This window comes from Aquirufa sp. ROCK2-A2, assembly GCF_054558485.1.
Genome location: NZ_JBPXKA010000009.1, coordinates 1 through 57,671, shown reverse-complemented (window position 1 = coordinate 57,671; position 57,671 = coordinate 1). Strand labels below are relative to the sequence as shown.

Annotated in this window: 46 protein-coding genes (1 of these 46 running past the window's edge); 24 read left to right on the top strand and 22 right to left on the bottom strand. The window is 35.9% G+C overall.

All coding sequences use genetic code 11. From position 1 onward, the window contains the following. The 4 genes from mutY to V7S76_RS11180 all read left to right on the top strand — a co-directional run. On the top strand, positions 1-498 hold the final stretch of the coding sequence (gene mutY, locus V7S76_RS11195; RefSeq protein WP_459510191.1) for an A/G-specific adenine glycosylase. 585 nt of this gene lie to the left of the window's left edge; only the last 498 of its 1,083 coding nucleotides appear in the window; its start codon lies beyond the left edge, outside the window; its stop codon occupies positions 496-498. Positions 499-545: 47 nt separating this feature from the next. After that, positions 546-998 (top strand): single-stranded DNA-binding protein, encoded by a 453-nt coding sequence (locus V7S76_RS11190; RefSeq protein ID WP_459510190.1) that lies wholly within the window; start codon positions 546-548, stop codon positions 996-998. A 77-nt stretch (positions 999-1,075) separates the two neighbouring features. Then, positions 1,076-2,425, top strand: coding sequence for a gliding motility-associated protein GldE (gldE, locus tag V7S76_RS11185; protein WP_459510189.1), 1,350 nt, complete (start codon positions 1,076-1,078; stop codon positions 2,423-2,425). A gap of 11 nt (positions 2,426-2,436) precedes the next feature. After that, positions 2,437-3,417, top strand: coding sequence for a hypothetical protein (locus tag V7S76_RS11180; protein WP_459510188.1), 981 nt, complete (start codon positions 2,437-2,439; stop codon positions 3,415-3,417). A 194-nt stretch (positions 3,418-3,611) separates the two neighbouring features. Here V7S76_RS11180 and V7S76_RS11175 read toward each other — a convergent pair whose 3' ends face one another. The 3 genes from V7S76_RS11175 to V7S76_RS11165 all read right to left on the bottom strand — a co-directional run bounded on the left by V7S76_RS11175 (position 3,612) and on the right by V7S76_RS11165 (position 6,568). Beyond that, complete coding sequence (locus V7S76_RS11175) at positions 3,612-4,271, bottom strand: acetyltransferase (protein WP_459510187.1); 660 nt, start codon at positions 4,269-4,271, stop codon at positions 3,612-3,614. Positions 4,272-4,281: 10 nt separating this feature from the next. Next, positions 4,282-5,802, bottom strand: coding sequence for a 2,3-bisphosphoglycerate-independent phosphoglycerate mutase (gene gpmI, locus V7S76_RS11170; protein ID WP_459510186.1), 1,521 nt, complete (start codon positions 5,800-5,802; stop codon positions 4,282-4,284). A 73-nt stretch (positions 5,803-5,875) separates the two neighbouring features. Further along, positions 5,876-6,568: an NAD-dependent epimerase/dehydratase family protein gene (locus V7S76_RS11165; protein ID WP_459510185.1), complete on the bottom strand. Its 693-nt coding sequence runs from the start codon at positions 6,566-6,568 to the stop codon at positions 5,876-5,878. Positions 6,569-6,618: 50 nt separating this feature from the next. On the opposite strand from V7S76_RS11165, the gene V7S76_RS11160 reads away from it, so the two are divergent. After that, positions 6,619-7,020: a Dabb family protein gene (locus V7S76_RS11160; RefSeq protein ID WP_459510184.1), complete on the top strand. Its 402-nt coding sequence runs from the start codon at positions 6,619-6,621 to the stop codon at positions 7,018-7,020. A gap of 876 nt (positions 7,021-7,896) precedes the next feature. On the opposite strand, the gene V7S76_RS11155 is transcribed toward V7S76_RS11160, so the two are convergent. After that, on the bottom strand, positions 7,897-8,577 hold the full coding sequence (locus tag V7S76_RS11155) for a TVP38/TMEM64 family protein (protein ID WP_459510183.1): 681 nt from the start codon (positions 8,575-8,577) through the stop codon (positions 7,897-7,899). A gap of 90 nt (positions 8,578-8,667) precedes the next feature. Between V7S76_RS11155 and hisH the strand changes: the two genes are divergently transcribed. From hisH to V7S76_RS11130, 5 genes are read left to right on the top strand one after another with little or no spacing between them, the layout of a single operon-like run. After that, positions 8,668-9,261, top strand: coding sequence for an imidazole glycerol phosphate synthase subunit HisH (gene hisH / locus V7S76_RS11150; RefSeq protein WP_459510182.1), 594 nt, complete (start codon positions 8,668-8,670; stop codon positions 9,259-9,261). A 2-nt stretch (positions 9,262-9,263) separates the two neighbouring features. Continuing rightward, the gene (gene hisA / locus V7S76_RS11145; RefSeq protein WP_459510181.1) at positions 9,264-9,995 is read left to right on the top strand and encodes a 1-(5-phosphoribosyl)-5-[(5-phosphoribosylamino)methylideneamino]imidazole-4-carboxamide isomerase; all 732 of its coding nucleotides are present in this window, start codon (positions 9,264-9,266) and stop codon (positions 9,993-9,995) included. After that, positions 9,989-10,744: an imidazole glycerol phosphate synthase subunit HisF gene (gene hisF / locus V7S76_RS11140; RefSeq protein WP_459510179.1), complete on the top strand. Its 756-nt coding sequence runs from the start codon at positions 9,989-9,991 to the stop codon at positions 10,742-10,744. Before hisA ends, hisF begins: the two co-directional genes overlap by 7 nt. Before the next feature lie 24 nt (positions 10,745-10,768). Beyond that, a complete protein-coding gene (gene hisIE, locus V7S76_RS11135) occupies positions 10,769-11,365 on the top strand; it encodes a bifunctional phosphoribosyl-AMP cyclohydrolase/phosphoribosyl-ATP diphosphatase HisIE (RefSeq protein WP_459510178.1) in 597 nt (198 codons plus the stop codon). 3 nt (positions 11,366-11,368) lie between these two features. Then, complete coding sequence (locus V7S76_RS11130; protein ID WP_459510177.1) at positions 11,369-11,707, top strand: phage holin family protein; 339 nt, start codon at positions 11,369-11,371, stop codon at positions 11,705-11,707. Between the two features lie 24 nt (positions 11,708-11,731). Here V7S76_RS11130 and V7S76_RS11125 read toward each other — a convergent pair whose 3' ends face one another. Further along, positions 11,732-12,442, bottom strand: a complete 711-nt coding sequence (locus V7S76_RS11125) for a thioredoxin domain-containing protein (RefSeq protein ID WP_459510176.1) — start codon at positions 12,440-12,442, stop codon at positions 11,732-11,734. 139 nt (positions 12,443-12,581) lie between these two features. On the opposite strand from V7S76_RS11125, the gene eno reads away from it, so the two are divergent. Continuing rightward, positions 12,582-13,859 (top strand): phosphopyruvate hydratase, encoded by a 1,278-nt coding sequence (eno, locus tag V7S76_RS11120; RefSeq protein WP_459510175.1) that lies wholly within the window; start codon positions 12,582-12,584, stop codon positions 13,857-13,859. A 7-nt stretch (positions 13,860-13,866) separates the two neighbouring features. Beyond that, entirely contained in the window at positions 13,867-14,181 is a 315-nt protein-coding gene (locus tag V7S76_RS11115) for an FtsB family cell division protein (protein ID WP_459510174.1), read from the top strand. 578 nt (positions 14,182-14,759) lie between these two features. Here the strand turns inward: V7S76_RS11115 and V7S76_RS11110 are convergent. Next, positions 14,760-17,039, bottom strand: coding sequence for an ATP-dependent helicase (locus V7S76_RS11110; protein WP_459510173.1), 2,280 nt, complete (start codon positions 17,037-17,039; stop codon positions 14,760-14,762). A 176-nt stretch (positions 17,040-17,215) separates the two neighbouring features. On the opposite strand from V7S76_RS11110, the gene V7S76_RS11105 reads away from it, so the two are divergent. Further along, positions 17,216-18,379 (top strand): glycosyltransferase, encoded by a 1,164-nt coding sequence (locus tag V7S76_RS11105; RefSeq protein WP_459510172.1) that lies wholly within the window; start codon positions 17,216-17,218, stop codon positions 18,377-18,379. 432 nt (positions 18,380-18,811) lie between these two features. On the opposite strand, the gene recF is transcribed toward V7S76_RS11105, so the two are convergent. Then, entirely contained in the window at positions 18,812-19,927 is a 1,116-nt protein-coding gene (gene recF, locus V7S76_RS11100; RefSeq protein WP_459510171.1) for a DNA replication/repair protein RecF, read from the bottom strand. A gap of 179 nt (positions 19,928-20,106) precedes the next feature. Between recF and pdhA the strand changes: the two genes are divergently transcribed. From pdhA to V7S76_RS11085, 3 genes are all read left to right on the top strand, one after another. Further along, positions 20,107-21,117 (top strand): pyruvate dehydrogenase (acetyl-transferring) E1 component subunit alpha, encoded by a 1,011-nt coding sequence (gene pdhA, locus V7S76_RS11095; protein ID WP_459510170.1) that lies wholly within the window; start codon positions 20,107-20,109, stop codon positions 21,115-21,117. Between the two features lie 644 nt (positions 21,118-21,761). Beyond that, positions 21,762-22,568, top strand: a complete 807-nt coding sequence (locus tag V7S76_RS11090) for a UDP-2,3-diacylglucosamine diphosphatase (protein WP_459510169.1) — start codon at positions 21,762-21,764, stop codon at positions 22,566-22,568. A gap of 1 nt (position 22,569) precedes the next feature. Continuing rightward, positions 22,570-23,742 carry a glycosyltransferase family protein gene (locus V7S76_RS11085; RefSeq protein WP_459510168.1) on the top strand — a complete coding sequence of 391 codons (1,173 nt, stop codon included), beginning with the start codon at positions 22,570-22,572 and terminating at the stop codon, positions 23,740-23,742. 274 nt (positions 23,743-24,016) lie between these two features. Here the strand turns inward: V7S76_RS11085 and V7S76_RS11080 are convergent, their stop codons facing one another. The 3 genes from V7S76_RS11080 to V7S76_RS11070 all read right to left on the bottom strand — a co-directional run bounded on the left by V7S76_RS11080 (position 24,017) and on the right by V7S76_RS11070 (position 29,326). Beyond that, positions 24,017-24,166, bottom strand: a complete 150-nt coding sequence (locus V7S76_RS11080; protein ID WP_459510167.1) for a hypothetical protein — start codon at positions 24,164-24,166, stop codon at positions 24,017-24,019. A 334-nt stretch (positions 24,167-24,500) separates the two neighbouring features. Then, a complete protein-coding gene (locus V7S76_RS11075; protein ID WP_459510166.1) occupies positions 24,501-27,680 on the bottom strand; it encodes a TonB-dependent receptor in 3,180 nt (1,059 codons plus the stop codon). 188 nt (positions 27,681-27,868) lie between these two features. Beyond that, entirely contained in the window at positions 27,869-29,326 is a 1,458-nt protein-coding gene (locus V7S76_RS11070; protein ID WP_459510165.1) for an inorganic phosphate transporter, read from the bottom strand. A gap of 258 nt (positions 29,327-29,584) precedes the next feature. On the opposite strand from V7S76_RS11070, the gene V7S76_RS11065 reads away from it, so the two are divergent. After that, on the top strand, positions 29,585-29,962 hold the full coding sequence (locus V7S76_RS11065) for a DMT family transporter (RefSeq protein WP_459510164.1): 378 nt from the start codon (positions 29,585-29,587) through the stop codon (positions 29,960-29,962). A gap of 1,040 nt (positions 29,963-31,002) precedes the next feature. Here V7S76_RS11065 and V7S76_RS11060 read toward each other — a convergent pair. Beyond that, a complete protein-coding gene (locus tag V7S76_RS11060) occupies positions 31,003-32,589 on the bottom strand; it encodes a SusD/RagB family nutrient-binding outer membrane lipoprotein (protein WP_459510163.1) in 1,587 nt (528 codons plus the stop codon). A 28-nt stretch (positions 32,590-32,617) separates the two neighbouring features. Further along, positions 32,618-35,839 (bottom strand): SusC/RagA family TonB-linked outer membrane protein, encoded by a 3,222-nt coding sequence (locus V7S76_RS11055; protein WP_459510162.1) that lies wholly within the window; start codon positions 35,837-35,839, stop codon positions 32,618-32,620. Positions 35,840-36,085: 246 nt separating this feature from the next. On the opposite strand from V7S76_RS11055, the gene V7S76_RS11050 reads away from it, so the two are divergent. Further along, complete coding sequence (locus V7S76_RS11050) at positions 36,086-36,817, top strand: HAD family hydrolase (protein ID WP_459510161.1); 732 nt, start codon at positions 36,086-36,088, stop codon at positions 36,815-36,817. Beyond that, positions 36,804-37,961: a TIGR03364 family FAD-dependent oxidoreductase gene (locus V7S76_RS11045; protein WP_459510160.1), complete on the top strand. Its 1,158-nt coding sequence runs from the start codon at positions 36,804-36,806 to the stop codon at positions 37,959-37,961. The genes V7S76_RS11050 and V7S76_RS11045 overlap by 14 nt, the downstream gene beginning before the upstream one ends. Positions 37,962-37,979: 18 nt before the next feature. Here V7S76_RS11045 and V7S76_RS11040 read toward each other — a convergent pair whose 3' ends face one another. Continuing rightward, a complete protein-coding gene (locus tag V7S76_RS11040; protein ID WP_459510159.1) occupies positions 37,980-38,423 on the bottom strand; it encodes a GNAT family N-acetyltransferase in 444 nt (147 codons plus the stop codon). Positions 38,424-38,527: 104 nt separating this feature from the next. Here V7S76_RS11040 and V7S76_RS11035 point away from each other — a divergent pair, with 104 nt between their 5' ends. Then, positions 38,528-39,076 carry an HD domain-containing protein gene (locus V7S76_RS11035; protein ID WP_459510158.1) on the top strand — a complete coding sequence of 183 codons (549 nt, stop codon included), beginning with the start codon at positions 38,528-38,530 and terminating at the stop codon, positions 39,074-39,076. Continuing rightward, the gene (locus tag V7S76_RS11030; protein WP_459510157.1) at positions 39,073-40,335 is read left to right on the top strand and encodes a DUF5690 family protein; all 1,263 of its coding nucleotides are present in this window, start codon (positions 39,073-39,075) and stop codon (positions 40,333-40,335) included. The genes V7S76_RS11035 and V7S76_RS11030 overlap by 4 nt, the downstream gene beginning before the upstream one ends. 638 nt (positions 40,336-40,973) lie before the next feature. Here the strand turns inward: V7S76_RS11030 and V7S76_RS11025 are convergent. From V7S76_RS11025 to V7S76_RS11010, 4 genes are all read right to left on the bottom strand, one after another. Beyond that, complete coding sequence (locus tag V7S76_RS11025) at positions 40,974-42,038, bottom strand: phosphoglyceromutase (RefSeq protein WP_459510156.1); 1,065 nt, start codon at positions 42,036-42,038, stop codon at positions 40,974-40,976. A gap of 187 nt (positions 42,039-42,225) precedes the next feature. After that, positions 42,226-42,762 (bottom strand): hypothetical protein, encoded by a 537-nt coding sequence (locus V7S76_RS11020; RefSeq protein ID WP_459510155.1) that lies wholly within the window; start codon positions 42,760-42,762, stop codon positions 42,226-42,228. Between the two features lie 44 nt (positions 42,763-42,806). Then, positions 42,807-44,576: an Ig-like domain repeat protein gene (locus V7S76_RS11015; protein WP_459510154.1), complete on the bottom strand. Its 1,770-nt coding sequence runs from the start codon at positions 44,574-44,576 to the stop codon at positions 42,807-42,809. A 39-nt stretch (positions 44,577-44,615) separates the two neighbouring features. Beyond that, positions 44,616-47,456, bottom strand: a complete 2,841-nt coding sequence (locus tag V7S76_RS11010) for a TonB-dependent receptor (protein ID WP_459510153.1) — start codon at positions 47,454-47,456, stop codon at positions 44,616-44,618. 923 nt (positions 47,457-48,379) lie between these two features. Between V7S76_RS11010 and V7S76_RS11005 the strand changes: the two genes are divergently transcribed. Together V7S76_RS11005 and V7S76_RS11000 are read left to right on the top strand one after the other, a co-directional pair. Further along, positions 48,380-48,739, top strand: coding sequence for a hypothetical protein (locus tag V7S76_RS11005; RefSeq protein WP_459510152.1), 360 nt, complete (start codon positions 48,380-48,382; stop codon positions 48,737-48,739). 466 nt (positions 48,740-49,205) lie between these two features. Beyond that, a complete protein-coding gene (locus V7S76_RS11000; protein WP_459510151.1) occupies positions 49,206-49,433 on the top strand; it encodes a helix-turn-helix domain-containing protein in 228 nt (75 codons plus the stop codon). A gap of 49 nt (positions 49,434-49,482) precedes the next feature. Here the strand turns inward: V7S76_RS11000 and V7S76_RS10995 are convergent, their stop codons facing one another. From V7S76_RS10995 to V7S76_RS10985, 3 genes are all read right to left on the bottom strand, one after another. Beyond that, complete coding sequence (locus V7S76_RS10995) at positions 49,483-51,657, bottom strand: metallophosphoesterase (protein WP_459510150.1); 2,175 nt, start codon at positions 51,655-51,657, stop codon at positions 49,483-49,485. 197 nt (positions 51,658-51,854) lie between these two features. After that, a complete protein-coding gene (locus V7S76_RS10990) occupies positions 51,855-52,619 on the bottom strand; it encodes a helix-turn-helix domain-containing protein (RefSeq protein ID WP_459510149.1) in 765 nt (254 codons plus the stop codon). A 9-nt stretch (positions 52,620-52,628) separates the two neighbouring features. Beyond that, complete coding sequence (locus V7S76_RS10985; RefSeq protein ID WP_459510148.1) at positions 52,629-54,269, bottom strand: sensor histidine kinase; 1,641 nt, start codon at positions 54,267-54,269, stop codon at positions 52,629-52,631. A gap of 114 nt (positions 54,270-54,383) precedes the next feature. Here V7S76_RS10985 and V7S76_RS10980 point away from each other — a divergent pair, with 114 nt between their 5' ends. Then, positions 54,384-55,226: a VOC family protein gene (locus V7S76_RS10980; RefSeq protein WP_459510147.1), complete on the top strand. Its 843-nt coding sequence runs from the start codon at positions 54,384-54,386 to the stop codon at positions 55,224-55,226. A 252-nt stretch (positions 55,227-55,478) separates the two neighbouring features. On the opposite strand, the gene V7S76_RS10975 is transcribed toward V7S76_RS10980, so the two are convergent. Both V7S76_RS10975 and V7S76_RS10970 read right to left on the bottom strand, forming a co-directional pair. Continuing rightward, positions 55,479-55,886 carry a GNAT family N-acetyltransferase gene (locus tag V7S76_RS10975; protein ID WP_459510146.1) on the bottom strand — a complete coding sequence of 136 codons (408 nt, stop codon included), beginning with the start codon at positions 55,884-55,886 and terminating at the stop codon, positions 55,479-55,481. Positions 55,887-55,901: 15 nt separating this feature from the next. Continuing rightward, positions 55,902-57,152, bottom strand: coding sequence for a glucuronyl esterase domain-containing protein (locus V7S76_RS10970; RefSeq protein WP_459510145.1), 1,251 nt, complete (start codon positions 57,150-57,152; stop codon positions 55,902-55,904). Positions 57,153-57,671: the final 519 nt, after the last annotated feature.

Genomic DNA, 57,671 nt, shown 5'->3' with positions numbered 1-57,671 from the left:
GAAACATGCCCCTTGCAAAGAACTTGCGGTGCTTTTTTGTTAAAAAAAGTGAAAGATTTCCCTATAAAAACCAAAAAAACGAAGCAGAGAGATCGATTTTTCAATTATTTCATCTTTGAAAAAGACGGAAAAATATTGGTTCATAAAAGAGTTAAAAAAGATATTTGGCAAGGTTTATTTGAATTTTATTTAATTGAATCACCTAAAAAAACTACCTTAGAAGAATTAATTTCTGAGGACGATTTTTTGCCTGATTCGGTAAAAAATTTCCAACAATTAAGAAACCCTGCTGTTCATGTTTTAAGTCATCAAAAGATTCATTCACAAGCTTGGCATATCCAATTAAGTGATAAATTCAACCAGGATATTCCATCCAATTTTGAGTGGATTACGCCTTCTGACTTCGAAAAGCAAGGAAAATCAGTTTTATTATTAAATCTGATAACTGATAATTTAGAATTGGATGTTTTTCAAAATTTTTCTGTTGACTATATTTAGCCCAGTAATTGAAAAAATCCCATTAATAACCTTAAACAATTCAAACAATGGCAGGAGTAAACAAAGTAATTATCCTAGGAAATTTAGGCAATGACCCAGAGGTTAGAAGCCTTCCAAGTGGCATGAAAGTTGCCAACATCAATATTGCCACTTCGGAATCATATACCGCTAAAGATGGCCAAAGGGTGGATCAAACAGAATGGCATCGCGTTGAACTTTGGGACAATCTAGCAAATGTAGCAGAACAATACCTTAGAAAAGGAAATCAAGTGTACATTGAAGGCAAAATACGTTCTGAAGAATGGCAAGATAAAAATGGCGCTACGGTAAGAGGTTATAAAATTAGAGCCACTTCCATGAATCTCATTGGAGGTAGAAACACGAACGAAAATACGGAACCTAGGCCTGAAGCAAAGCCCGTAAATATTGGTAATGAAAATGCGAAAACGGAGGCATTACCTGTTATGGCACAGAGTGATAACGATGACCTTCCATTTTAAATTATGAATTCAAGGGGAATTTAACACGTTTCTATTCCCCTTTTTTGTAAATTTGCAAGAATTAGTGCTTTAACCCTATGGACGCCGATCCCTACCCGAGTACCTTTTTATTGGCCTTGACTACGTCAATTAGCGTAAGTACCATTGTCTTAATAGGATTCGTTTTATTATCATTATTAGCCTTATCTGCCTTATTAGCAGGTTCTGAAGTTGCCTTTTTTTCCTTAAATGCCGACCAACGCGTGAATTTAAGAGAAAGCGAATCGGAAAGTGAAAGAAAAGTAAGCCTCTTATTAGACAAACCACAAAAGCTTTTAGCTACACTATTAATTTCGATTAATTTTGTCAATATCATCTTTATTACCTTAGCCAATTACCTCACTGAACAAATTATTGGCGAGTCGGTAGAATCTCTTGTCATAACTTTGGTCTTATTGTTCGGCGTAACTTTCATTATTACTTTTTTTGGAGAATTAATTCCCAAAGTTTGGGCCCAACAAAACAACATCAATTTTGCCGTTTTTTCTGCGCCACTCCTATCCTTTTTCTCTTTTATTTTCTCCCCATTATCGAAGGTTCTACTTGGAATTTCCGGACAAATTGAGAAAAAAATTGAGCGAAAATCATATACCTTGACTACTCAAGAATTAAATCAAGCCTTAGAAATCACCACCGACGAAAATACCAGTGAACAAGAAAAAGACATCTTACGAGGTATTTTGAATTTCGGAAATATCTCAGTAAAAGGCGTCATGAAAGCCAGGAGAGACATTGTGGCATTTGATACAACGATGGATTTTCATGAATTGATGGACAAAATCAATAAAAATGGGTATTCACGTGTACCTATTTTCAAAGAAACTATCGATAAAATTGAAGGAATTTTATACATCAAAGACCTTTTAGAACACATCGAACAAGATGAAAATTTCAATTGGATTTCATTGATTCATCAACCATTTTTTGTTCCTGAAAATAAGAAAATTGATGATCTTTTGTATGATTTTCAAGAAAAAAGGGTTCACATGGCTATCGTTGTAAATGAATATGGTGAAACCGAAGGTCTGGTTACGATGGAGGACATCATAGAAGAAATCGTTGGCGAAATCAACGATGAATTTGATGATGAAGAATCGGATTATAAGCGATTGGAAGAAAATGTCTATTTATTCGAAGCGAAAACCTCACTAAATGATTTTGCAAGGGTATTCGATTTGGAGACTAGTCATTTTGAAAAAGTAAAAGGTGAAAGCGAAACCTTGGGAGGATTACTTATTGAATTATTTTCCCGAATTCCACATTCAGGCGAAGAAATTGATTTTGAACCCTTTAAGTTTAAAATTCAGTCAGTGGATACTCGCCGGATTAAAAAAATTAAAATTACACTGATAAAAAACTTGGAAGGAAACTCCGAGATTCAAAACTAATACGACCTTAAATGATTCTTCGATTTTCTTTATTAATATTTACGAGTGTATTATTGATGGCTTGCCCATCAAGTCCGGAACCTACTCCCGTTCCTCAACCACCTGTCAATACTGAATCAAGCTATAATGACTATTTAGATAAAGGAATCATCGAAAATGAGCAATTAGATGAAGGATCGGGTCTCATTGCCAGCAGAAAAAACCCTGGGTATTTTTGGGCGCATAATGATTCTGGCGATTCTAATCGATTATTCTTTTTTGATTCCAACGGAAAAGGAAAAAAAGAATTTAACTTATTGAATGCTGTCAATCGTGATTGGGAGGATATCGGAATTGTTACCGAGTCAGATGGAAGTGCTACTATCTATGTGGCAGATTTTGGTGACAATAATTTACTTTATCCTTCGTATGCCATTTATTGGTTCAAAGAGCCAACAGTTTCCCTTTCTGGGCCTGAAAAAAACGATATTTCACAAGTGAAAAAAATTGAATTCACTTTGCCAGAGGGACCAAGAGATATGGAATGTTTGATGATTGATCAAACCACAAAAGATATCTACATCATTTCAAAAAGAGAAAATTTAAAAAGATTATATAAAATTAGTGCCGCCAATGTCAAGGATGGCGTAAAAGTTACGGCTGAATTTGTTAGTGAACTAGGTTTTTCAAATCCATTCTCGAGTGCCCAGTCGGTTAAAGAGCTGTTCTATATTACTGCTGGCGACATAACATCTGATAACCAAGAAATTATTATTCGCAATTACGGCTACATTTATTATTGGAAAATGAAGACTGGAGAAAGCATTCCGGATGCTCTTGCTCGACAAGCGAAAGTAGTCCCTTCACAATCTAAATATTCTTCAACGGATGGATTAGGAGAACCGCAGGGAGAAGGTCTAGCTTTTGCCTCTGATGGCTCAGGATATTATACCATTTCTGAATCAGCCAATACCCCAGGAGGAATTCATTTTTATTTCTTCAAGAAAAAATGATTGTAGGCTTTTGAGGAGAGAAGAAAGAAAAGAGAAGAAAGAAAAGAGAAGAGAGAAGAGAGAAAAGATTAATGATTTAGGATGTAATATGGTGCCCCCCTTTTACCTAATACCTTTTACCTATTACCTTTTACCTATTACCTTTTACCTAATACCTTTTACTTCATACCTTTTACCTATTCCCTCATCATCAATTAAATCTTGATATCCTTACTAGAGACCTTGGCCATCTCAGCAGGGCTGCCTTTCCAAATGCTCCAAGGATCCGTTTTTTGACGAGTAACATTAGCACCCATGGCTATCAAGGTTCCTTCTCCTAAAACAGTTTGATCACGAATAGTTGAGTTTACGCCAAAGAAACAATAATCACCCACTTGGCAACCGCCTGATAACACGACATGTGAAGTAAAAAACACATGATTCCCAATTTTGCTATGATGACCTATGTGATTACCAGACCACAATACACAATCATCTCCAATGGTGACATATGGTTGAATCGTATTATCCTCCAATATAAAGCAGTTTTTTCCAATTTTGTCTGTCAAAACTGTTGCTCTTGAACTAATGTAAGAAATGTAATCATATCCTTTCTCCAAGCCTTTTTCATAAACTCGAGCGCGAACTTGATTCATTTGGCGTTCCGTCAATGGAACAAAAAATTTATAGTCGGTAGGAGGATATATCTCCTCTACCGACTCAAATGCTACTACGGGTAAGCCATGAAATGACGCTTCTTTGATATAGGCTTCTTCTACCGTAAATGCTACCACTTCGTGGTCGCTATCGGTTTGAAGATAAAATAAAGCCAATTCGGCTGTTTGGGTATTCCCAAAAATTACAACTTTAGCCATATAGGTTTAATTAAAAAAGCGGAACACCTGTCATTTCTTTCGGTTGATCTACACCCATTAGTTTTAATATCGTAGGAGATACATCTCCCAATTTTCCATTGTTCAAAGTTGGATGAAAATCATTATCCACAAAAATACAAGGAACTAAATTCGTTGAATGGGCTGTATTTGGAGATCCATCTTCATTAATCATTACATCCGCATTTCCGTGATCCGCAATGATAATGAATGAATAACCGTGTTTTAATCCAGCTGTTACCACTTTTTCTGCACAAGAATCCACCGTCTCAACTGCTTTTACAACAGCTTCGAATACACCAGTGTGACCAACCATATCTGGATTAGCAAAATTCAAACAAACGAAATCTACTTCTTCCTTTTCCAATTCAGGAATTAATGCATCGCGCAAATCGGCAGCAGACATTTCAGGCTGTAAATCATATGTGGCTACTTTGGGAGAATTTCTTAAAATATTGGATTGACCAATAAAAAGTTGTTCTCTACCTCCAGAAAAGAAGAAAGTTACGTGTGGATATTTTTCGGTTTCTGCTATACGTATTTGTTTTTTTCCAGCTCCTTCCAAAACCTCACCCATCGTCATAGGCAAATTTGAATCATTAAAAATAACATTAACCCCCACGAACTCTTTGTCGTATTCCGTCATTGTTAAATAATATAAATTCAACTTGTGCATGTTTTCTTCATGAAAATCCTTTTGAGTCAAGGCTTGTGTTATTTCACGACCTCTATCTGTTCTAAAATTAAAACAAATTACAACATCGCCTTCTTGTATTTTTGCCACGGGACTACCATCCGAATTAGTCATGATAATCGGCTGAATGAATTCATCCGTTACCCCAGCGGCATAACTATCTTTGATCGATTGAATGACATCTGTAGAAGCCTGACCTTCAGCATCTACCATCGCTTTATAAGCCAAGGCAACTCGCTCCCAACGATTATCACGATCCATCGCAAAATAGCGACCAATGACAGAAGCAATTTTAGCACCCGTTTTTAAAGTATGCTCATATAAATCTGTCATGAATTTTAATCCTGATTTAGGATCGGTATCGCGCCCGTCCGTAAAGGCATGAACATAGACTTTAGGCAAACCAGCTTCTTGAGCTGTACTCAATAAAGATTTTAAATGTTCAATGTGAGCATGAACACCTCCATCGGAAACAAGTCCCATGAAATGTACTGCTTTATTTTTCTCTTTCGCATAAGCAAAAGCTTTTGCCAATTCAGGCTCTTGACCTAAGGTGTTTTCTGTAACGGCTTTGTTAATCCTAACCAAATTTTGATATACTACTCGCCCAGCACCTAAATTCATGTGTCCTACTTCAGAGTTCCCCATTTGACCTTCTGGCAAGCCAACCGCTAATCCAGATGCCTCTAATTTCGAATGAGGATATTTATGATACAATGAACTGATAAAGGGAGTTTTGGCTGCATCAATCGCCGAAACTTTTGGATTTGTTGCAATTCCCCAACCATCCAATATCATTAATACTACTTTCTTCTTCACTTTATATTTATTTAAAAAAAACCTTACAAAATTAACCAAAAAAGATGGAAATCTGCTGTTCTGTCACTCAAAATTATTCCTTCACTAACTGATCATATTTACGACTAATGTCCCTAATATCATTCACATCAACGACATTTTTCTCGAACTCTTCTATTCCCAAAAATATCATCGACTTTCCAACCTCCGCCAATGTGGAAACCATGGATGGAATGGTTTTTTTCAAGAAAGGGTACATCCAATTGATATATTGATAAAATCGCAAAGCATGTTTCAAACCAGAAGTAGGAAAAATCAAGGATGGTCTAAAGGCGTAAAATCGACTAAATCCTAACAAGGCTAAATCATTTTCTGTTCTACCTTTTACCCTGGCCCACATCACGCGTCCACTTTCTGTACGATCAGTACCGACACCAGAAACATATACAAAAGTTAAATCAGGATTACCCGGTAAAATAGCTTCCGCAAAACCAAGGGTAAGTGTATGGGTTTTTTCTGTATAATCGGATTCGTTCATTCCAATAGAAGAAACTCCCAGACAGAAAAAACAAGCATCGTAATTCTTAACTTGTTTGGTTAATGAAGCCGGCTGTAAAAAATCCGTCAATATTATTTCTTTCAATTTAGCATCCTGAACACCGCAAGGTTTACGGCCAATGACCAAAATTTCAGCAATATATGGCGATAATAAACATTCATGTAATACCCCCTCTCCGACCATTCCTGTTGCTCCCGTAATAATTACTTTGATTTGTGATTTTTCCATTGTAGAATTGGGAAATTTTTTAACAAGTATTTATTTAATTTTCAATATTAATGAACAATAGACGTAATTTTTTACAAAAATCAGGAATTTTTGCAACAGCAGCTGCATTGACTTCCATAAATTCAGCAGGAACAGGAAAAATGAACTTCATTCATCATGTGATGTTTTGGGCAAAAAACCCAAACAACGAATCAGAAAAAACACAACTATTCAATGCCTTGAAATCACTTGGAACACTTCCTATGATTCAATCAGCTCATGTCGGCAAACCAATAATTACCGATTTTGATAAGTCGGTGACAGAAGGTTCCTATACTTTTTCAGTTGTTTTAATTTTTGAAAGTGCCGAAAAAGAAAATGAATACTTACACCATCCCCTTCACATGAAATTTATTGATGACAATAAGCACCTTTGGGGTAAAGTTCAGGTGGTTGACTCTCAGGCCATTTGATTTTAGGTAATAGGTAAGAGGTAAGAGGTAATAGGTAAGAGGTAATAGATAATAGGTAAAAGGTAAGAGGTAATAGATAATAGGTAATAATGCGAATTAAGAGTTAAAATATTCATTAATACCTCAAAATTTCGATATAGCATTGCCATTTATTGGTTAATTTATCATCCATGGCATTTCTTTTTTTTAGAAAAAAAGAAACAAAAAAACTTATTTTCTTCTAGTTAATCCAAGACGAATCCGCAAGCGGCCCGATTTTCACTTCGCTCACGGCTATTTTCTTTGACCCTGACGCACATACCCCATGCGGATTGTCAAAGCTCCGCCTACCGCTTCGCTCAAATCATTCGTCGGATTAACCGCAAATTCATTGATAAGTCCCAAAAAAGAATAAACAGCGTTGGCTCAGCTGAGTCAAAGCAAAAGCGTTAAAAAAGAGAAGTAAAAATTAGAAGTTTCAACTCTTAATTCGGTTTAATAGGTAATAGGCAATAGCAATCCGATGACTGAGTATGGTTACTGAGCTTGTCGAAGTATGGATAACAATATCAGCCATAAAATCGATTTATTGATAAAAAATATCAGTTTCCCACAAGCGATAATGCTAGTCTTTTTTTAAGGGGAATGGGTCCCCTTACCCCCCTGCAATTTAAGACTTTCAAAGTTCAGTTGTTTGATAAAATTATTGGATGGAAGGATTTTGCAAGTAAGGAACAGTGAAAACCAGAAGATAGAAAACGAGAAAAGAGTAAACGGGAAAAGAAAAGTCTATTACCTTTTACCTATTACCTACTACCTTTTACCTATTACCTTTTACCTACTACCTTTTACCTATTACCTTTTACCTATTACCTACTACCTTTTACCTATTACCTATTACCTTTTACCTCTTACCTCATTCCTCCTTCTCAGTTTCCAAATCATTCCTAGTGCCGAAAGTATCAATAAAGCGAGGCTCATATAATCTTCCCAAGAAGATTTGCGGGAATTAGTCAACAAGGATTGAATATTTTCGGCTTCAACACCTGTCCAAAAGGCTAATAATGTTCTCGGAAGCATCCCCAAGGTACCTGCAATCCAAAAATTCCTCAAATTCACTCCGATGAATGCCATCACTGCATTGGTAATCGCGAAAGGAAAGACCGGAGATAATCGGGTCAGAAATACCCAAGAAAACGATTCATGTTGGACATTTTCCAAAAAATTAGCCATTTTAAATTTGCGAACCAAAAATTGAATTATCGCATCTCCATTCATGAACTTACCCAATCCAAAACCTATTAATGAGGCAAGTGAATAGGAAATAACAAAGGGTAAAAAGCTTTGAAAACCCCATAAATATCCAATAAATAAGGCAAAAAAGGTGGTAGGGCAAAATGCAAAACCCATTAATAAAACCGAACACGCCCAAAAAACACTCGTCTCTAAAAAACCAAATTCCCGAAAAAATTCAACATGGTTCGTAGCAAAATAAACGAGTCCTATGCTTGATATAAAGGGCACTAACCCCATCCAAACGAGAAACAAAAATTCAAAAATTGCTTTTTTTGGGTACACTGATTAGGTCATGAAAGCAACAAAGATAAAGGACTTTTCATAATACAAGCCTATTTCCCTACCTTTGCAAGGCTTTTTGCCTGAAATAATATGTCCAAAGAAATAGCTATCGTAAAATACAATGCCGGGAACGTTGCTTCCGTCATGTACGCTCTTGATCGAATTGGCGTGAAATATCGTTGGACAGACGATTTTAATGAATTAGCCTCTGCAGAAAAAATCATTTTTCCAGGGGTAGGCGAAGCAAGTACTGCCATGGCCCATTTAAGAGAAAAAGGATTGGATACGTTTATTCCTACCCTTAAACAACCTGTTTTGGCGACTTGCATCGGCATGCAATTACTTTGTAAAAGCTCCGAAGAAAATCAAACCACCTGTATGGGAGTTTTTGATGTGGAAATTAAAAAATTTCAATCGAAGGACTTGAAAATTCCCCATGTCGGTTGGAATTCCATTCGTACTTTAGGCGATAATCCATTGATGAAAGGTCTCAAAAATGAAGAGTTTGTTTATTTTGTTCATTCATTTTACGCACCCGTGAATGAATTTACTTCTGCTACTTGCGATTATGTGCAACCATTCTCAGCGATGCTACAGAAAGATAATTTTTATGCTGCTCAATTTCATGCCGAAATTAGCGGCATGGCGGGACAAACCATTATTCAAAATTTTATTGATTTATAAAAATGTTTCAACTAATTCCAGCGATAGATTTAATAGGGGGCCAATGTGTACGATTGACTCAAGGTGATTATGCACAAAAAAAAATCTACCATTCAGACCCTTTGGAAGTAGCAAAGGCCTTTGAAGGTGCTGGAATTAAACGACTGCATTTGGTTGATTTGGATGGCGCAAAAGCCAAACAAATTGTGAATTTACCTATCCTAGAAAAAATTGCCCGGCATACCCAATTACACATCGATTTCGGTGGTGGCGTACAATCGGATGAAATGATTGATCTTGCTTTTTCCGCTGGAGCCAAACAAATCACAGCAGGAAGTATCGCCGTCCGAAATCCTGAATTGGTGCAATCATGGTTTGTCAAGTATGGCGCCGACCGAATTATTTTAGGGGCAGATGCACATCACGAACAAATCGCGGTGTCGGGTTGGCAAGAAAACTCGAATATTTCCATTTTTGATTTTCTAAACAATTACCAAAAAGTGGGAGCCAAATATGTTATTTCTACCGATGTGGCCAAGGATGGTCTTCTTCAAGGACCAAGTTTTGATTTGTACCAAAAAATTCAAACCCAAAACCCCGATCTCGAAATTATTGCGAGTGGTGGAGTAGCCAATTTAGACGATTTATACCAATTGAGAGACATGAACTTGTTTGGTGTTATTGTTGGAAAAGCCTTTTATGAAGGTCGTATCAGTTTAGAAGATTTAGCCAAATTTGCACAGGAATCATGTTAACAAAAAGAATCATTCCATGTCTCGACATCAAAGATGGCCGTACCGTAAAAGGAACCAACTTTGTCGACCTTCGTGATGCTGGTGATCCGGTGGAACTCGGAGCTTTATATGCCCAACAAGGAGCAGATGAATTGGTATTTTTAGATATTACAGCAACCGTCGATAATCGAAAAACGCTGGTAAATTTGGTAAGGGAAGTAGCTCGGCATGTGAATATTCCCTTTACCGTGGGAGGTGGAATAAGTTCCATCGATGATGTTTCTGCCCTTCTTAACGCAGGAGCAGATAAAGTTTCCATCAATTCATCTGCAGTTAGAAATCCAAACTTAGTTGACGAATTGTCTTTGCAATTTGGATCTCAATGCATCATTGTCGCGATAGACACCAGGCATGTCTCCGGATTCGATTGGGTACATACGCATGGAGGCAGAAAAATCACAGAAATAAATACCCATCATTGGGCAAAAGAGGCGCAAGAAAGAGGTGCGGGTGAAATTTTATTGACTTCCATGGACGCCGATGGGACAAAAGCTGGCTTCGCGAATCGCTTAACGGCTGAAATTTCGGGAAATTTATCTATTCCCGTGATTGCCTCTGGAGGTGCTGGGAGTATGGAACACTTTTTTGAAGTATTTACAGAAGGAAAAGCAGACGCGGGATTGGCGGCAAGTATTTTCCATTTTAAAGAGATTGAAATTTTAGCATTAAAGAAATACCTTGCTGATAAAGGAATTCCGATGCGTATTTAATAAATTGAATGATATTTTAAGCTAATGACGGCAAAACCAGATTTCTCCAAAGGGTTAATTCCTGCAATTATTCAAGATGCAACAACATTGAAAGTATTGATGTTGGGCTATATGAATGAGGAAGCCTTAGAAAAAACGCAAACAACCCATCAAGTTACCTTCTTTTCACGTTCAAAAAATCGACTTTGGACCAAAGGAGAAACTTCTGGCAATTTCTTAGAAGTTAAAAGCATCGAATTGGATTGTGATGCCGACACCTTATTGATTCAAGTGCATCCACTTGGACCAGCTTGTCATACGGGTGCTGATACCTGTTTCAAGGAAGAAAATAAAGATAATGCCGCTTGGTTGGATCATTTAAAACAGGTGATTCGATCTAGAAAAGGTGCATCTGCAGAAAGTTCTTACACGGCCTCTTTATTTCAAAAAGGGACTCATAAAGTAGCTCAAAAAGTTGGAGAAGAAGCGGTTGAATTAGTGATTGAGGCTTTAATGGACAACGATGAATTGTTTAAAGGCGAGGCAGCCGATTTAATTTTCCACTTATTGGTGTTGTTAGAAGACCGCGGAATTGGCTTGGAGCAAGTGATTGAATTATTACAAAAAAGACATAATAAATAAACTATGATAGGATTTATCATTCGCTATGTGATCATGGCGGCCATCGTATTGATCATACCACGATATTTAAAAGGAATTGTTGTTGACTCATTCGTAACAGCCTTATGGGTTGCCTTGATGATGGGTTTTTTGAACTCCTTTGTTAAACCTGTTTTAAAAATTATCAGTTTCCCTATTACGTTCATGACCCTAGGTTTATTTTCCTTGGTCATCAATGTTGGATTGGTCTATCTAGCGGCCTTTTACATTGATGGATTTCATGTAAGTGGATTTATTGCTCCCCTGATTTTTAGTATTTTGGTAGGAACAACCAATAGTTTGGTCGGATTATTTACCAAATAAGAGAGAGGAACTAAATCCAATCCATTATTTCAAACTGGTTTCAAATAATTCTTTTAATTGAGCCTCCTCCCTGAATCCCGCTGTTTTTAGGACTAATTTTCCTTTTTGAAAAACGAGGAAACCCGGTATTTCATCAATGCCATATGCTTGTAAAATGGCCTGATTCCCGTCAGCCTCCACTTTTAAAACGGTCACTTTCCCTTCGTAATCTTTGGCCAATTTATCAACCGTAGGCATCATTTTGATGCAAGGAGCGCACCATTTAGCAAAAAAATCAACTACCACGGCCCCATCTTTGGAGATGATTTTATCGAATTCATTTTTATTCCAAGATTGATCATGCTTCACGCTTGGCACACCTTCCAAAGGTTTCATTTTGGTGGTCCATTTCAAATACCCCCCCTTCATTTCAACGACTGAAAAACCCTCTTTCCGCATTAATTCAGCCGCTTGTGCCGAACGGCCGCCGGATAAACAATAAATCAAAACGGGTTTCGATTTATCCAATGTTTTGATTTGATTGGCAAAATCAGCCGAACGAAAATCCATATTTTTGGCATTCGGCAAATGTCCCCCACCGAATTCCCCAGAGGTTCTTACGTCCAACAAAATGGCGTTGGGAGTCGATTTGATTTTTTGTTCAAAAGCATCCACATCCTCGACTTGAGCCTTGGAATAAAAATTGATAAAACAGAAGAAGAGTCCAATAAAGGTTACTTTCAGTAAATTTTTCATAACTATTTAGCTTAAAATCAGATATTTAACGAATTGGTAATAAGAAAAAGCAAGGAAATTATCTATTTTTTCCGTTATTTTGCAGGGCAATTTAAGTAAATAGTTTCGTAATCAATTTATTCACAATAACAATAAGAAGATGAGTGCAATACAGTACGTTCACGCCAGACAAATTTTAGATTCACGTGGAAATCCAACCATTGAAGTAGATATTAAAACAGAAGATGGAGCTTTTGGTAGAGCTGCCGTACCTTCTGGAGCTTCAACAGGTATTCACGAGGCTGTAGAACTACGTGATGAAGACAAATCTGTTTACGTTGGAAAAGGTGTTTTAAAAGCCGTTGAAAATGTAAATACAAGTATCGCTGAAGAATTATGGGGTTTAGAAGTTTCTGAACAAAACATGATTGACCGTTTAATGATTGAAATTGACGGTACAGCTAACAAAGGAAAATTAGGAGCTAACGCTATTTTAGGTGTTTCTATGGCGGTTGCGAAAGCAGCAGCTCAAGAAGCAGGATTGCCTTTATACCGTTACATTGGTGGTGTTAATGCAAATACTCTTCCAGTTCCAATGATGAACATCTTAAACGGTGGATCTCATGCAGACAATTCAATTGATTTTCAAGAATTCATGGTAATGCCTGTAAAAGCGGAAAGTTTTTCTCAAGCATTGCGTATGGGTACAGAAGTTTTCCATGCATTGAAAGGTGTATTGAAAAGCAAAGGATATTCAACCAACGTAGGAGATGAAGGTGGATTTGCACCTAACATTAAATCCAACGAAGAAGCAATTGAAATCGTTTTACAATCGATTGAAAAAGCGGGTTACAAACCAGGTGAAGAAATTTTCATCGCAATGGATGCGGCTGCTTCTGAATTTTATGATGAGAAAACAGGTCTTTACACGTTCAAAAAATCAGATGGTAAGCAATTGAACTCGATGGAGATGGCTGCTTATTGGAAGACTTGGGCAGATAAATATCCAATTATCTCTATTGAAGATGGTATGGCGGAAGATGATTGGGCAGGTTGGGCTGAGCAAACTAAATTGATCGGTTCTAAATGTCAATTGGTTGGAGACGATTTATTCGTTACTAACGTGAAGCGTTTACAACAAGGTATTGAAAAAGGTGTCGCTAATGCTGTTTTGGTAAAGGTTAACCAAATTGGTTCATTGACGGAAACAATCGATACCGTGAATTTAGCTAAGCGTAATTCATACAAAAACATTATGTCTCACCGTTCTGGAGAAACAGAAGATGCAACCATTGCGGATTTAGCTGTAGCATTAAATACAGGTCAAATCAAAACAGGTTCAGCTTCTCGTTCAGATCGTATGGCAAAATACAATCAATTATTACGTATTGAAGAAGAATTGGGAGCTAATGCCTATTTCCCAGGATTAAATTTCTAATCAAAACATGAATAAATTAAAGCAATTGTTCGTAGGAAAAAACCGCTTTTATGCGATTACTACGGCAATTGCTTTTTTTTGGATGTTATTTTTAGATTCCAATGATATTACTGTTCAATTCCGTCTTTGGAATGAACTTCGCGAATTAAAAGCAGAAAAAAAGTATTACCAACAAAAGCTCAAGGAACTTGAAAAAGAACGCCGAGTGATGATGGGGAATCCCGCTTTATTGGAAAAATTCGCACGTGAAAAATACCTCATGAAAAAACCCACGGAGGATATTTTCATCATTGTCAATGAGAAAAATCAAGCGATTGAGTAAGAGGTAATAGGTATTAATGCGAATTAAAAGTTAAAATATTCATTATTTTCTCAACATTCGATATTGCAATGCAATTTATTGGCTAATTCATTTTCCATGGCATTTCTTTTTTTTAGAAAAAAAGAAACAAAAAAACTTATTTACTTCTAGTTAATCCAAGACGAATCCGCAAGCGGCTCGATTTTCACTACGCTTTCGGCTATTTTCTTTGACCCTGACGCACATCGCCTATGCGCATTGTCAAAGCCCCGCCTACCGCTACGTTCAAATCTTTCGTCGGATTAACCGTAAGAGACGTGATTATTAGTTTTCAGAACAAACATTTTTGTGATTACAAACGGTGGCTGAGGCTCTCGAAGCCACGTTTGTAAAGGCTGTTACGAATCGAAGAGCAACATTAAAAGAAATTTTAATTAGAAGTTTCAACCCTCGATTCGCATTAATCACTATCCGATAATAAATCATGTAATCAACTAAATCATAGTTCAGACAATTAGATGAGAGAAGAGAGAGAAAAATACCTATTACCTTTTTACCTATTACCTTTTACCTATTACCTATTACCTATCACCTCTCTTCTACCCTACAATCATCAATTTCGCGAAATTCAACAATAAGGTTTTATCCCCAACCCCTTTTTCAAAGCTGATAAAGGCTTTTCGTTCTGAGCCGTTGATCTCCAATTTATTGACTATGCCAAAACCGAATTTTTGATGCTCCACTCGCTGGCCAGCTTGAATTTCTAATGCGTCCGATGCTTTAAAATCCGTACTCGACACGTGTTGGTAATTGGTATTATTGTTTGGCTTTTGAATTAATTGAGCAGCAGAAGGTGCCGGAGTGGATTTCTGAGTAAAACCGGTTTTATTCACCGGACGAAATGCCTGAACTTCTTTTTTGCCTTGAACCTTCGCCATTTTTAAGTAATTCTGGTCAATTTCTTCCAAAAAACGACTAGGTTCGCAACTTTTCAATCGGCCAAATTGATACCTAGACTCGGCATAAGACATCATTAATTTCTTTTCTGCGCGTGTAATGGCGACATAGAATAATCGGCGTTCTTCTTCTAAATCGCTTTGGCTTTGTAGCATCATTTGACTCGGGAAAAGATCCTCTTCGAGCCCCACTAAAAATACTTGTTTAAATTCCAATCCCTTCGCTGAGTGAACCGTCATTAATGTCACTTTATCTCTATCTTTTGGATCCTCCTCGGTGTCGGCATTGGTTAATAAAGAAACCGACTGTAAAAAGGTTGCTAGGGATTTATCTTCATTCTCTTCCGAATCTACAAATTGCTTAATCGCATTCAATAATTCTTGCATGTTTTGATAACGAGCCAAGCCTTCCACCGTTTTATCTTCGTACAATTCACGAAGTAAACCCGATGCTTTTGCCACATGATTAGCCACCTCATAAGCGTCCTTATTTTCTACTTCCACCATTATTTTGAACGACTTGATTAAATCGGCAAAATTCTCAATGGCAACCATTCCTCGCGCACCTTGAAATTGTTGGATATTGGAAACAACTTCCCAAATAGACACATTATTTTCATTGGCAGTAACCGCAATTTTGGCAATGGTTGTATCGCCAATTCCCCTTTTGGGCAAATTAATGATTCGCTTAAAAGCTTCTTCATCGTTTTGATTGACTACAAAACGCAAGTAGGAAAGCACATCTTTGATTTCTTTGCGTTGGTAGAAAGATAATCCGCCGATGATCCGATATTTGATGTTTAAACGGCGCAAGGATTCCTCAAAAGATCTTGATTGTGCATTGGTTCGATATAAAATCGCAAAGTCAGACCAATTTAAACCATCTTTTTGTTTGGTTTCAAAAATAGTAGAAGCAATGATTCTTCCCTCCTCATTATCGCTGCCCGCTCGAATAATTTCAATTTCATCTCCGCGTTCATTGGAAGTAAAAACATTCTTTTTTAATTGATTTTTATTTCGCGCAATGACCGAATTAGCGACCGCCACAATACTTTGGGTAGAACGGTAATTTTCTTCTAATTTGATGGTAGTCAAATCGGCATAATCCCTCTCGAAATTCAAAATATTTTGAATATCCGCGCCACGGAAAGCATAAATACTTTGGGCATCATCCCCCACTACGCATATATTTCGATTAACTGCTGCCAATTTTTTGGTGATCAAATATTGCGACACGTTGGTATCTTGAAACTCATCCACCATCACGTGTTTGAATTTATGTTGATACTTGTTCAACACATCTAAATGATCTCGAAATAAAATATTGGTTTGATACAATAAATCATCAAAATCCATGGCATTCGCTTGAAAACAGCGCGTCGTGTACATTTTATAAATTTCAGCCATACGAGGAATTTTCGCATAGCGATCCTCTTCGGTTAAAATGGCACTATTGGAATATTGTTCCGGACTTATCAATCGGTTTTTGGCATTGGAAATTCGATTCAATAAGAGATTGACCTTGTAAATTTTATCATCTAAATTTTGCTCTTTGATAAGGGCACGAAGCAAGGATTTGGAATCATCGGTATCGTAAATCGAGAAATTAGATGTATATCCCAATTTTTCCCCTTCAAAACGAAGTATTTTGGCAAAAACCGAGTGGAAGGTTCCCATCCAAATATTTCTAGCCTCTGTTCCAATGACCGATTCAATCCGATGACGCATTTCCCCAGCCGCTTTATTGGTAAAGGTTAATAATAAAATTTGAAATGGATCTACCCCATTCGCGATTAAATGGGCTGTTCTGTAGGTTAGAACCCTTGTTTTACCTGAACCTGCTCCCGCAATAATCATCAGGGGGCCATCAATGTGTTCTACAGCTTTTCTTTGAGGCTCATTTAGGCCAGCTAGGTAATCCATTCGTTATATTTTAAGGATAAATCAATCGGGGTTCAAAATTAACATAAAGTAGATAGAAAAGAGATAAGATAACAGATAAAATTATGACTCAAAATGGGAGCCTCTGTTCCCTCTTTTCGAACAGGTCTTTTCTCTTTTCTCATTTCTTTCTCTATTTTTACACCAACATTTCCTCCATGCACAAAAAACGCATTCTTTTATTTGATACAATTACCGATGGTCATCATCCTGATTATCTGTATAATTTGATGCTTTATTTTGGAGGAAGAGAAGATGTCGAGTTATTAATTGTAACAGGAGAAAAATTTCTTCAATTCCTAGATCAATACACCCTAGATGGCGCTTTACCTTGGACCAACATTTTCCTTCACACCATTCCCCTAAGTCAACTCACTAACATTCATCAAAAATTGATTTATCGTCGTTCAGTTGTCGAGTGGAATTTAATGTTGCAATATGCGGAAGACTTGAAGGCCGACAAGGCGCTGGTCATGTACATGGACTATTTTCAGTTGGGCATGATCTTGGGCAAAAAAGCTAGTATCGACTTATCAGGTATTTGTTTCAGGCCAGATTTCACCAAGAATGACACCTCATTTTATGGGAAGGTCAAAAAGTACATGTTGAAATTAGCCATGAATTCCGGGAATCTGAAGACCTTATTTACATTAGATGCACGCATTTTATCAGAAATACAGGCTTTAAGCGATCAAACAAAGGTTGTTTCTTTGTGTGAGCCCATTCAATTATTCGACATAAAAGAAGAAGAAGTTCAGGTATTCAAATCAAACGTGCCCGTTTCAACAAACAAGATTCGATTAATCAATTTTGGTTTTTTGGACGAGCGAAAAGGTATTGAGGTGTTTCTCGAAGCTTGCAAATATTTAACTGAAGAAGAAATTAGTCAGATTTCCTTACGTCTAATTGGGCCTGTAGAGTTGAGCTACCAAGCCAAGATTGAAGCACGCTTAAACGAAATTAAGTCGCTAGAAGTGCATACCATTTGGGGATATTTACCTGCTCGTGAAGTACAAATTGCGTTTGAGCAGAGCGATTGGGCATTGGTATTATATCAGAATCATATTGGTTCCAGCTCCGTGGTCGTTAGAGCCGCATTAGCAGGCAAACCAACTTTAGCAACAAATATGGGTCAAATTGGGGAACTTATCCAAGAAAAACATTTGGGCATATCCGTGGATGTTAGCAATGCAAAGGCAGTAGCCAAAGCGCTTTCAGATATCATTGCTCAGAATACAGCGATTGATCATGTCGCCATCAAACAATTCGCCAATGAAAACTCTATTCAGGCATTTGGAAATGCGATTGAGAATGGATTGTAATTAAGTGGTTATACTTCCTATTTTCTTATTACCTATTTATGCGAATTAAGAGTTGAAACTTCTCTTTTTTACCGCTTTTGGCTTCGACTCAGCTCAGCCAATGCTAATTATTCTTTTTTAGGACTTATAAATGAATTTGCGGTTAATCCGATGAAAGAATTGAACATAGCGGTAGGCGGAGCTTTGACAATGCGCAAGGGCGAGTGTGCGTCAGGGTCAAAGAAAATAGCCGAGAGCGAAGTGAAAATCGGTCAGCTTGCTGATTCGTCTTGGATTAACTTGCGACTAATACGTTTTTTTGTTTCTTTTTTTTTCAAAAAAAGAAATGCCATGGATAATAAATTAACCAATAAAATGCAATGCTATATGGAATGTTGAGGTATTAAAGAAAATTTTAACTCTTAATTCGCATTAATAACTAATCACTAAAAACTAATCACTAATACCTAGTTCCAAATATTGAATATTACTCTTCAAATCCTTTAATAAACTCTTTGTTCTTTCTGGGCGGGCATCGGTAATGAACACTTGTCCAAAATGATCTTCAGACATCATTTGAACCAATCGCTGAATGCGTTTATCGTCCAATTTATCAAAAATATCATCTAGTAAAAGCAAAGGTTTTCTAGGTTTGATGCTCGTTAATGTATCGAATTGTGCCAATTTCAAGGCAACGACAAAACTTTTTTGTTGGCCTTGAGAACCAAATTTTTTGAGAGGATAGGAATTAATTTCAAAAGAAAAATCATCTCGATGAATCCCAACACTTGTTCTTAGCGAAATCAAATCGATGGGTTCCGCGTTTTTTAAAGACTCGTCCAATGAGCCCAGTTGAAAACTGGATTCCAAATGAATCATTACTTGTTCCCGGTCATCGGATAATTTGGCATAATGTTCTTGAAAACTAGGAATAAAAATTTTCAAAAATTCAATTCTAGCGAGATGTAGACTTTCCCCCAATTCCACCAAAGGTAGATGGTAACTTTCCAATTGAATCCGGTCAATCCTGTTTTGTTCAGCAAATTGCTTCAAAAGCATGTTTCTTTGTTGCACGATTCGGTTATATCGCAACAATTGATCCAAAAAGGACCGATCCATTTGCGACATCATTCCATCAAAAAATCGACGGCGAGTGTCACTGCTTTCACGAACCAAGTCGGTATCATGAGGATCCATGAGGACTACTGGGTAATTCCCAATGTGATCCGCCAAACGGGTGTAGGGTTTTTGGTCTCTCAAAAAGCTTTTTTTATTCCCTTTTTGAAAGGCGCAAGTAATTTGTGTTTCGCTGGCAGCAAGTCCGGATGCATCTTGTTTTTGATAAACAAAAGTGCCCTGTACCATAAAATAGGCTTCTTCATGTTTGACACAAAGCTGATCAGGAATTCCTCTTGCACTTTTTGTCATCGACAAAAAATGGATAGCATCCAGCAAATTGGTTTTTCCAATTCCATTCTCTCCAACGATGCAATTTATTTCCGGAATAAATTGGAATTGATCCTCCTCATAGGATTTAAATTGCTTAACCTGAAGGGATTTTAAATACATATTGGAGGGGAAATTTACTCTAAGCGATAAAATTAATGAATATTACGTGATTTTTGAGATTGATTGTCGCTATTTCGACTCAAATTTTGGCTTCTCAATGCTTTTGTTTTAATTTCGCATCGGATTCTATTAAGCAAATTGAATTGTTTAATACTAAATACATATTTTCTATCAAAACGATGGCAAAGAAAGACGCTCAAGCACCCAAGTATTCGAAAGAAACATACCGTTTTTGGTATGAGTCAATGCAATTACAACGCAAATTTGAAGAGAAATGCGGTCAATTGTACGGAATGCAAAAAATTAAAGGATTTTGTCACTTATATATTGGACAAGAGGCTTGTTCATCAGGTTCAAGATCTGCTTTAATTGAAGGGGATAAATACATCACTGCATATCGTGATCATGGGATTCCATTGGCATTGGGTACTTCACCTAATTCCATCATGGCTGAGCTTTATGGTAAAATTACCGGTGCTTCCAAAGGAAAAGGTGGCTCGATGCACATTTTTGATAAGAGTGTTGGATTTGTGGGAGGACATGGTATTGTTGGAGCTCAAATTCCATTAGGCGCAGGATTAGCTTTTGCTGAAAAATATAAGAAAACGGGAAATGTTTCTATCACTTATTTTGGTGATGGAGCGGTTCGCCAAGGAGCATTGCATGAAACATTCAACATGGCAATGACCTGGAAATTACCAGCGATTTTCGTGGTAGAGAACAATGGATATGCAATGGGTACTTCAGTAGCACGTACATCCAACGTAACAGAATTGTACACCATTGGAGAGGCCTATGACATGCCGGCAGAAGCAGTAGATGCGATGGATGTAGAAGCGGTTCATGAAGCAGTTTCAAGAGCTGCTGCTCGTGCAAGAGCTGGAGAAGGACCTACATTTTTGGAATTCAGAACCTATCGTTATAGAGGCCACTCGATGTCGGATCCTCAAAAATACCGTTCAAAGGAAGAGGTTGAAGCATACAAAGATCGTGATCCGATCGAGCAAGTAAAACATACCATCTTGACACACCATATTCTTAGTCAAGCAGAATTAGACGAAATCGACGCGAAAATCAAAATTCAAGTACAAGAATCTGTTGATTTCGCTGAAAATTCACCATTCCCAGATAAATCTGAGGCATACAAAGATGTGTATGTGCAGGAAGATTATCCTTTTGTGGAAGAATAGAAAATTAGGTAATAGGTATTAGGTAAAAGGTAATAGGTAAAAGGTAATAGGTAAAAGGTAATAGGTATTAGGTAAAAGGTAATAGGTAACTTTCACTAAACACTAATACCTAACAATGCGAATTAAGGGTTGAAATTTCCAATTATTAATCTCTTCTTTTACAGCTTTTGGCTTCGATACTTCGGAAAGCTCAGTAACCGAGCTCAGTTAACACTATTTATTCTTTTTAGGACTTATAATTGAACTTGCGGTTAATCCGACGAAAGATTTGAGCGAAGCGATAGGCGGAGCTTTGACAATGCGCATGGGCGATGTGCGTCAGGGTCAAAGAAAATAGCCGAAAGCGTAGTGAAAATCGTGCCGCTTGCGGATTCGTCTTGGATTAACTGGCAGCAAATGAGTTTTTTTGTTTCTTTTTTTCTAAAAAAAAGAAATGCCTTAGAAAATGAATTAGCCAATAAATGGCAATGCTATATGGAATGTTGAGTTATTAATGAATATTTTAACCCTTAATTCGCATTGATAACTAAAAACTAATACCTAATAACTAATACCTATTACCTCATATTTAACAATTCCTTTAATATCACTTAACACCCTCCTTAAATAGGAACTGTACTTTTGACCCAACAAAATAAATTTGGATGGGTCATTCGCATAAGACAACCTACAAGACAATCGTCATTTCCGACTTACACTTAGGCAGCAAAGGAGCCAAGGCAAAAGAAGTCAACGAATTTTTAAGAGCCAATTCTTGCCAACAACTTATTTTAAATGGTGACATCATTGATGGATGGCAATTGAAAAAAGGTGGTGCTTGGAAGAAAAAACATACCGGATTTTTCAGAGCTGTATTGAAAATGATGGACAAATTTGATACAGAAGTCATTTACCTGAGAGGTAATCACGATGACTTTTTGGACCAAGTTTTACCCTTGAAAATCGGAAAACAATTCTCTATCCGACAAGATTATATGCTCCATACTTTTGGGAAAAAGTATTTCATTACCCATGGGGATATTTTTGATAGCATCACAAGTCAAATGAAATGGCTAGCCTATTTAGGCGACATTGGATACAACTTCCTATTATGGTTGAATAAATGGTATAATCAATACCGAACTTGGAAAGGAAAACCTTATTATTCACTTTCTCAAACCATCAAGCAAAAAGTAAAAGCGGCCGTTAATTTTATTTCTGATTTTGAAGAAAAATTAGCAGAATTGGCTATTGCCAAAAATGCGGATGGCATTATTTGTGGACACATCCACAAAGCTGAAATCAAAGAAATAAACGGCGTTTGTTACATGAATTCTGGCGACTGGGTGGAGTCCTTAACCGCATTGGTTGAAACGCATACAGGAGAATGGTTATTGGTTAATTACCCTGATTTTGATTTACAAAAAGATTTAGAAGGAATTCGAGTAGAGTCTAACCCAACATACGCATAACATGGGCAAATTTATATTTACCATACAAGGAGAAGGAAGAGGACATTTAACCCAAGCGATTTCTTTAACACAAATAGCGAGAGAAGCTGGGCATGAAGTGATCGGTTACGCTGTTGGTACATTTGAAGGCAGAATAATTCCCCGATTTTTTAGGGATTTTATAGGTGATACACCGATTATCCAATACGAAAGTCCATCGATCAATTATGGCCATGGGAAATCCGTCTTATTGGGTAAAACGGCTTCACAAGCATTTACCAAATTCGGAACGTATTGGAAAAGTGCTACTCAACTTGGCGAATTTATTGAGGAATTGCAACCAGACGCTATTGTGAACTTTTATGAGTCGATCACAGGATTATATAATTTAAAATCAGGGTCGAAAATACCTTGCATGTCGATTGGACATCAATATTTATTGTTGAATAAAAAATTTGTTTCGCTCCCAGAGAAAAAATTAGATCAATTTTTATTGAATTTAAATACAAAAATCACAGCCATTGGGTCCAAAAAATTATTGGGTCTTTCTTTTCGTGAGATCGAAAACGATGCGCATATTTCGGTGGTTCCTCCCCTTTTGAGAAAAGAGGTAAAGGAACTGGAAATTAAAGAAGGAGAAAGATGGTTAGCTTATTTAACGCATTACCGTTTAGCGGATGATATCATTGAATGGTCTGAAAAGAATCCCCATGTTCAATTGGATTGTTTTTGGGACAATGCCCAACATAAAACAACCTACCAATATTCAAATTCTTTGACCTTTCACCCGATTGATGCGGAAAAATATTTATCCAAAATGCAGTCGTGCGCCGGTTTAATTTCCACTGCAGGATTCGAATCAGTTGCTGAGGCCATGTATTTAGGGAAGCCTGTGATGATGGTTCCTGTTCCGAATCATATTGAACAAATGATTAATGCATTTGATGGAGAATTATCGGGCGCTGGAGTAGCAGCGAGAGAGTTCAACTTGGATGTCTTTAAAAATTATCTTCCGAATTATGTATCGGTGAAAGATCATTATCAAGCTTGGGTAAGTACATCGCCTAATAAAATGCAAGAGCATTTAAGAGGATTATTAACAAAAGAGAAGAAAAACAATCCCTTCAAAAATATATTTAGAGGTTTCAATCCTTTCCGAAATGGAAGATTATCTCTGCCCAATGGTTTAAGTTAGTTTAAATGAAGAATGAATAAATACTTAAAAATACCAGATGATGTTTGGTATTTTTTTTCATTCGTTTCGCCTATAAAACATTTAAATACCTATTCTATCAATTCAATATATGGTTTAACATAGGTGAAAAACTTTGTGTTAGACCTTTCGTTTTAACCCTAAACAAGTTTTTTGGCTTCGATAATTCAGCATGCTCAGTAACAGAACGCAGCCAGCACTATTCTATCTTTTCTTTTCTCATTTTCTCTCTTCTCTTTTCTCATTTTCTCTTTTCTTATTTTCTCTCATCTCTTTTCTTATTTTCTCTCTTCTCTTTTCTTATTTTCTCTTTTCTCGTTTTCTCTCTTCTCTTTTCTCTTTTTCTCTCTTCTCTTTTCCCATTTTCTCTCTTCTCTTTTCTCGTTTTCTCTCTTCCAAAATCCACTCATCGAATGATTTTATCAAACAACTGAACTTTTAAAGTCTTAAATTGCAGGGGGTAAGGGGTCCCATTTCCCCATAAAAAATGACGAATAGAATCGCTAATGGAAAACTGATAATTTTAATCAATAACTCGATTTTTTGGTGCCGGTTTTGGCTTCAGGAGCCAAGGCCACGGTTACTGAGCTTGTCGAAGTATGGTTTTTGAGCTTGTCAAAGCATCTTTCTTATCTCTGTATACCTCTTTATACGAATTAAGGTATTAAGTTCATTGAGATAAAATATTCTCAAATTACTTAATACCTTAACTATTTGGCAATAATTATTCGTTCAAATATCTAGAACGTATATCTTACACCTGCTTGCATTTGCCATCTTGAACCCAATTGATCCACTGTGTATGGAGTACTTGGAGTAGCAAATTTATAGGTAGGATCTGCAGATGTTCCTGAATTCACACGTGATAAACCTACACTTGCTGTTGAATTGAATGTATTAGGTGAGAAATATATTCTTCCCCAATCTTTGTTTAACAAATTCGTTGCATTGATGATGTCCAATGAAAATTGAATTTCATGTCCATTGGAAGCCTTGATGGAATGAGAAAGTTTCAAATCAACTGTTGCATTCCAAGGAGTTCTACCGCCGTTACGTTCAGTAAAGTCGCCCTTTCTTGTGCTTAAATATTCATCTGCATTGATATAGTTCATAAATGCTTTTGCTTGTGCACTCGCTGTGCCTAATTTGGCATCATCCACGAAAAATTTAGTTGCTTCTGCTTCATCTTTGAAAATATAAGCTAAACCAGCAGCTTGAGGCGTATTTGCAATGGTTGTATTAACAAATCCCCACGTAAATGGCGCACCCGATTGAGCACTAAATACACCTGAGATGGTTGTTGCTCCCGCCTTTTTCCAAACCTTCGTGTAACCAAATTGACCAATGATACGATGTCTAATATCGAAATTTGAATAAGCAATTTTTGGATCATTTGGAGTCAAAGATTGATTTAACTGCCAATTTGATTCCATGGAGTTACGAATACCATTGGTTAAGTCGAAACTTTGTCCATATGTATAAGCAGCCATGAAATTAAATCCAAAATCATAAGATTTTGTCACTTGAGCCGTTAAGCTGTAACGATGTCCCTCTGAAGTATTGGCTAATTCATATGCATTTGAAAAGGCGGTATTTAATTTTTGACCTGTTGTGCCTCCTGATAAATAAATTGGCATTTGACGTTGAGTGTCATAGCTGTAATATTTAACTGAATCTTTCAAATTCACCATTTGGAATTTCAAATCGCTGATGGTTTTGGTGTAAATACCTTCCAAAGTAATTTTATAGCCATTAATTATTTTATCCACTGCCAATGAACTTCTCCAAACTTGTGGCATTTTGAAATTATTTGCCATGGCATCTACTTGTGTCAAGCTTTTTTGACCATTGTTGAAAGCAAAGGTTTTTGCTCCATCTTTCAATACATCTCCTACATTTTTACCCGCTACATTGTTTACATCAAATGCACCAAAACCAACTCCATCATTGTAAAAGGCATAACCCAACCAAGCAAAAGGAATTCTACCTGTAAAGATCCCTGTTCCACCACGAATAATGGTTGAACGATCACCGTTAACATCATAATTAAAACCTAATCTTGGAGAAACCAATACCTGTCCGAAAATCGAATTGGTAACTTTGTTCAAAGGTGTTGCAGCTACGTAAGTTGAACCAGCACTTGGATCCGTAATGGTTGAAGTTAATTTTGGACTTAAATTAGGAGCATCTGTACTTGCTACATCAAAACGAATACCTGGGGATAATTTTAAATTATCGGTTACTTGGATTTCATCTTGAGCATAAAGGCTGTATAAACCGACGTTAAATGTTGCATAAGGATTATTGTAGATCGCATCTCTATCGTTATTGGTAAAGCTGTAAGAACCTCTAACACGGTTTACATTGGAATTATAAAAATCTGTTAAGCTTTTGTAAGCTACACGACCATTCCATGAGTTAACAAAACCATAGTTGATATTATACAACTCATTGTGTGTACCAACTAAGAAAGTATGATTTCCTTTGAACCAAGTAAAGTTATCCGTGAATTCAAACGTTTTTTGCTTCATATTAAAGACAGTAGCCTCTCGCTCATTTCCTAAAAATATGGTTCCGCCGTTCGCTGAAATTTCCACTTGTGGAAAAGCAAAATTAGAACTAGAAGGTGTACGATAATCGCGAATATCAGAATATCCTAAAATTAAACTATTCGAAGAACTTCCAAAATGGCTTTTCAATTCTGCAACCGTTGAATTTGTTTTATTGAATTGCGTAAAATCCATGGATCCAAAACGGAAATTAGCTACGTCACGCTCTAAATTAGAAGCTTCAGAGGAAACGTATGAATTACGAATAGACAATTGGTGCTTATCGGAAATATTCCAATCGATACGGTTAAAGAATTTATTGCTTTTTGAATAGATCGAATAATCGCCAAATGCACCTGCATCAAAACCGTAATTCGTTTTCAAGAAAGTAGAAATTTGATTAGCCGTTGCCACGTCAAGGATGGTTCCTTGCGCACCTGCTTGATAAAAAAGCGGTTCATTTCTTTGAGTAATTTCCTCATTGGTAAACCAAAACAATTTATTTTTAATCAAAGGCAATCCCAATCTAAAACCTGTTTGATAATCTGAATAACCACTAGGAATCGCAGAGCCATCACCCGCATTGTTTGGGCCCGTTAAAAATGCATTTCTTCCATATGCGTAAACAGAACCCTTCACCTCGTTGGTTCCTGTTCTTGTAACTGCATTGATTGAGCCACCTGTAAAGTTTCCAATTTTAACATCATAAGGTGCTACATACACTTGCACATCTTGAATGGCATCCAAAGAAATTGGATTGGTACGAGTACTTGATCCTGGCATTCCAGAAGTACCACTTTGTCCACCCAAGGATGGGCTAAATCCAATCGCATCATTATTGATGGTTCCATCAACTGTCACGTTGTTATAACGAAAGTTTGTTCCAGCAAAGGAATTACTTGAACTACCTTGTGGAGTCAAACGTGTCATATCTGTCAAACTACGATTCAAAGTAGGAACCGATTTGATAGTAGTTTCGCTTAATGTCGTAACGGCACCGGATCGAGTTCCGCCTTTATCTGCTTTCACGACCACTTCTGTTAAAGTAGTATTTTCCTCAGAAATGACAATATTAACAGCAGGATTAGACCCTAAGGTTAAATTCAAGTTATCTGCTTTGAATGTTTTGTAACCGACAAAAGTTACGCTTAATGAATATGGCCCACCAGGGTTCATATTGGCTAACATAAAATTTCCATCGATTTGAGTAGAAACTCCATAACGAGCTCCAGTTGGAGTATGAATCATTACTACGGTAGCACCAGGGATTTCCTCACCTTTGGCATCTTTTACTTTTCCCGCTAATGTTGAGGTGGTAATCTGTCCAAATGAATCAAACGTAGTGACAGATAAAATTATAACTAACAGCAATGATGCTGATTTAATAAAATTGTACATTTCTTATATTGGTGTTTTTTCGAAGGCAAAAATACTGCCTAAGAAAATATCCAATGTTAAGGAATTGTTAACAAAATGTTAACGATGTATAATGGAAGAGAGAAAACGGGAAGAGAGCTAATCAACCAATTTCTTTTCTCTTTTCCAGTTTTCTCTCTTCTCTATCCTACTATCCAGCGGAAAAACAAAAACAGAACGGTGGATAGGATAATGGTTATTGGCAAAGTTAAAACCCAAGCCAACACAATACTTTTAACGGTACCGCCTTGTAAATTTTTTATTCCCTTGCTTGCTACCATGGTACCGGCAATACCAGACGACAATACGTGAGTGGTACTAACAGGCCATTTATAGGCAGTTGCTAAACCAATGGTAATAGATGCGATTAATTCAGCAGAAGCACCTTGGGCATAGGTTAAGTGATTTTTACCGATTTTCTCACCGATCGTCACAACAATTCTTTTCCAACCCACCATGGTACCTAATCCAAGCGATAAAGCCACCACCCACATAACCCAAATAGGAGCAAAATCGGTTACACCAGCGATACCATTGGATGAAGAAGAACCATAAGTAAAGAACGGACCTTTATCTCCCGCCGTAGCTGATTTTAAAGTTTTTTTATCGTCTGAGGAAAGATCAACCGACTCACTGTCCAATAATTTTTTGGCATTTTTATTGATTGTTAAAGCAGCCTTACGGATGTCAAATTTTTGAGTAGTCGTTAAGGTTTTGGTTGTAGCTCCACTTGAAATAATTGTTTGTAAAGCCGTGGTAGCTTCCAATAATTTATGATAGCTTTCTCTTTCTTTTTGAGACAAAGGAATGGTATCAATTTTAGCAGAAACTTTTTTGATTGTGGTTAAGCTAGATTGAACTTTTGCCAAATCTAAATTGGTATTGATGGCAAAATAGCCAGGAAGGAAGGCAATTAAAATGACCATCACCAATCCAATTCCTTTTTGCCCATCATTTCTGCCATGGAAAAACGAAACTAAGGTACAGGTGGTAATCAGAATTGCGCGAATCCACATCGGTGGTGGCGATTTCTTTTTCGGCTCTTTGAATATTTCTTTGTTTTTGACCAATTTTCGAAGGATATACATCAGGATGATTGCTAAAGCGAATCCAAACAAAGGAGACAACAATAAAGCTTGTCCTACCTCTGAAACTTTATCCCAATTGACAGCAGAAATGCCAACATTTGAATTTTCTGGCAATAAGGCATGACCCACACCAACACCGATAATAGACCCAATTAAGGTATGGGAACTAGAGGCAGGAATACCTAAATACCATGTTCCTAAATTCCATAAAATAGCTGAAAACAATAAGGAAAGTGCCATCGCCATGGAATGATAGACATTGGAATCCATGAGGAGTTCGGTGGGGAGAAGACCAATGATACTCATAGTAACCCCTACTCCACCTGTCAACAAACCCAAAAAATTCATGAAACCTGACCAAATAACGGCTTGGGTAGGTTCCAAGGAATGGGTATAAATAACAGTTGCAACTGCATTGGCGGTATCGTGAAAACCATTCACAAATTCAAATGCACATGCCGCAAATAGGCAGAAAAACAATAAAAACAGCAGGGTAGGATCTAATCCAAACATATCTAAACGGTTTACACGCGTGTCTAAGTTTGCAAAAATAAGATATTAGTTAAAATTTATTGTTACCGAATTGTTATTTATCTAGATAAAATAAAAAAACCGGATAAGTTTCAACTAAATGGACTTATTTTCGCAAAGTTAAATTGTTATTTAAATGAAATAATAAGAGAATTTTAACAATTGATTAAATAATAAACTTGTCTTACATTTCAATCGTATTTCCCATAAATTTGAAAAACCTAAGAGGAATCATCAAATATGCTTAAACCTTGGATTTATTTATTGCTTGCTTCTGGTTTAGAAGCGGCATGGACCTACTCACTACGCAAATTGGACATGGTTCAATTAAAAACTGCCATTCTTGAAAACCCTTTCTTTAGTAAAGCTGTTGGTATCGAAATGGGATATTTGCTCACTTATCTCGGACTCGGCTTATCCAATATTTTTTTCCTATCCTTATCCATGAAATCCATACCCATGACGGTCGCTATTGCCACTTGGACTTCCGTTTCCTTAATCTTGATCAAAATAATAGATGTAGTCATTTTAAAAAATAGCACCAACATGTACGAAATCTTCTTTCTTACCGTCATCATTGTTGGTATTGTTGGCTTGAAGTTTAGTGCTGGGAATTAAAATAGGTAATAGGTAATAGGTATTTAGGTAATAGACCGTTTGCTGAGCGACTTGAAGTATGATTACTGAGTTTGTTAAAGTATCGATGCCAAATGCGCTAAATGAAGATGTAAAATATGAAAAAACTTTGTGCCCTCGTGTTAAAATGACCGGTTAACCACAAAGATTATTGAATCCATTTTCTATTAATGAATGATTTGTTCCAAAAGGATTTTAACTCTTAATTCGATTTTATTGGCAATTGGTCACAGTTAAAAATACTACCATGATCAAACGGTAATCAACCCAAATAATTTTATCAAACAAGTGAACTTTTAAACCATTAAATTGCAGGGGGTAAGGGGCCCCATTCCCCATAAAAAAAGGACAAGGTTATTGCTAATGGAAGACTTATATTTTTCATCAATTAACTGATTTATTTTTTAGACGTTTCTCTATTTGATATTTCAAAGAATGAAGTTGGGGTGAGAAAAGGTAATAGGTAAAAGGTAATAGGTGTTAATGCGAATTAAGGGTTGAAATTCCCAATTATTAATCTCTTAACATACCGTTTTTGGCTTCGATACTTCGGCAAACTAAGTAACTATAATCGACAGGGTCAAAATAACCGAGCTCAGCTAACACTATTTATTCTTTTTTTGGACTTATAAATGAATTTGCGGTTAATCCGACGAAAGAAACGAAATAAATTATGAGTTATGAATTATGAGTTATGAATTTTAAAAAATGCTCATAATTCATAATTCATAATTAAATTGATTCGTCTTAGATTAACTAGAAGAAAATAAGTTTTTTTGTTTCTTTTTTTCTAAAAAAAAGAAATGCCATGGATAATAAATTAACCAATAAATGGCATTTTTAGGTATTAGGTAAAAGGTATTAGGTAAATTAAAAACTAAATACTAATAACTAAACACTAATAACTAATCACTAATAATACTAATTAAGTAAAATCATTCCCCGACCAACTTCATTCACGCAAAAAAGTGGCAGGATAAAATCCCGCCACTTAGTAAATAATTTATCAACAAACTAAAAAATTACTTGATTAACCACATGACATCATTGATATCATCTTTGCCAGCATATTGACTAGTAATTGCTGCTGTGTAATTAGCTGCATTGGCTGTTCTTTCTGTTGTAGGATAAATCCAACGTTGTGCAATTCTACTGGAATTACCATTACCTACACCCGCAGAAAATGCAGGATATCCTGTTCTTCTCCAGTTAAAATATGCCTCCATACCTGAATTCATAAAGAATGCAGCATACTTTTGAGATACAATTTTCTCAATAGCAGTATTAGCATCTAATTGGACAGATGGTTGAGCATAGTAATCACTGAAACTGAAATTAACAGTATAATTAACAAAATCAGCTGCATCTTTAGAACCTGTTTTAGAATAAGTCATCGTATTCGCTCCTTCTACAATGCCATAAAATGCATGAGAAGCTTTGATTCCTTTTTTATACCAATCTTCGGCAGAACCAGTTGCCCAACCACGAGCCATTCCCTCAGCAATGTTGAAACATAATTCAGGATATCCAACGATAAACGTATTTTCTCCCGTGTAGTTTTTGTAATAACGTGCACGATTTTGAAAAGAATAAATACCAGGAGCAAAACCAGCACCATTGGAAATACCAGCATTTTTCGACATATCATCTAATCCTTGGCCAGAATCAGCGCCTCTATAAGCTGTGTAATCTGATGCTAATTTGCCTGCCTTTAAATCGGAACCCGCAGGCTCACAAGTTATCAAGACACGTGGATCGTTCATTTTAGACAATAAACCTACATAAGTAGAAGCCATGTTCTGGCGAGTTGCATCAAAACCAAAGTTATCTGGATTGGAAGGGTATTTATTAAATGTATTCCAAACAAATTGCAATGATTCTCCATTTGAACCTAACAATGGATATTTGGTTGGATTTGAAATCATGTCTGCAAATTTCGTTTTGACACCTAAATCAGCGTCCGAATCTTTTTTAGATAAGGTCACTAATACACGTAAGCGATAAGCATTCACCACTTTTTGCCATTTTTTCAAATCGCCATTGAAGTAAAAATCACCTGAAATCGTTTCTCCTTTTATAATTAAAGAAGCTAAATCTGTATTAGCATCATCTAACCATTTTAAGATTTGAATGTATATCGCTTTTTGAGAATCGTATTTCGGTGAAGTATTTTCAATGCCTTTCAATGCTTCGGTCATCGGTAAATCACCCACCCGTTTAGACATTTGATCAAAGAAATAAGCTCTAAAGAATTTACCTAAAGCAGAATATCCATTGACATCAGCTAATCCAGCCTTTTTTGCCTCCTCTTCCATCTTGATGACATTTTTCAAGGAAGTATATTGGTTGGGCATTTGTCCCAAATTATATTCATTATTGGCATAATAATTATAATTAGAACAATAAAATTGATTCCAACGCATCTCGGCAGAGAATGGTCGTCCATTGTCGTTCAATACATTGTATTCTACCGTTTGTAAAACCAATGAAGCGGGTACCTGCACAGCACGGTTAGAATCTTTTTCTAACTGTTCGAATGTCTTCTCGCAACTGCTTAAAGCAAAAAAGGAGAAGCTCAAAAGGCCTAAAAATATATGTTTAACTTTCATTATTTGAATCTTTTAAGGAATGGAAAAATTAAAATGTGAAGTTTAAATTAACTCCATAACTTCTTACTGAAGGAGTTTGAGGGCTAGAAGAACCATCTGTCAAATATTGAGATAAATCAATGTCTTTTTTCTCAGCAAAATACAATAAGTTACGTCCTACGAAAGAAACATTAGCCGTTGAAACATACTTACCAAACCATTTGCTTGGAAGTTTAACTCCTACAACTACTTCTTTCAACATTCCAAATGAACGGCTCATCAAGTTACCTTCATTGGTATTGTAGAAACGACCGATGTAATCTTGAACGTAAGTTTTTGTTGAATTTGGAGCAAATTGTAAATCTGCATAATTGGTCACCTTTCCATTTGCATCATATTTGATCGCAACACCGTTACTTACCACAACTCCTTCTCCAACAAACGCTTTTACACCTAAAGCATCTTGCGGACGCGCAGCAGCAAAAATTCCTTGCGTAGTACCAATATGACGACCACCACGATAAGCTTGTTGTTGTGTATAATTCACAATAACACCACCAATACGACCATCAAATAACATACTTAAACTCACATTTTTATAGGTGAACTTATTGTTAAAACCGAAGACAAAATCAGGATTTTTGTTACCTAAAAATTGAGATTGTGAACCTGAAACGGTAATAGGAATACCAGCTGAGCTGTTGATGATTTTGCCATCCGGTGTACGAACAAAAGCTGAACCATATAACTTATCTGTACGGTCGCCTACTTTTAAGAAGGTATTTAAACTATTGATACCAGGATAAATATCTGTTAATCTTTCTTCAAATGTAGAATAGTTGGCTAACACATCCCATGTGAAATCAGTAGTTTGAATAGGTGTACCCGTTACCGAAATTTCATAACCTTTTTTCTGAGTCTTGATTCCATTCACTAAGGCCGAAGTATAGCCAGATGTAGAAGAAATAGGTAGAGAGAAAATAGAAGGACCGTCATTTGAGATAAAATAAGCCGCATCTATCGTGATACGATTTTTCAATAAACGTAAATCCATACCAAATTCTGTTTGAGAAGTTTCAGAAGGATTCAAGTTTGGATTGCTTAAGCCGTCTCCGTAAGTCGCACCCGTTTGGTTATTGTAATAAAAAGCGGTGGAATAAACAGTGTTGTTTTGATAAGAAGGACCATCATAAGGTGAGTTATAATTTTCACCCGAATAAACACCGGCACGGTTATCAATCGTTGAAGATGTTAAACCATCTTTTACGTTCGCATAAGACGCTCGCAATTTCAAGAATGAAATAGTTTCAGGTAATTTCAAATAATCGGATAATACCGTTACAGCTCCCACTGAAGGATAGAAGAATGAATTTTTACCTGAAGGAAGTGTAGATAATTTGTCCGCACGACCCGTTGCGAAAACCGTTAAATATTTCTTGTAAGAAAAGTCAGCTGAATAATAGGCAGAAAGTACATTCATGTCAGCGCCATAATTTGCCACTTGAACTGGGTTAGCCGAGTTAGAGAAATTATATAAACCCGGAACGTTCAAATAGTTGGTAGAAGCAAATATCGATTTGTATTGAAAAACACGTTGAGAAGCACCTGCATTGATTTTTGTATTCAATCCTGGTAAAATATCTTTATCAAATGTTAACAATAATTCCGTATTGTTTTCAAACAAACTACGACGGTCTTCACGGTAATCACCACGACGCTCATCACGTCCATATGTACCCGCTGAATAAGGAAACTTCTCTGTTCTCACCATATCCCAAGTCGTTACTTGAGTACGTGCCAATAAATTCAAGTTTTCATTAAAGGTGTAACGCAAAGCCGCTTGGCCTACAATATCCGTTTTGTAATGTCCACGTAACCACTCATATGACATGAAATAAGGGTTGTTGTAACGTTGATATTCCGCATAAATTTGTTGAATACCTTCTTTACCTTTTTGCCAGTAATTACGCATATCAGCAATATCCCAGTCGGCACCCGCCCAATAAACGATGTTATAGATAATCGAGTTAGGACCATAGTTAACATCTGGAATGTTAGGAGTGTATTGACGGTTATATTGCAAATTAGATTCAAATTTCAATTTCTTTGAGAACTGATAATCAGCCGTGATGTTGAAATTTGTCATGTTCAATTGGGTATTTGGAACAATCCCTTTTTGATAAATATGTGAAGTAGAAAAACGCAAGTTGTATTTTTCACCTGTCGCAGATACGGAAACGTTGTTGGTCGAAAGAATTCCTGTTTCTAAGAAACGTTTCAAGTTATCTTTTCCTCTAGCAACCCAAGGAGTACCTTGACGAACACCCGTGATTGGATCTACAGGAGAATCATATTGAGGAATAGATTGTCCATTAAAACGTGGACCCCAACCTCCATCATAATCACCATCATTTAATCCACCACCTTTTCCATCTCCAAAAGCGTATGAACCGTGATCACCAGGACCGTATTCATCTTGAACCTCAGGAATTGCATAAAAACCACTTTGCATTTGAGTAGAAGAATTTACTTCTACTGAAAATCCTCTTCTATCTTTTGAACCACGTTTAGTTGTAATTAAAATAGCGCCATTTTTACCACGGAAACCATATAATGCGGAAGCAGAAGCTCCTTTTAACACCGAATATGTTTCGATATCATCAGCAGAAATATTCCAAGTATCCGAGTTGATAGGTACACCATCCACTACATATAAGATCGTTGAACTACCACGCAATGAAATATTTGGTTTGCGTAATAATTCAGGTTGTGCACCAATCGTTAAACCTGCCACACGACCTGATAAAGCATTAATAGCATTTGGCTCTCTAGCTTTGATCACACTTGCTCCGTCGACCGATTGAATCGCTACCCCTATTTTTCTGATTTCTTTTTTAATACCCAAGGCAGTTACAACTACTTCTTGTAATTGTTTTTCATCAATCGATAATTGTACGTTAATTTCTGATTGACTTCCTACATTCACTTCTTTTTGAATGTAACCAATCATTGAAATTTGCAAAATTGCATTATCAGAAACACTGATCGTAAACTTCCCATCTGCATTGGAAGTTGTTCCTTTTGTTGTTCCTTTAATACGAATACTTGCGCCAGGAATCGCTGCATTATCTTCTGACGCAGTCACACGCCCACTAACAGAATGTGCTTGTCCAAAAGCATACATTCCAACGAGTTGCAAAACAGCAAAAACCATCCAAAATGACGATTTTGCCGCTTTTTTCACTAACAAATTTGGTAGAAAGTTTTTCATTGTAAAATGTTATGTTATAATTTTCACAAATCTATCTCGATATAATTTGGCTGATATAATGAAAGAAATAACAAATTATTAAGAGAATGTTTCCAATGTTTCGTAATTATTAAGTCTTGATTTAATTAAAGAAAGTCGACTAATTAATAGTAGAAAAATACCATAAATGACAAATTAATAATTTGTTCACATGGGGTTAATGATGCCTTAATATCCATGTTCTTATTTCGTATAATGGAAAATCAAATGAACGATATCAAATTAGTGGTGTTGGATATGGCAGGAACAACGGTCATGGACCAACATGAAGTAGAACATTGTTTCAAGTTAGCGGCTCAAAAAAATGGGCTTAATTCTTCGGACGATAGAATACTGGCCCTACAAGGCTACGCTAAACTGTATGTATTTCAATTACTATGGACGGAACAGTTGGGAGAAGGGAATCCAGAAATTGAGTCATTGGCCAAACAATCCTACAAGGATTTTACAAAAATTTTAGAAAATCATTATCAAACAGAAGCTATTTTTCCAACAGAAGGATGCTTGGAATTATTTGACTATCTACACTCAAAAGGCATTTATATTGCTTTAACTACTGGATTTTATCGCAAAGTCGCTAATATCATTTTACAAAAATTGGGTTGGTTACAAACATTGAATAATAATTACATCAACCTAAGTAATAAAACTGGAATTCACATTTCTGTCACACCTGATGAAGTCAATGGTCAAGGTCGTCCTTCTCCAAAAATGATTGAACATGCAATGACAATTTGTGGAATTACAGACCCGAAACAAGTAATTAATATTGGAGATACGCCCGTGGATTTGGCATTTGGCAAAAATGCAGGTGTCAGATATGCATTGGGAGTATGCAACGGCACACATACCAAAGAACAATTAGTTGATTTTCCCAATGATGGGCTATTGAACAAAATATCGGATCTTATTGAAGTAATTGAAAATGTTAAAAAATAGAAAATACGACTTAGTCATTGTTGGTGGTGGTGTAATAGGTACTTTTTGTGCCTTGCAAGCTTTAAAAAAAAAGAAGTCGGTCCTTCTTTTAGAAAAAGATGAGCTACCTTATGAAGCAAGCTTTCGAAATTTTGGACAAGGTGTTCCTTCCGGTCAAGCCTTGGATACTTGGTTCGAATATGGCCGAAAATCGCTGAAAATTTACAAAGAATTACAACAAGAATTTGATATTTCACTCGTCGGAAATGGTTCCTGGTATGTAGCTTCCGATGATCAAGAGGCTACCCTATTGGAAGAAATGAGCCAATTAATGAAAGATCGAAATTATAACAACCGACTTTATACTGCCAATGAATGCTTGGAAATAAATCCTCATTTCAAAAAAGAGTATGTCAAAGCTGGACTCTTTTTCCCAGAAGAGGCTTCTTTGAATCCACTTGTAATGGTTCATCGAGTTCGTGAAATGATGATTAAGTATATGGGATTGCATTATCAAAACCAATGTTCCATTATTCATGTAGAAAAGAAGAGAGGTATTGCCATGTTAACATCTTCCAAAAAACAAACTTTTTGGGGAGATCATGTCATTTTAGCCAATGGACGAGATACCCAATTTTTACTTCCAGAGCACTATCCAAAGGAGGATTTAAAAATCAGTAAATTGCAAATGATGCGATTAGCCCCACAAAAAAACATTTTAAAATCCAATATTTTAACGGGTTTAACCATCCGCAGATACGAAAGCTTTCACTCCTGCCCTTCTTTTTCCAAACTAAGCACTACACCTGAACAAAAATTATTACAAGACAAAGGAATCCATATTTTATTCAAGCAAGCACAAGATGGTTCCATCATTTTGGGCGATTCTCATGAATATGTACCCGCACATGAACAAGCTAAATTTGGTTTCGAAATATCCAGTGAAATCAATGAAATGATGTTGTCTGAGGCTAAAAAAATAACGAATTTGGAAAACTGGCAAGTAGATTCCTCTTGGGCAGGATTTTATTTGCAATCCAATCATTCGGAGGTGTTAACCAAAACGATTGACCAAGTTATACACATTGTGAACGGAATTGGAGGAAAAGGCATGACAACTTCGCCAGGATTTACGGCGGAATATATCAATCAATTATATCTGTAAGAAAGAGATAATGATTGCCTAGTCAAAATAAATAGTAAATTTTTCATGGGAATTCCTGAAACCTATCTTTTGATAAAATTGATGGGCCTCTTTTCGTCTTTTATTGGATGAAACCTCTAAAGATTTAACTTCCCATCCAACAACCACTTCTTTGACTTTTTCTACCAAATTTCTACCTATTCCTTTACCTTGAAATTCTCTCGTAACAATCATTTCTTGGATCTCACACACTTGTCCTTCGTGATGCAAAAGCCACTGACTTTTGCAAGTGATAAAACCTATCACTCCTTTTCTCTCCTCCTCAGCAACGAAAATTAAAGTACTCACATCATTGAGGTAATGATGAAAAATTTCGGCAAATATTTCTTTGTCTGAAACTCGATTTTCTAACTCGTCCAATAACATTTTCACGGCTAGCAGATCATTCAATTCCGCTTCTCTAATTTTCCAACTAACTGTCATATTACCAAATAATTAATCAAATGTAAAATCTATTTTAAATCATGTTCTTGACCTTTTTTAAGGACCTAATGGTCACTAAATTAAAGCTTAATTAGTTATAAATTATGTCGAAGAGCGTTGTAGAAGAAATAATTTTCCTTTTAAGCCATCATGGCGACTCACAATATGGTGGAGAGCCTGTAACACAAGGAGAACATGCTTTGCAGGCAGCCCATTTGGCCCTTGAGAATAAAGAAAAAGATAGTGTCGTGGTGGCTTGTTTGCTTCACGATATTGGTCATTTATTACACAATTTGCCCAATGATGCCCCCGAACAAGGCATTGACGATCTACATGAAAGTTTAGGCTTCGATTATGTCAATCAATACTTTAATCAATCCGTTGCCGAACCGGTATTATTGCATGTGGATGCCAAAAGGTACTTATGCAAACGGGAACCTGGGTATTTTGACATATTAAGTGAGCCTTCGGTGATTAGTTTACAACTGCAAGGAGGAATCATGTCGGAACAAGATTGCATCGAATTCGAGCGTAATTCATTTTACCAAGATGCCATTATCCTTCGTCGGTATGACGACATGGCCAAAGTGCCTGACATGAAGGTGAATCCCATCGAATACTACCGTCAGCTATTAAGCAATCATTTGAAATGATTCAATCGATAAGTTGGGCCAAAAAATCAATAAAAACAGATTGGATATCCCATCCAGCCTGGACCATGGTCGCGGCATTTGGTTGTTATTTTTGTGTATATGGATTTAGGAAACCATTTACAGCGGGTTTATATGAAAATCAATTTTGGTATGGCATCCATTGGAAGTCCATTTTGATTTCATCTCAAATCGCGGGATACATGCTATCCAAATGCATGGGCATCTTTTTTGTTTCCTCCATTACCTGGGAAAAACGGGCAAAAGCCATCGTGTTAAGTATCCTAATAGCAGAATTTGCCTTATTGGGCTTTGGATTTGTGCCCAAACCTTGGAATTTATTGTTTTTAGTAATCAACGGATTACCGCTTGGTATGGTCTTTGGTTACATTCAAGGATTTTTAGAAGGTAAAAGAAATACGGAATTATTCATTGCGGCCTTGGGCTCCAGTTTTATCCTTGCGGATGGAGTTTCTAAATCGATGGGTATTTCAGTTTTACATGCAGGTATCTCAGAAAATTGGATGCCATTTACAACGGGTTTGATCTACATCTTACCATTTTTGTTCTTTGTTTGGATGCTTACACAAATACCTAAACCAAGTAAAGAAGAAGCCCTAGAACGATCAGAAAGACAGCCCATGACCCAAAAAGATCGAATTTTATTAGTAAAAGAATTATGGCCTGGAATTTTATGCATAAGTCTGCTGTATTTATTCGCAGCTTTATTGAGGGGTATTCGCTCTGATTTTGCGCCTGAAATATGGTCTTATTTAGGATTTGTAAGCGTTCCATCCTTGTATTCGCAAACCGAAATTTGGGTAACTGTTGGTATACTTGTGATTAACGGAAGCTTGGTCATCATTAGAAATAATAAAAACGCATTTTACTTGAGTTTGGGAATTATTAGCATCGGATTTTTATTATTGGTAGTTGCAGGAATTTGGGGTTTAAAACACATAAATCCATTTTGGTTAATCGTTATGACGGGCTTTGGCATTTATTTACCCTATTTAACGATTACAACTTCTGTTTTTGAACGAATGATTGCGATTACAAAACACAAAGCCAACATAGGTTTTTTGATGTATATCGTGGATTCCATTGGATACTTAGGCTATAACACCTTACTAATAAGCGCGGGGTTCATTTTCCCATTCCTTGATTTGCCAAGTATTTTCTTTTCTTGGATTTTGTGGTTAGGCTTAGCTGGAATTATCATTTCAGCAGTGAATTTGATGTATATGAAATGGCGGTTGTGAGGTATTAGGTAATAGGTAATAGGTAAAAGGTAATAGGTAAAAGGTAATAGGTAAAAGGTAATAATGCGAATTAAGAGTTGAAACTTCTAATTTTCACTTCTCTTTTTTACCGCTTTTGCTTTGACACAGCTGAGCCAACGCTGTTTATTCTTTTTTGGGACTTATCAATGAATTTGCGGTTAATCCGACGAAAGATTTGCACGAAGCGGTAGGCGGAGCTTTGACAATGCGCATGGGCGATGTGCGTCAGGGTCAAAGAAAATAGCCGAAAGCGTAGTGAAAATCGGGCCGCTTGCGGATTCGTCTTGGATTAACTGGAAGAAAATAAGTTTTTTTGTTTCTTTTTTTCTAAAAAAAAGAAATTCCATGGATAATAAATTAACCAATAAATAGCAATGCTATATCGAATTTTGAGGTATTAATGAATAATTGAACTCTTAATTCGCATTAATAGGTAATAGGTAATAGGTAATAGTTTTTTTTCTCTTCTCTCTCCTCTTTTCTCCTTTGAGTTTAAATAAGTGATTTGTTTTTAACACAAGGGACACAAAGATAATGCAACCCGATTACCTTGATTTTTTTATTGGTTCAAATAGGTTTTTGACTCTTCATTCGCATTTTTACCTATTACCTAATCTCTATTTTTTCTCAGACTGAAAATTCAATCCCATTAATTGAGAAACGCGGTGAATTAAGTCTTTTTGATACACTTGCGTCTTGGATTTTACTTCCCCTAAAGCCTCTACTTTAGCACCTAATAATGCGAACCATATCTCATGCGAATCTTTGACTTCTTGCCCATGGGAGGTCCACTGAGATTTAATTTTATTACCTCTACCATGATCAGTCGTAATTAAAAGAGTTGTTTTACCCTTATATAAAGGATCCGTTTCCACAAAATTCCAAATATCAGATACCCACGCATCAAATTGATGGGCTGCATTCAAATAATGTCCATAATGACCTTCATGAGCGAATTCATCTGTTTCACCATAAGAAATAAATAAGGCTTTGGGTTTTTGCGTTTTTAAATAATCCAAGGCTTGATAGTGCATAAATAAGTCCAATACTTCAACTTCTCCAAAAACATGAAATGATTCTTTGGTCATAGCCGACAACAGTTTCGCTTGAACTGAATTTGAAATACTAGAATAATCATCAAATCCATTAATCACCGGAAAACCTGCCCTCTTTTCGTTCAAAATACGATCAAAAGCATCCCACGCCCCAAAAGCTGCTACCTGATTTTTGTAGTTTGGCAGACTATTTAAATATTCAAAAAAATTAGTGTTGGGATTCGCTTTGTAATCATTTGAATTAACTGCTGTATCAACTTGACCCGTCAATAATTCGCTATATCCTGGATAAGAAAACCAATAAGGATTCGATACATTTGCCAAATTACCTAATTGACGATTCCCATGTAATTGGCCTTTTTGAGCAATCGTTTTCCAAAAAAAAGGCAATAACTTTTCTCTTCGATCTTTCAAATCTTTGGCCCAATAGTTGGCAACAATAGCAGCACTATCTCCGTGATGAAAACGTTTCAATTTCACTAAAGAAGAATCCATTCCTCCAAACATATCTTGCCAACGAAAACCATCGGTCATGATGACAATCACTCTATGGTCATCTGATTTTTGACTAAACACGGAAAAGGAAATACTAAAAAAGAGAGCAGAAAAGAGTAGATTTTTGAACATTTGATATCATTTATTTTTACAAATCTACACAACAAATACCAGCAATAAAGGAATCAATGATGATGAAATTGTTAAGTATTTGACTTCACAAGATGCCCTTAAAATTACGCCACTTCGGAAAAAAAGAAATGTCGATAGGAAACCCATCGACATTTTCTGCATTACACCAATATAAAATCTAAAAGACTTAGTCATGAAATACCCAACGATTCCATTTTTTTTGGTACGTCAGTGTACTATCCGGCCATTCTACATAATGCTTTAATGGAACATATTCATTCAAATTTCCCTTAAGAACCAATTCCTTAAATAAAAATTTCCCTCTTTTAAGCGCTGTTTCAGGATCTAAATGAGGTGTATTTGCCACCTCCTCAAAATTCTCTGGTTTCAGGCTTCCTTCTTTCAATTGAAATTTACCAATCACCGAACGACGAAATTGAGTTAAATGGCCAACAGGTCGATTTAATAGAAAAACATATTGACCTTCTCCTGTTTTTTCCAATTTTTCCAAGGAATATTTCGGAATTTGATTCACATAATACGATCGAAATTCTGGATTAAATCGAGTAGAATCATTTGCATAAGTAGCATTTTCAGCAACTAGCGTAATGATATTTACCAAAAGACTATCTCGCTCTGAATCCGACAAATAATGTTTGGGAGAATCCTTCGGTTCGCATGCGGCAAAAACCACCAAGGATAAAAGACAAATGAATATTTTCATAGAAAAAAAAAGGAGCCTAATTGCTTAGGCTCCAATGAATTAAATTACTTAATATAAATGACTGATTGAGGGCTAAACTCTGCCCAACCCAATGTCCAGTCAGTTGTTTTAAATGCACCTACGTAATCCGTTGCTTCAAAGAATGAAGGAAGGTTAGTATTTAATTTAGGACCAATTAATGACTCAGATGTTCCGGAAGTCAATGCTAAAGTAGGACGACCTGAAGCCCAGATGGTATTTGAAATACCTAAGTTAGTTGTATTAGCCACAATTTTATTTCCTGTCAATGATTTGAACCATTCTTCTGGAGTTTTATCGCCAATTAAGATGGATGTACCATTCACACCAGAAGACATATTTTCAAATGCTGGAACCGCAACTCCTTTTGGATTAGCTGAAAATCCAGTTCCCCAACCATTAGAGCCCCAACCTTCAACACCAGCTAAAACTATATTTTGCAAATCAATGTCACCATTAGCTGCATTGGCTTTGGCACCACCTTTTTGACTATCAATGTACACCCCGAATGGATATCCAGTAATCAATGTATTGTAGATTTTTTGTTTGTTATTTCTACGTAATTGAGCACCGTGTTGGAACAATGGAGAAATCGCAATAGAAGCAGCACCTTTCGATCCAATGATTGACATATTAGCAAAAACAGCCGAAGTAAATGGTTCTCTAGAAGAACCATTTGCATCATTATCACACTCAAATCCATTTGAACCTGATTGGTCAGCTTGTGTAGTTCCACGGATACCTAATCCAAATTGAACATATCCAGAGAACCCATTATCCGTATCAAAATCATCATCCAATCCTTTGTATGCAATTAAGTGTTTCGCATTCACTGTTCCACCAAACCACTCGAATGAATCATCTAAACCAAATGATGCTTGTACGAAATCAATGGTAGTACCCGAACCCACAGAAGCCATTGTTAAAGAGTTAACCTCTTGATTTGGGTTGATTGGGATACCTGCAAATTCTAAACGAACATACTTCAATGAACCTGAATTATCTTTGGCATCAGAACCACCGTGGAATGCACCATAAGCTCCTTCTAATTCTCTGTTTTTAGCGTCGTCTGGTAAGTTGTTTGGAGCTTTACCACAAATTACTAAACCACCCCAGTCTCCTGCTTCTCTTTCGCCAACATTTCTTTCTGATGTAAATACAATTGGCTTTTCTGCAGTTCCTTCAGCGATTAATTTACTTCCTCTTTGTACAATCAATGTACCTTTAGAAACTTTATCACCAATAATTGTTGTACCTGGTTGAATAGTTAAAACACCTGTTTTAGTTACATTTCCAAATACCGTTTCTTCTCCAACACGAACAAAACCTACTAATTTGTAAATTTTATCCGCTGACCAAGTCACATTACCTTCGATAATTCCTTTAACTTCTACAACTGATTTAGGAGGAATAGCAGCAACTGTAACAGCAATTGGAGTTAAAGTAGATACTTGATTTTTTGAATCAACAACTTGCAAAGTAAAGTTTACTACTGAACCAGCAGCTAAATTTTCTACTACATAATCTTTCGCATACTCAGCTGTTTTTTCGCCAGAATACGTTTTCGAATCATAAGAAACACCGTTTTTTAATACGATAACCGACTTAATACCTGCCGGAGCATTAATGGTTGCTTTGACAGAAACCGTTGTACCAATGGTACCAGCAATTGTACTTGAAGCACTTACAGTCGGAATTGGAAATATTTCCTCCTCTTTTTGACATGCTACAAATGTCATCGCACTTAATGAAATCATCATAAATGCTTTGAAAAAATTTGTTTTTACTCGTTTCATTTTTTTGTTTTGTTAAGTGTTAAATTTTTTAGATACGTTTTATTTATAACCAAATGGAGTGAAAATTAATCCCAATGAATAGACTCTTCCAGGATAATAAGATTGAATAACTTGGTCCTCTACACGGTCAAATTTGCCGTCTTGATTACCATCTTGTAAAACATAATTTTGCTGATTTAAAAGATCACTAATACCTCCTTTAATCAAGATATTTTTAGCAATTTTCTTTGAGAATGTTAAGTCCATGATGCTTCTTGGCATTTCGTACCAATCCGGATAATTGTAGCCATAATTATTACCCACCGCATAAATTCGCTTCCCAATTACATTGAAGGAAAGATTCACTTGCAAGCCTTTTTGAACATCATTGTAATTCCATGAAGCATTCAAAATGTAAGGGCTTTGTCCTTGTAGAGGTCTATTATCTGATTGATTAGCAGAAGTACTTTGATTTAATTTTACTTTACTCAAAATGTAGGCAGCATTGAAAACCAAACTGGATTTTCCTAAAAAGCTATTTGGGCTATCTGGACTTAAATTCTTTCTGATTTCTGCTTCAATACCTGCAGAATAAGCACTTTCTGCATTTTCAAAATTCAAGTTAGGATTAGACCCTGATGCAAAAACGACCTCAATTGGATTCGTAAAATGTTTATAAAACAAAGCTAAACTCATTACCTCAGAAGGTGTCGGATACTTTTCAAAACGTAAATCGAAGTTTTGAATCGAAGCATTTTTTAGATTAGAATTTCCAGATATGTTTCTGTTGTTCACAAAATCATAGAATGAAAATGGCGCAACTTCTCTAAATTCAGGACGATTAACTGTTTGTCCATAAGCCAAACGCAACAATGATTTCTCTGTGAAATTGTAACTTAAATTGATCGATGGTAAAATATTTAATACCGTATTATCATATTTTAAGGGTTGCCCAATTAAATCATAAGAGTCTAATTTTTGACTATTATTTTCCGCTCTTGCGCCAGCAACCACATTAAATTTAGATCCTAAAGCAAAATTGGCTGATAAATAAAAGGCCGATAAAACATTCGAAGCGGTGTAGGAGTCATTTGGATTTGTTTGCTCATCTATTTTTACACCATTCGTGTTATTAATGTTCTGATCAGAAAAGATTTGATCAATGGGTAAAGTACCAATGTTGAACAAGGCACTGTTCGATTGAACATATCCTAAGTTTCTAGCTGAAAAACTTCTGTTTTTGGTTTCAAAATACAAACCACTTTTGAATTCTAATTCTTTACCAAAATCTCCATTGGAATTTTTATCCCACTGAAATTTATGTGAAAAGTTAAGGGCGCCCGTTTTAGCATTTTCATTTAAAACAATATTTGTACGGCCTAAATTGAAGGTTTGAGCTGAACCCATTGGCACCAATAAAGTCGCATTGGATCCATCCAAACTATATCTAAAACGCTTGTAATCTGGTTGATCTCTAAACGATGAATTGTAACCCACGACCCAATCCATCTTCGTCAAACCCTCGTTCCATTCATGCTTTCCAACCAATTGACCCGTATAAATACCACGATAAACCTGATCAAACGACTTAATATTCCAATTAGCTCCGTTGTCGATACCTGTACGATCGACATATTGAGAATTACTTAACTGATTAAATAAGTTCTTGAATTCCAAGGTAAATGCATCTGAGAAACGGAAAGTCCAGTTGTGCATCGCTCCAAAACGAATGGCGCTGGAATATTGCTTGTCGGCAAAATTGAAGACAAAATCTGGTTTACCTGTTGTTCCAATTTGACTATATCCATAATCGTTACGATCCATAATAAAATTGGATCTTGTAGAAGAATAATTAACAGAACTAATATTGCCAATTTTAATGTCGCCCCAATTCAATTTTAATCCACCAGAAATGGACAAACGCATATCAGGCATGGCACTTTCCTTTGATGGAACCCAATTATTCTTCAATGATTGTCCAATTTGCGTCAAACGCGCTGCACCTGAAGATAATAACTCCGATTTTGAGGCAGGGAATGATTTTGGCAAATCGAAATACCCATTGTTAAATCCTGTCCAATAATTGGCTCCATGTTGAGGGGTATAAAAATCTTTGCTGGTTGTTCCTTCTCTAAATGAATTCGAATAGTCGATATTTAGGAAATTTTGTTCAGGGATGCTTTTGGTGAAAATTTTAACGGTACCACCTGCAAATTCGCCGGGTAATTCAGCTGAGGGACTCTTGAAAACCAAAATACGATCAATTTGTCCAGCTGGAATAATATCGAAAGAGAAAGAACGAACGTCTGTTTCCATCGATGGTGCAAAGGTATTATTTAATTGAACGGTATTGTAACGCTCATTTAAACCTCTAATATTAATAAAACGATCTCCAAAAATAGTTACACCTGGTACACGTTTTACTACTTCAGCAGCAGTACGGTCCAAAGTTTTGGTGATTTGAGCGGCAGATATACCACTTACAACCAATTGAGAAGCTTTAATTTCCGATATAACTGAAACCTCCGTATTGGTTAAGCGTTGAGCAACCACCTTTACCTCGGCAAGGTTGGTAGACTCTTCTGCTAGCGTCAAATTTAACTCGGTTACCTGATTGGCCGTAACCTTCACATTCTCATAAATTTTGGTTTGATATCCAACAAAAGAGATCTTTAATGAATAGGAGCCAACAGGTAATTTACTGAAAGAGAAAAATCCGTTGATGTCTGTAGCAGCTCCTTTGTTAATGCCTTGTACTAAAATAGTTGCACCGATGATATCTTCTTTTGATTTCAGATCTTTGATGGTTCCTCGAAGAATTCCTGATTCCTGTGCAAAGGATCCAAAAGAGCATAATAAGGTGATTAGAACTAAATTGGTGTAATAAGTAATTACTTTCATGGGTTTATAATACTGGTGAATTTGATGTCACAAAATTATTATCCCAAAACTGGAGCACTGTTAAAAAGCAGTTACGTTTGTGTTACGAAATTGTAAAAAAATACAGGTATTGATTAACAATTTGATAACATTGAAGAGAGGTAATAGGTAATAGGAAAAAGGTAATAGGTTAAAATGCGAATTAAGAGTTGAAATATTCTTAATTATCTCAACATTCGATGTAGCATTTCCATTTATTGGCTAATTCATTTTCCGCGGTATTTCTTTTTTTCAGAAAAAAAGAAACAAAAAAACTTATTTTCTTCCAGTTAATCCAAGACGAATCAATTTAATTAAGAAGTATGAATTATGAATTATGAGCGCTTTTTAAAACTCATAATTCATACCTCATAATTTATTTCGTTTCTTTCGTCGGATTAACCGTTAGTATCGAGCTATAATTAGCTTTCAGAACAAGCGTTTTTGTGATTACAAACAGTAGCAGAAAGCGATTGCTGAGCCTGTCAAAGTATGTTTAATAAGCTAAACGAATTATCGAAGCCATGATTATAATGATTGTTACAAAGAGCAGCACGAAAAAAAATAATTAGAAGTTTTAACTCTTAATTCGCATTAATAGGTAATAGGTATTATTCAATTTATCATTAAAATAAACTTCGTAACCCTGGTATTAAAAGCTATTATTAAACACAAAGGGGTCACGGTGTTTCAAATTAATCCCAGAGGGAATATAAAATTGTATCCATGTACTTTATTCCGTGGGGAAGAATAGAAGAGCAACAGCGGTAAAAAGGGTGAAAAAATGAACCCATCAAAAAAATCCAATATTAAATTTTTCATTTCAACTGAAAACTTAACACACTTAAATTTTTTAAACACATTTCTTTTTATAGCTTTAGAGTTATAATAAATTCTAAAAAACCATGAGTGAGAAAAATAAAGTAATGGTAGAGGTTTTATCTACTGTTGTTCTTCCAAAATTGAAAGGACTTTCTGAAAAAAATGCCAAAAAAATAATGGATGTTAGCGAAAAGGCATTGGGTCAAATAGCTAAAAAATATCACCATTTGTTAAAAGAGCAAGCTGAAAAAGAAGCTCAAAAAAAAGAGAAAGCTCTCAAAAAAGACAAAAAAGAAGCTGAAAAACTAGCAAAAAAAAACGAAAAATTAGCTAGACAATCGAGTACACAGAAAAAATTGGATCTATTATTAAATATCAAAGCAGATTCAACTGTAAAACCAGCTGTGGTAACTGCTAAAAAACCTGTGGTAGCTAAAAAATAATAAAAAATAGGTTTAAGTTTAACATCGCTTCAAACGTTGAACCTATTTAATTCCAAACTCCAAAGCCAACTCTTATCAGATTTTCTAATCCATAATTTTGCACAGAATTGTACGATGTTCTAAGCAAAATTATGGATTAATTAGGTGCGGATAGCCCCTCTTTTCTATCTATTCTGAACAAAAAAGCTCAAGAAAAATTTCCCTGAGCTTTACCAATTATATGTTCTAAAAAAACTTAATATTCTAAATCAAATGATGAAAAATTATTGACTAATTTTTCACTGGACGAATCATGAATGATCATCTATTTTTTAAATAAATTGGATGATTTGATAAATTGATGATTGTTAAACAAAGCTTAAAGCATTCTAAATGTACAAATATTTTATATTTATGCAAGTATGCCTAAGAACTTTTTTTGATAAAATGCAACATTCGGTGGAAATGAAAAAAATTATCCCATCAAATGAATCCCATTAAAAAAGAAGACTTACTAATTCAATTAGGATACCACATAAGAACCATCAGAAAATCGAAAAAATTGACCCTCGAACAATTAGCCTGTGACGCAAATGTTGAAATAAGTCAAATCTATCGAATCGAAAAAGGAAAAATCAACCCAACCTTTACCACTTTGCACGCCCTTTCAATCGGCTTAGAAATCCCTCTAAAAGAATTATTCCATCATTATTGAGAAAACGTATATACTAAAGCGTTTAAAAATTGAATGCTTCCTACACTCCTTATTCTTTGATAATTTTCCTTGTCAGTTGATTTTCCTTGGATTTCAATTGAATAACATAAACCCCAGTAGGTAAATGACCTACATGTATCAGAAACTTATTTTCTACATCTAATTTCTTCACATGTATCTGACCCCGAATATCAAATATCGTCATGTCAACCACTTGTCCAAAAATGGAAGGAAATTCTATACACAATACATCTTTGACAGGATTAGGATAAAAAAGCATGGATAACTCCTCTGAAATTTCAGTGATGACAACAGAGACCGATTTAGACATTGGGCTCATACAGCCTTTATCGGATTTGATTTGAACCGTATAATTACCCGTTGAAACGGCTTGTAAATTGGCTGCATTTGAATTTGCCAATGCGACACCATTCAAAAACCATTGATAAAGCGAACCGGCGCTTGCAGATAAATTGATTTCATTCAATTGATTAATGACAGGAGCTTTGGGGTTTACGATTGTCGGACAATCATCTTTATCATCCATCATCCCATCTCCGTCGGTATCTTTTTGAGAGTCCGCGCAACCATTAACATCTACTTTTTGTCCTTTGGGAGTATTCAAACAAACATCTATATTATCGGTCACGCCGTCCTCGTCCGTGTCAGGAAAAATAATGTTTACTTGATAACTATATGAAATACATTTTTGACTATCCGTTACCGTATATAAGGTGTTTTTGGAAGGTGATACCTCTATTTTTGCAGATTTATCATTGGTAGACCAAACATAATCTCCCTGCCATGGTGCCTCCAGACTTATTTTTTCCAAATATTTCAATGATTTCGTTTCGACTTTACCAAGGGGCAAATCCTTAAAAATCGTGAAACGATCCGCATTTATTCCATTTTCATCAAAAAATTGAGCATTTAATCGATTTCCTTGCACTTCAAAATTCATGAATCCACCCAATTTATCTACCATGACCTCCATGATTTTGTGAGGTGCATCTGCTTTTCGGGTACCAGTTGCACCTCCAACCCCATTGACCACATACAAAACTCCATTTTTGGTTGAATCAATTGACGAAAAAAAATAGGGACAAGAATTAGCTGTACCGTCGTATTTACCGGAGTTAGTTTGTGACCAATGGATTTTCGGATCAAATTCAGGGGATATTCCTGTAAAATTCGTAATGGGTTTAGATCGTTCATACACATGACTATGCCCGTTAAGAACCAAATCCACTTTGAATTTTTCAAAAATAGGAACCAATTTTTGACGAATTAACGTCAAAATGGGCACCACATCCGAGTCATAAGTTCCTTTTGTAAAAGGCGGATGGTGAAAATAAACAATTTTCCAAGTTGATTTACTTTTTGCTAAATCAGCTAAAAGCCAATTTAGTTGATCTGAATTATCATCAATAAGTCGTTTCCCATCTTTACCAAAACCTTCAGTATCCAAACTTATCAGATGGATATTACCATAATCAAATGAATAGTAAGCCTCAGAACCCGAAGGAACACCTCCTAATTCCGCCTGAGAAGGTAAATTGAAATTGGAAAAATAGGGTATTATAGGAGAGTCTTGTATTCTATTTCCAACACCATCGTAGTCGTGATTACCTAAAGCAGTAAACAAAGGAACTTGTTTTAATACATTCCCATTAGCATAAACATTGAAAAAGTTTTTTTGATAATCGGCATCAGTTGCGCCAGAATAGACATTATCTCCCAAGGTTAATAAGAATTGAAAATCTTGATTACTTTTCCATTTTTTAAAACTTTCGAACACTTTTACTTGCGTCGCCCCAGGATACATATCAGCAATTACCCCAAACCTAATCTTGTCAGTGGAATTTGAAACAGGCGCTGTTGTGAAAAAATAGGTCGAATCTTTGATAGACATATTTTCACTAAATCCTATTTGATAATAATATTTGGTATTGGGTTGCAAAGAATCTAACACAAAAGTATGGTCAGTCGTGGATTTATTAGCAACAAAAAGTTTACTATTACCAAGCTGATTCTGAATATATACTTTGGCAATACTTGTGGTATTTGTTCTGAACTTAACAGTCATTTGATGGGATCCTGCCATTTGCAAGAAAGGTCCACGTACGATATTCTGTCCCAACATTATCCCGTAAAAAAGAGAGAATAAAAGGATGAGCAATTTTCGCATAGATGGGTTGGTAATGATGAAAGTATAAAAATACATAAACTTACTTCAATTGAAAAAATATCGCTTTTCGCAATATGACTACATTTTTTACAATCAAAGTTTACATTCAAGTAATTAATTTTGGATCCTGAATAATATGTGAATTTAACGAATTAGAGGATTTGCTCTTATAAAAATATTTAATTTAGAACATGTAGTGCAACAAATGCCATTTATGCTGTAAATGGCATTTTTTATTTCGCTCCAAACATTTTTTTAGCTTTTTCTATACTTCGATATTGCTCCGGAGTGATATTTGTGATTTTCTTGAATGCCTTATAAAAATTGCTGTAGGTGCTAAAACCAACCTGATTTGATATTTGAATGATGGAATCGTCCGTTTCAGCCAATAAGGATTGAGAAATTTCCACCCGACGTTTCAATATAAATTGATAGGGAGATAAACCGACTAATTCTTTAAAAATACGGCCAAAATGTTCGGCTTCCCAAGGTGTCATTTCCGCTAAATTACTGATGTTGATTTTTTCACCAATCTGCTTATTTATGCGATTCATGACCATTTTAATATGAAATGGCAATTCGTTTTTGATCGGTTGGTCTAGTCGATCGACATCGATATGACGATGCTCAAAGTTGCTTAATATGACAAAAATAGTGGCAATTAAATTTTCCGGATTAAATGGTTTTACTAAATATCCGTAAGGTCTCGTATTCCTCACCTTCTCCAAAGTCATCCTATCTAAATAGGATGTCAAGAACATAAAAGGTCGCTCATTTTTTTCCAATAAAATTTGGCCTAATTCTATGCCCGACGTTTCATCGTTTAGATGGATATCAATAATGACTAAATTCGGATTTTCCTTTTCGATTAATTGTAAGGCTTGAGAAACATTAAAGCAATCAATAATCACTTCATAGCCTTCTTTCTCTAATTCCACTTGTATATTAAGTGCAATCAGGGGTTCATCCTCTACAACTAATATTTTTTTTCGTAACATTGGTGCGAATTAATTTCCAATTTGTTTGAAACGAAGGACGAATTTAGTTCCATTTTCATTACTAATTTCAACGGATCCTTTCAATTGCAAAGCTAAAGATTTAATCATTTTAATACCTGAAGACAGATCCCCTATACTTTTTAGATCGATACCTAATCCATTATCTGAGAATGTTAAAAGATATTCTTCCTCTAACTTTTGTAGGTTAATCTGTATTTTTCCTTCATTCAAATCCTTAAAAGCATGTTTGATCGAATTGATCGCCATTTCATTTACGATTAGGCCCAATGGCAAAATGGTGTGAATATTAAGTGTTAAATCTTTCGGTAATACAGTTATTTTCAATGAATAATTCTTATCATAACAAGAATCCATCGTCAATTTTAATATCTCATGGAAATAGGGCAATACCTCCATTCGACCCACCTCTTTTCGATGCAAAATTTCATGCACCTTTGCCATAGCTGTAATTCGTGAAATACTTAATTGAATAAAATTTTGATTATTACTTTCTGGGGAATTGGCATGAAGATTCAGCAAGCCCAATATCATTTGAAAATTATTCTTCACCCGGTGATTCGTCTCCTTTAACAAAAGTTGATTTTGATAGGAGCTAAACTCTAATTCTTGATTGATATACGTTAATTCTAATTGACGTTTCTTGGATTGTCTAAAGATAAAAAAGAAGATGACCAATAAAATGACCACGAAGCAAATGGCGATAATTAATAGCGTATTATTGAATTTTTGCTGGCTTTCTTTTATTTTCAGTAATAGGATTTGAGTAATGACTCCCTTATCCTGAATGAGTTTTGATTTTAATATAATTGCCGTCTTCGAAATTTTTTCTAGGTCTTTGACTGCTTGCTCAGGAGAAGTCTTTGTTTCCAATAAATAAGACAATCTATTTTGAGCAATCAAATACTCCAAATCCAAAGAACGCCCCGACAATTCACAATATTTAACTGCTAATTTGGCCGCAACTAAAGCAGAATCATTTTTACCGGTAATACTATATATTCTCGACAAATTATTATAAGGCATAATTAGCCATTTATAATCTTTAGCTCGCAAAGCACATGTAATGGATTTCTTAAATGTTTCCTTTGATAAATTCAGATCTAAATTGCGATAGTAAAGTGCCAAAACACCATAAATTTTTCCTCGCTCGACATCGAAGCCTTGGTCATTTATGAATTTCAAAGTTGTAAATGCAACAGTCTCTATCTGACTTAAATGCTTACTTTCATATCGGCAATATAGATTAATATATATTGCATTTAAGTAACTGACTGTATCTTTTGCTTTTAAAAAAAAATAGGCGGATTTTTCACTTTCTTTGACAGCATTGGTATATTTTTGATGCAGCATGGAACGAATAGAAGCGGTGCTATAATAACTCCCAAATCCTACTAAATCATTGGATTTTTTGGATAATTTATAACCTTCATTCAAATAATAGAAATATTTAGAGGAATCAATATCTGAATAGGCATTTGCTAAAATATAAAGATTATTCAAGCGGGCGCGGTCAGACATTCGAACCTTTAAGCCTCGCTCTAATGACAATATTTCCTCCACATTTTGGCCCAACAAACCAAAGCTTAGGATGGAAATCCAAAGGAAAACAAACACTTTTTTTATGAACACAGAACAGAATATAATTCGGTAAATATAAATAAATTATTATTTCGTCTAAAATTTAACTAGTTCCAAAAAAACAAAATACCAGAAAATAAGTAAATTCGGAACTAAATTTTTTCTATGCTACAAGAAATTGGATTTTGTCTTTGGTTTGACCAAAAAGCAAAAGAAGCCACTCAATTTTATCAAACAGTTTTCTCAGATATAACCTTACAATCTGAGAATCCCATGGCTGTAAATTACCGCCTTTTTGATCGGAAATTCATGCATTTGAATGGTGGGCCAGGTTACCCGATTAATCCATCTATCTCCTTTTTTGTTAATTTTGAATCCGAAGAAGACATCCATTCCGCATGGGACAAAATTAGTCAAGAAGGTTCAATCATGATGCCCTTAGATACCTACCCTTGGAATCCTAAATATGGTTGGTGTGCCGATCAATATGGTGTCAATTGGCAATTTATGTTAGGACATCAATTCACACATTCCAACATCATGCCCTCCATGATGTTTACAGGCCATAACAATGGCAGAGCAGCAGAGGCGATCCAATTTTACACATCCATCTTTCCCAATTCAGAAACCATCTCTGTGAGTACTTATGAAAAGGGCGAACAAGACATCGAAGGGAACATTAAATATTCTCAATTTCTCTTAAATGGAAAACCCTTTGGTGCCATGGACAGCTCAATGGATCATGGTTTCTCATTTAACGAAGGTGTCTCATTTCGCATCACGGTGGATACTCAAGAAGAAATCGATTTATATTGGGATCAATTGGTGAAAGGGGGAAATCCTGGTAGATGTGGCTGGCTAAAAGATCGATTTGGAATTTCTTGGCAAATATTGCCCTCCATGCTTGGTAAATTGATGATGAATCCTGCAACTGCTCCTAAAGCAACCTATGCATTTTTACAAATGTCCAAACTGATCATCGCCGATCTAGAGAAAGCGGTGGAGTAATTGTGATGTAGGTTATAATACCATTTTATCAAACATCTGAACTTTTAAACATGTAAATTGCAGGGGGAAAGGGGCCCCATTCCCCAAAAAAAATTAAGTACAGATTTCATAGCTATTTACTTATATTTTCCATCAGTTAATTGATTTTATTATCCCTTCTGGAAAGATTTCAGCGCAAAAAAATGTCTACTTCTCTACATATGGTGGATAAGGTAATAGGTATTAGGTAATAGGTAATAGGTAAGAAATTCATTAATCATTCTGACGAAGCATCTTCACATAGTATTTGCCATTTTTTTTGAATGGTTCTCCAATGACGGCTAATCCGAACTTTTGGTAGAAGGAAATCTTCTCACATCGGGCATTACACCAAACCTGATGATAATTTCGGCTAGATAATTCCTCAAATACCTTAGAGAGCAAAGCGGTTCCAAATCCTTGTCCTTGATAATCCACCAAAGTTGCAAACTTCCTGAATTGTGCGGAAGAGCCATCCGAAAAAACAGAAACGACGCTAACTAATTTTTCTTCCCAAAATAAACCATAATGACTAGCCTCTTCATCTCCCGAGACGCGCACAAAATCCATACTCCTTTCTGGCCACATGACTTCATGCCTAATGGGTAATACTTCTTCTATGGAAATTAATCTGATAATCATTTAAAAATGGGCTAATTATTTAATACTTTCATTAGCAAAACGAATAAATTCTGTCCAATCAAATTCATTGATGTCATGTTTTCCTTCACGAATGTGGTATTGAACACGTTGACCTACAGGAGTATTTAACGCAGGAAAGCTTGTTTCCCCCAATCCTATATGATGATACAAGTGATAAATAGGTTCAGCCCATTTAGCACCCAAAAACTCTCCCATGGGGTCTGACCATTGATCCCCCACGGCACTTGTCACATACAAGGGTCTTGGTGCCAACAATCCAAGCAAGATATTCGAATCAAAAGGTAGTTCATTTTCTTTGTAGGCATAATTTTTATAATCCTTAAAAAACCAATGAGGAAAATTATTCGTAATTCTCCAAAGGTTTTCACCATAATTTCGTCGAGCAATCGCCGCACCGCCTTCCCCAGATTCATTGGAAATGACAGCAGAAAAACGCTGATCATTTACTCCTGCCCACAAGGCAGCTTTTCCTAATCGGGAATGTCCATGCAAAATAATATGCTTGCTATCAACAACAGATTGAGTCGTCAAAAAATCAACGACCCGACTCAAACCCCAAGCCCAAGCCCCATTAGCACTCCACTCATCAGGCCCAAGTCCTAATTCCTTAGCTAATAAAGTCCGAACCCCCTTTTTATATCCTTCTTCATGATCTTCCTCAAAATCTGCACAAGAAACCGTGATACTTCCTAAACCAGCAGCTATGATCTTTTCAAACTGCCATCTACTTGCCCATAAACCCCTTGAACCTTCATCTCCCAAATGATTTTTATACCCATTTTCGCCATTACAAACCACATATCGATTCGAGATTGGAATATTTTTATCCAAGGATGTCGTTTGATTCCCACAAAAATTGAGTCCTAAAAATACTGCCGATTTTTTGTTTGATGTAGGCAAAACACCTAAAATAGAAATGGTATATTTATCTGCAAATGTCAATTCCCAAACGTATTGAATAGCCTTGCCATTCATCACTTCCGTTTTAGAAATTAACCGACTCGTTTGTTTGATTTTCTCCTTTGGCATTTTTCCAAACATCACTCTTTCATATTCTCCAAGCCAATATTTTCTTTGTTTTTCCCAGTCTTTTGTGTTTGTAGCCAAAGTGCCATCCGTCCTCAAAAGTGCATTAGGTAAAGTATATTCACCGACCTTATTTTCATCGTAATTAGCCACAAAGCTTTGTTGCGCAAGAGAATGTAAACTTACAGATAGTAAGAATAGAAGAATTGAATTTTTCATAGAGCATCAATAGGTTTGGCCTTGAAAGAAAAATGTTTGATGTAAGATATAAAATTTATGATTATTACTTCTCTCCTTACCGCTTTTGGCTTCGACTCAGCTGAGCCAACGCTGTTTATTCTTTTTTGGGACTTAAAAATGAAATTGCGGTTAATCCGACGAAAGAAACGAAATAAATTATGAGGTATGAATTATGAGTTATGAATTTTTAAAAACGCTCATAAATTCATACTTCATAAATAAATTGATTCGTCTTGGATTAACTGGAAGAAAATAAGTTTTTTTGTTTCTTTTTTTCTAAATAAAAGAAATGCCATAGAAAATAAATTAACCAATAAATGGCAATGCTGTAATAATGAATATTTTAACTCTTAATTCGCATTACTACCTATTACCTATTACCTATTACTGACGGTGCCTGAAAAAAGTTGACACATCTTTCTTCTTTTTAAACAAGAAGAAACATGAAAAAAACATCATTTAGAGTTCAGCTGATCTTTTCGGAAGAACTTCGCAAAG

Coding starts and splice junctions, on each gene's coding strand:
- V7S76_RS11190 (WP_459510190.1), top strand. CDS start 546: ATGGCAGGAGTAAACAAAGTAATTATCCTAGGAAATTTAGGCAATGAC.
- gldE (WP_459510189.1), top strand. CDS start 1,076: ATGGACGCCGATCCCTACCCGAGTACCTTTTTATTGGCCTTGACTACG.
- V7S76_RS11180 (WP_459510188.1), top strand. CDS start 2,437: ATGATTCTTCGATTTTCTTTATTAATATTTACGAGTGTATTATTGATG.
- V7S76_RS11175 (WP_459510187.1), bottom strand. CDS start 4,271: ATGGCTAAAGTTGTAATTTTTGGGAATACCCAAACAGCCGAATTGGCT.
- V7S76_RS11165 (WP_459510185.1), bottom strand. CDS start 6,568: ATGGAAAAATCACAAATCAAAGTAATTATTACGGGAGCAACAGGAATG.
- V7S76_RS11160 (WP_459510184.1), top strand. CDS start 6,619: ATGAACAATAGACGTAATTTTTTACAAAAATCAGGAATTTTTGCAACA.
- hisH (WP_459510182.1), top strand. CDS start 8,668: ATGTCCAAAGAAATAGCTATCGTAAAATACAATGCCGGGAACGTTGCT.
- hisA (WP_459510181.1), top strand. CDS start 9,264: ATGTTTCAACTAATTCCAGCGATAGATTTAATAGGGGGCCAATGTGTA.
- hisF (WP_459510179.1), top strand. CDS start 9,989: ATGTTAACAAAAAGAATCATTCCATGTCTCGACATCAAAGATGGCCGT.
- hisIE (WP_459510178.1), top strand. CDS start 10,769: ATGACGGCAAAACCAGATTTCTCCAAAGGGTTAATTCCTGCAATTATT.
- V7S76_RS11130 (WP_459510177.1), top strand. CDS start 11,369: ATGATAGGATTTATCATTCGCTATGTGATCATGGCGGCCATCGTATTG.
- V7S76_RS11125 (WP_459510176.1), bottom strand. CDS start 12,442: ATGAAAAATTTACTGAAAGTAACCTTTATTGGACTCTTCTTCTGTTTT.
- eno (WP_459510175.1), top strand. CDS start 12,582: ATGAGTGCAATACAGTACGTTCACGCCAGACAAATTTTAGATTCACGT.
- V7S76_RS11115 (WP_459510174.1), top strand. CDS start 13,867: ATGAATAAATTAAAGCAATTGTTCGTAGGAAAAAACCGCTTTTATGCG.
- V7S76_RS11110 (WP_459510173.1), bottom strand. CDS start 17,039: ATGGATTACCTAGCTGGCCTAAATGAGCCTCAAAGAAAAGCTGTAGAA.
- V7S76_RS11105 (WP_459510172.1), top strand. CDS start 17,216: ATGCACAAAAAACGCATTCTTTTATTTGATACAATTACCGATGGTCAT.
- recF (WP_459510171.1), bottom strand. CDS start 19,927: ATGTATTTAAAATCCCTTCAGGTTAAGCAATTTAAATCCTATGAGGAG.
- pdhA (WP_459510170.1), top strand. CDS start 20,107: ATGGCAAAGAAAGACGCTCAAGCACCCAAGTATTCGAAAGAAACATAC.
- V7S76_RS11090 (WP_459510169.1), top strand. CDS start 21,762: ATGGGTCATTCGCATAAGACAACCTACAAGACAATCGTCATTTCCGAC.
- V7S76_RS11085 (WP_459510168.1), top strand. CDS start 22,570: ATGGGCAAATTTATATTTACCATACAAGGAGAAGGAAGAGGACATTTA.
- V7S76_RS11070 (WP_459510165.1), bottom strand. CDS start 29,326: ATGTTTGGATTAGATCCTACCCTGCTGTTTTTATTGTTTTTCTGCCTA.
- V7S76_RS11065 (WP_459510164.1), top strand. CDS start 29,585: ATGCTTAAACCTTGGATTTATTTATTGCTTGCTTCTGGTTTAGAAGCG.
- V7S76_RS11060 (WP_459510163.1), bottom strand. CDS start 32,589: ATGAAAGTTAAACATATATTTTTAGGCCTTTTGAGCTTCTCCTTTTTT.
- V7S76_RS11055 (WP_459510162.1), bottom strand. CDS start 35,839: ATGAAAAACTTTCTACCAAATTTGTTAGTGAAAAAAGCGGCAAAATCG.
- V7S76_RS11050 (WP_459510161.1), top strand. CDS start 36,086: ATGAACGATATCAAATTAGTGGTGTTGGATATGGCAGGAACAACGGTC.
- V7S76_RS11045 (WP_459510160.1), top strand. CDS start 36,804: ATGTTAAAAAATAGAAAATACGACTTAGTCATTGTTGGTGGTGGTGTA.
- V7S76_RS11040 (WP_459510159.1), bottom strand. CDS start 38,423: ATGACAGTTAGTTGGAAAATTAGAGAAGCGGAATTGAATGATCTGCTA.
- V7S76_RS11035 (WP_459510158.1), top strand. CDS start 38,528: ATGTCGAAGAGCGTTGTAGAAGAAATAATTTTCCTTTTAAGCCATCAT.
- V7S76_RS11030 (WP_459510157.1), top strand. CDS start 39,073: ATGATTCAATCGATAAGTTGGGCCAAAAAATCAATAAAAACAGATTGG.
- V7S76_RS11025 (WP_459510156.1), bottom strand. CDS start 42,038: ATGTTCAAAAATCTACTCTTTTCTGCTCTCTTTTTTAGTATTTCCTTT.
- V7S76_RS11020 (WP_459510155.1), bottom strand. CDS start 42,762: ATGAAAATATTCATTTGTCTTTTATCCTTGGTGGTTTTTGCCGCATGC.
- V7S76_RS11015 (WP_459510154.1), bottom strand. CDS start 44,576: ATGAAACGAGTAAAAACAAATTTTTTCAAAGCATTTATGATGATTTCA.
- V7S76_RS11010 (WP_459510153.1), bottom strand. CDS start 47,456: ATGAAAGTAATTACTTATTACACCAATTTAGTTCTAATCACCTTATTA.
- V7S76_RS11005 (WP_459510152.1), top strand. CDS start 48,380: ATGAGTGAGAAAAATAAAGTAATGGTAGAGGTTTTATCTACTGTTGTT.
- V7S76_RS11000 (WP_459510151.1), top strand. CDS start 49,206: ATGAATCCCATTAAAAAAGAAGACTTACTAATTCAATTAGGATACCAC.
- V7S76_RS10995 (WP_459510150.1), bottom strand. CDS start 51,657: ATGTATTTTTATACTTTCATCATTACCAACCCATCTATGCGAAAATTG.
- V7S76_RS10990 (WP_459510149.1), bottom strand. CDS start 52,619: ATGTTACGAAAAAAAATATTAGTTGTAGAGGATGAACCCCTGATTGCA.
- V7S76_RS10980 (WP_459510147.1), top strand. CDS start 54,384: ATGCTACAAGAAATTGGATTTTGTCTTTGGTTTGACCAAAAAGCAAAA.
- V7S76_RS10975 (WP_459510146.1), bottom strand. CDS start 55,886: ATGATTATCAGATTAATTTCCATAGAAGAAGTATTACCCATTAGGCAT.
- V7S76_RS10970 (WP_459510145.1), bottom strand. CDS start 57,152: ATGAAAAATTCAATTCTTCTATTCTTACTATCTGTAAGTTTACATTCT.